Origin of the sequence: Streptomyces sp. NPDC001406, assembly GCF_042895285.1 — a bacterium.
Classification (GTDB): domain Bacteria; phylum Actinomycetota; class Actinomycetes; order Streptomycetales; family Streptomycetaceae; genus Streptomyces.
In genome coordinates this window covers 113,275-169,086 of sequence record NZ_JBIAWG010000020.1, presented here as the reverse complement: position 1 = coordinate 169,086, position 55,812 = coordinate 113,275, and the positions used below count along the sequence as shown (strand labels likewise).

At 73.8% G+C, this 55,812-nt stretch carries 51 protein-coding genes (2 of these 51 cut by a window edge); 31 read left to right on the top strand and 20 right to left on the bottom strand.

Annotated features, from left to right (window positions below):
- The 5 genes from ACFY1J_RS38435 to ACFY1J_RS38415 all read right to left on the bottom strand — a co-directional run.
- On the bottom strand, positions 1-473 hold the 5' portion of the coding sequence (locus tag ACFY1J_RS38435) for a 2OG-Fe(II) oxygenase (RefSeq protein WP_390713205.1). It extends 196 nt beyond the left edge of the window; the window shows 473 of its 669 coding nt (coding positions 1-473); it begins with the start codon at positions 471-473; its stop codon lies beyond the left edge, outside the window.
- On the bottom strand, positions 470-1,738 hold the full coding sequence (locus tag ACFY1J_RS38430; protein ID WP_390732856.1) for an MFS transporter: 1,269 nt from the start codon (positions 1,736-1,738) through the stop codon (positions 470-472). The genes ACFY1J_RS38435 and ACFY1J_RS38430 overlap by 4 nt, the downstream gene beginning before the upstream one ends.
- A complete protein-coding gene (locus tag ACFY1J_RS38425; RefSeq protein ID WP_390713207.1) occupies positions 1,735-2,805 on the bottom strand; it encodes a JmjC domain-containing protein in 1,071 nt (356 codons plus the stop codon). Before ACFY1J_RS38425 ends, ACFY1J_RS38430 begins: the two co-directional genes overlap by 4 nt.
- On the bottom strand, positions 2,802-4,022 hold the full coding sequence (locus ACFY1J_RS38420; RefSeq protein WP_390713208.1) for a cupin domain-containing protein: 1,221 nt from the start codon (positions 4,020-4,022) through the stop codon (positions 2,802-2,804). The genes ACFY1J_RS38425 and ACFY1J_RS38420 overlap by 4 nt, the downstream gene beginning before the upstream one ends.
- A 391-nt stretch (positions 4,023-4,413) precedes the next feature.
- On the bottom strand, positions 4,414-5,421 hold the full coding sequence (locus tag ACFY1J_RS38415; protein WP_390713209.1) for a hypothetical protein: 1,008 nt from the start codon (positions 5,419-5,421) through the stop codon (positions 4,414-4,416).
- 107 nt (positions 5,422-5,528) lie between these two features.
- Here ACFY1J_RS38415 and ACFY1J_RS38410 point away from each other — a divergent pair, with 107 nt between their 5' ends.
- The 5 genes from ACFY1J_RS38410 to ACFY1J_RS38390 all read left to right on the top strand — a co-directional run bounded on the left by ACFY1J_RS38410 (position 5,529) and on the right by ACFY1J_RS38390 (position 9,028).
- Positions 5,529-5,804 (top strand): hypothetical protein, encoded by a 276-nt coding sequence (locus tag ACFY1J_RS38410; RefSeq protein WP_390713210.1) that lies wholly within the window; start codon positions 5,529-5,531, stop codon positions 5,802-5,804.
- A gap of 244 nt (positions 5,805-6,048) precedes the next feature.
- Positions 6,049-6,591, top strand: a complete 543-nt coding sequence (locus ACFY1J_RS38405) for a carboxymuconolactone decarboxylase family protein (RefSeq protein WP_390713211.1) — start codon at positions 6,049-6,051, stop codon at positions 6,589-6,591.
- Positions 6,592-6,624: 33 nt separating this feature from the next.
- Positions 6,625-7,590, top strand: a complete 966-nt coding sequence (locus ACFY1J_RS38400; protein WP_390713212.1) for an oxidoreductase — start codon at positions 6,625-6,627, stop codon at positions 7,588-7,590.
- Entirely contained in the window at positions 7,563-7,838 is a 276-nt protein-coding gene (locus ACFY1J_RS38395; RefSeq protein ID WP_390713213.1) for a hypothetical protein, read from the top strand. The genes ACFY1J_RS38400 and ACFY1J_RS38395 overlap by 28 nt, the downstream gene beginning before the upstream one ends.
- Positions 7,839-8,029: 191 nt before the next feature.
- Positions 8,030-9,028: a hypothetical protein gene (locus ACFY1J_RS38390; protein ID WP_390713214.1), complete on the top strand. Its 999-nt coding sequence runs from the start codon at positions 8,030-8,032 to the stop codon at positions 9,026-9,028.
- Between the two features lie 74 nt (positions 9,029-9,102).
- On the opposite strand, the gene ACFY1J_RS38385 is transcribed toward ACFY1J_RS38390, so the two are convergent.
- From ACFY1J_RS38385 to ACFY1J_RS38370, 4 genes are all read right to left on the bottom strand, one after another.
- Positions 9,103-9,471, bottom strand: coding sequence for a hypothetical protein (locus ACFY1J_RS38385; RefSeq protein ID WP_390713215.1), 369 nt, complete (start codon positions 9,469-9,471; stop codon positions 9,103-9,105).
- Positions 9,472-9,500: 29 nt separating this feature from the next.
- Positions 9,501-10,667, bottom strand: coding sequence for a methionine adenosyltransferase (metK, locus tag ACFY1J_RS38380; RefSeq protein WP_390732855.1), 1,167 nt, complete (start codon positions 10,665-10,667; stop codon positions 9,501-9,503).
- Positions 10,668-10,756: 89 nt separating this feature from the next.
- Positions 10,757-12,016, bottom strand: coding sequence for an MFS transporter (locus ACFY1J_RS38375; protein WP_390708535.1), 1,260 nt, complete (start codon positions 12,014-12,016; stop codon positions 10,757-10,759).
- Positions 12,013-12,219: a 4-oxalocrotonate tautomerase family protein gene (locus tag ACFY1J_RS38370; protein WP_390708534.1), complete on the bottom strand. Its 207-nt coding sequence runs from the start codon at positions 12,217-12,219 to the stop codon at positions 12,013-12,015. The genes ACFY1J_RS38375 and ACFY1J_RS38370 overlap by 4 nt, the downstream gene beginning before the upstream one ends.
- A 306-nt stretch (positions 12,220-12,525) precedes the next feature.
- Here ACFY1J_RS38370 and ACFY1J_RS38365 point away from each other — a divergent pair, with 306 nt between their 5' ends.
- The 13 genes from ACFY1J_RS38365 (at position 12,526) to ACFY1J_RS38305 (ending at position 26,629) form a co-directional block, all read left to right on the top strand.
- Positions 12,526-13,386 carry a TauD/TfdA dioxygenase family protein gene (locus ACFY1J_RS38365; protein ID WP_390732864.1) on the top strand — a complete coding sequence of 287 codons (861 nt, stop codon included), beginning with the start codon at positions 12,526-12,528 and terminating at the stop codon, positions 13,384-13,386.
- Positions 13,383-14,180 (top strand): HpcH/HpaI aldolase/citrate lyase family protein, encoded by a 798-nt coding sequence (locus ACFY1J_RS38360; RefSeq protein WP_390732854.1) that lies wholly within the window; start codon positions 13,383-13,385, stop codon positions 14,178-14,180. Before ACFY1J_RS38365 ends, ACFY1J_RS38360 begins: the two co-directional genes overlap by 4 nt.
- Positions 14,181-14,200: 20 nt before the next feature.
- The gene (locus ACFY1J_RS38355; RefSeq protein ID WP_390732853.1) at positions 14,201-15,163 is read left to right on the top strand and encodes a PLP-dependent cysteine synthase family protein; all 963 of its coding nucleotides are present in this window, start codon (positions 14,201-14,203) and stop codon (positions 15,161-15,163) included.
- 30 nt (positions 15,164-15,193) lie between these two features.
- Positions 15,194-17,044 (top strand): asparagine synthase (glutamine-hydrolyzing), encoded by a 1,851-nt coding sequence (asnB, locus tag ACFY1J_RS38350; RefSeq protein WP_390708531.1) that lies wholly within the window; start codon positions 15,194-15,196, stop codon positions 17,042-17,044.
- Positions 17,041-18,102 carry a PrpF domain-containing protein gene (locus ACFY1J_RS38345; protein WP_390708530.1) on the top strand — a complete coding sequence of 354 codons (1,062 nt, stop codon included), beginning with the start codon at positions 17,041-17,043 and terminating at the stop codon, positions 18,100-18,102. Before asnB ends, ACFY1J_RS38345 begins: the two co-directional genes overlap by 4 nt.
- Positions 18,099-19,199, top strand: a complete 1,101-nt coding sequence (locus ACFY1J_RS38340; RefSeq protein WP_390732863.1) for an acyl-CoA dehydrogenase family protein — start codon at positions 18,099-18,101, stop codon at positions 19,197-19,199. Before ACFY1J_RS38345 ends, ACFY1J_RS38340 begins: the two co-directional genes overlap by 4 nt.
- Positions 19,187-20,605: a dihydroorotase family protein gene (locus ACFY1J_RS38335; RefSeq protein WP_390708529.1), complete on the top strand. Its 1,419-nt coding sequence runs from the start codon at positions 19,187-19,189 to the stop codon at positions 20,603-20,605. The genes ACFY1J_RS38340 and ACFY1J_RS38335 overlap by 13 nt, the downstream gene beginning before the upstream one ends.
- Positions 20,602-22,428 carry an NAD(P)H-dependent oxidoreductase gene (locus ACFY1J_RS38330; protein ID WP_390732852.1) on the top strand — a complete coding sequence of 609 codons (1,827 nt, stop codon included), beginning with the start codon at positions 20,602-20,604 and terminating at the stop codon, positions 22,426-22,428. Before ACFY1J_RS38335 ends, ACFY1J_RS38330 begins: the two co-directional genes overlap by 4 nt.
- A gap of 65 nt (positions 22,429-22,493) precedes the next feature.
- On the top strand, positions 22,494-22,826 hold the full coding sequence (locus ACFY1J_RS38325) for a hypothetical protein (protein ID WP_390732851.1): 333 nt from the start codon (positions 22,494-22,496) through the stop codon (positions 22,824-22,826).
- A gap of 118 nt (positions 22,827-22,944) precedes the next feature.
- Entirely contained in the window at positions 22,945-23,133 is a 189-nt protein-coding gene (locus ACFY1J_RS38320) for a hypothetical protein (protein ID WP_390708526.1), read from the top strand.
- 129 nt (positions 23,134-23,262) lie between these two features.
- Complete coding sequence (locus tag ACFY1J_RS38315) at positions 23,263-24,240, top strand: ribonucleotide-diphosphate reductase subunit beta (RefSeq protein WP_390708525.1); 978 nt, start codon at positions 23,263-23,265, stop codon at positions 24,238-24,240.
- A 5-nt stretch (positions 24,241-24,245) separates the two neighbouring features.
- On the top strand, positions 24,246-25,610 hold the full coding sequence (locus tag ACFY1J_RS38310) for an MFS transporter (RefSeq protein WP_390732850.1): 1,365 nt from the start codon (positions 24,246-24,248) through the stop codon (positions 25,608-25,610).
- The gene (locus tag ACFY1J_RS38305; protein WP_390732849.1) at positions 25,607-26,629 is read left to right on the top strand and encodes a hypothetical protein; all 1,023 of its coding nucleotides are present in this window, start codon (positions 25,607-25,609) and stop codon (positions 26,627-26,629) included. The genes ACFY1J_RS38310 and ACFY1J_RS38305 overlap by 4 nt, the downstream gene beginning before the upstream one ends.
- A 9-nt stretch (positions 26,630-26,638) precedes the next feature.
- Here the strand turns inward: ACFY1J_RS38305 and ACFY1J_RS38300 are convergent, their stop codons facing one another.
- The 7 genes from ACFY1J_RS38300 to ACFY1J_RS38270 form a co-directional block, all read right to left on the bottom strand.
- Complete coding sequence (locus tag ACFY1J_RS38300) at positions 26,639-27,421, bottom strand: glycosyltransferase family 2 protein (RefSeq protein ID WP_390708522.1); 783 nt, start codon at positions 27,419-27,421, stop codon at positions 26,639-26,641.
- Between the two features lie 26 nt (positions 27,422-27,447).
- On the bottom strand, positions 27,448-28,587 hold the full coding sequence (locus ACFY1J_RS38295; protein WP_390732848.1) for a beta-ketoacyl synthase N-terminal-like domain-containing protein: 1,140 nt from the start codon (positions 28,585-28,587) through the stop codon (positions 27,448-27,450).
- Entirely contained in the window at positions 28,584-28,751 is a 168-nt protein-coding gene (locus ACFY1J_RS38290; RefSeq protein WP_390732847.1) for a hypothetical protein, read from the bottom strand. Before ACFY1J_RS38290 ends, ACFY1J_RS38295 begins: the two co-directional genes overlap by 4 nt.
- A complete protein-coding gene (locus tag ACFY1J_RS38285) occupies positions 28,748-30,118 on the bottom strand; it encodes a class I adenylate-forming enzyme family protein (protein WP_390708519.1) in 1,371 nt (456 codons plus the stop codon). Before ACFY1J_RS38285 ends, ACFY1J_RS38290 begins: the two co-directional genes overlap by 4 nt.
- The gene (locus ACFY1J_RS38280; protein WP_390708518.1) at positions 30,115-31,824 is read right to left on the bottom strand and encodes a thiamine pyrophosphate-binding protein; all 1,710 of its coding nucleotides are present in this window, start codon (positions 31,822-31,824) and stop codon (positions 30,115-30,117) included. The genes ACFY1J_RS38285 and ACFY1J_RS38280 overlap by 4 nt, the downstream gene beginning before the upstream one ends.
- Positions 31,821-32,498, bottom strand: a complete 678-nt coding sequence (locus ACFY1J_RS38275; RefSeq protein WP_390708517.1) for a hypothetical protein — start codon at positions 32,496-32,498, stop codon at positions 31,821-31,823. The genes ACFY1J_RS38280 and ACFY1J_RS38275 overlap by 4 nt, the downstream gene beginning before the upstream one ends.
- A 74-nt stretch (positions 32,499-32,572) precedes the next feature.
- Entirely contained in the window at positions 32,573-33,802 is a 1,230-nt protein-coding gene (locus tag ACFY1J_RS38270) for an aldehyde dehydrogenase family protein (protein ID WP_390708516.1), read from the bottom strand.
- A gap of 251 nt (positions 33,803-34,053) precedes the next feature.
- Between ACFY1J_RS38270 and ACFY1J_RS38265 the strand changes: the two genes are divergently transcribed.
- From ACFY1J_RS38265 to ACFY1J_RS38230, 8 genes are all read left to right on the top strand, one after another.
- Positions 34,054-36,198 carry an HAD-IIIC family phosphatase gene (locus ACFY1J_RS38265; protein WP_390732846.1) on the top strand — a complete coding sequence of 715 codons (2,145 nt, stop codon included), beginning with the start codon at positions 34,054-34,056 and terminating at the stop codon, positions 36,196-36,198.
- A 68-nt stretch (positions 36,199-36,266) separates the two neighbouring features.
- Positions 36,267-37,370, top strand: coding sequence for a UDP-glucuronic acid decarboxylase family protein (locus tag ACFY1J_RS38260; protein ID WP_390732862.1), 1,104 nt, complete (start codon positions 36,267-36,269; stop codon positions 37,368-37,370).
- Entirely contained in the window at positions 37,318-38,238 is a 921-nt protein-coding gene (locus ACFY1J_RS38255) for a GNAT family N-acetyltransferase (RefSeq protein WP_390708514.1), read from the top strand. Before ACFY1J_RS38260 ends, ACFY1J_RS38255 begins: the two co-directional genes overlap by 53 nt.
- Before the next feature lie 248 nt (positions 38,239-38,486).
- Positions 38,487-39,737 (top strand): ATP-grasp domain-containing protein, encoded by a 1,251-nt coding sequence (locus tag ACFY1J_RS38250; protein WP_390708513.1) that lies wholly within the window; start codon positions 38,487-38,489, stop codon positions 39,735-39,737.
- The gene (locus ACFY1J_RS38245) at positions 39,734-41,002 is read left to right on the top strand and encodes an ATP-grasp domain-containing protein (RefSeq protein WP_390708512.1); all 1,269 of its coding nucleotides are present in this window, start codon (positions 39,734-39,736) and stop codon (positions 41,000-41,002) included. Before ACFY1J_RS38250 ends, ACFY1J_RS38245 begins: the two co-directional genes overlap by 4 nt.
- A 30-nt stretch (positions 41,003-41,032) precedes the next feature.
- Complete coding sequence (gene epsC, locus ACFY1J_RS38240) at positions 41,033-41,680, top strand: serine O-acetyltransferase EpsC (protein ID WP_390732845.1); 648 nt, start codon at positions 41,033-41,035, stop codon at positions 41,678-41,680.
- 49 nt (positions 41,681-41,729) lie between these two features.
- Positions 41,730-42,692 (top strand): PLP-dependent cysteine synthase family protein, encoded by a 963-nt coding sequence (locus ACFY1J_RS38235; RefSeq protein WP_390732844.1) that lies wholly within the window; start codon positions 41,730-41,732, stop codon positions 42,690-42,692.
- The gene (locus tag ACFY1J_RS38230; protein ID WP_390708509.1) at positions 42,689-43,921 is read left to right on the top strand and encodes an ATP-grasp domain-containing protein; all 1,233 of its coding nucleotides are present in this window, start codon (positions 42,689-42,691) and stop codon (positions 43,919-43,921) included. Before ACFY1J_RS38235 ends, ACFY1J_RS38230 begins: the two co-directional genes overlap by 4 nt.
- 8 nt (positions 43,922-43,929) lie before the next feature.
- Here ACFY1J_RS38230 and ACFY1J_RS38225 read toward each other — a convergent pair whose 3' ends face one another.
- Positions 43,930-45,411 (bottom strand): MFS transporter, encoded by a 1,482-nt coding sequence (locus ACFY1J_RS38225; protein ID WP_390708508.1) that lies wholly within the window; start codon positions 45,409-45,411, stop codon positions 43,930-43,932.
- Between the two features lie 187 nt (positions 45,412-45,598).
- Between ACFY1J_RS38225 and ACFY1J_RS38220 the strand changes: the two genes are divergently transcribed.
- From ACFY1J_RS38220 to cmdF, 4 genes are all read left to right on the top strand, one after another.
- Positions 45,599-46,894, top strand: coding sequence for a cytochrome P450 (locus tag ACFY1J_RS38220; protein ID WP_390708507.1), 1,296 nt, complete (start codon positions 45,599-45,601; stop codon positions 46,892-46,894).
- A complete protein-coding gene (locus ACFY1J_RS38215; protein ID WP_390708506.1) occupies positions 46,891-47,919 on the top strand; it encodes an FkbO/Hyg5 family chorismatase in 1,029 nt (342 codons plus the stop codon). The genes ACFY1J_RS38220 and ACFY1J_RS38215 overlap by 4 nt, the downstream gene beginning before the upstream one ends.
- The gene (locus ACFY1J_RS38210; RefSeq protein WP_390708505.1) at positions 47,916-49,403 is read left to right on the top strand and encodes a class I adenylate-forming enzyme family protein; all 1,488 of its coding nucleotides are present in this window, start codon (positions 47,916-47,918) and stop codon (positions 49,401-49,403) included. Before ACFY1J_RS38215 ends, ACFY1J_RS38210 begins: the two co-directional genes overlap by 4 nt.
- A 66-nt stretch (positions 49,404-49,469) precedes the next feature.
- Positions 49,470-51,080, top strand: coding sequence for a tyrosine 2,3-aminomutase (gene cmdF / locus ACFY1J_RS38205; protein ID WP_390708504.1), 1,611 nt, complete (start codon positions 49,470-49,472; stop codon positions 51,078-51,080).
- Positions 51,081-51,161: 81 nt separating this feature from the next.
- On the opposite strand, the gene ACFY1J_RS38200 is transcribed toward cmdF, so the two are convergent.
- Positions 51,162-52,745, bottom strand: coding sequence for an MFS transporter (locus tag ACFY1J_RS38200; RefSeq protein ID WP_390708562.1), 1,584 nt, complete (start codon positions 52,743-52,745; stop codon positions 51,162-51,164).
- Positions 52,746-53,027: 282 nt separating this feature from the next.
- On the opposite strand from ACFY1J_RS38200, the gene ACFY1J_RS38195 reads away from it, so the two are divergent.
- Positions 53,028-53,468, top strand: a complete 441-nt coding sequence (locus ACFY1J_RS38195; protein ID WP_390708503.1) for an enediyne antibiotic chromoprotein — start codon at positions 53,028-53,030, stop codon at positions 53,466-53,468.
- A 188-nt stretch (positions 53,469-53,656) separates the two neighbouring features.
- Here the strand turns inward: ACFY1J_RS38195 and ACFY1J_RS38190 are convergent, their stop codons facing one another.
- Complete coding sequence (locus ACFY1J_RS38190) at positions 53,657-55,045, bottom strand: FAD-binding oxidoreductase (protein WP_390732843.1); 1,389 nt, start codon at positions 55,043-55,045, stop codon at positions 53,657-53,659.
- A gap of 61 nt (positions 55,046-55,106) precedes the next feature.
- Positions 55,107-55,812, bottom strand: partial view of a methyltransferase domain-containing protein gene (locus ACFY1J_RS38185; RefSeq protein WP_390732842.1) — the end only. Its footprint extends 833 nt past the window's final position; only the last 706 of its 1,539 coding nucleotides appear in the window; the start codon falls outside the window, past its right edge; it ends in the stop codon at positions 55,107-55,109.

Below are 55,812 nucleotides of genomic sequence, written 5' to 3'. Positions count from 1 at the left end.
TCGTCGATCATGGTCAGGCCGCCGCCCCAGTCGGTGTCCCAGGCGCGGTGGGTGAAGTAGACGTAGGCGCCGACGCGTCCGGCGCCGGCGTCGTTGTGCCAGCTGAGGCGGGAGCCGGCGGGGTAGCCCCAGGCGCTGAGGGTGAGGGAGAGATGTTCGGCGCGGTCGGGGGCGCCGAGGAGGTCCAGGTGTGCGGTGATCTGTTCCTTGACGGCGCGTTGCCAGCGGGGTGTGTCGTCGGGGCTGTCGGCGAGGCGCTGTTTCTCCTCGCCGCCTCGGTAGGCGAAGCCGTCGTAGACCGGGTCGATGGTGCTCAGGACGGGCTTGAGGCGGATGCGTTCGAAGGCGGCGGCGGTGTCGTCGAAGTCGGCCTGGGGCAGCAGGTCGTCGATGACGACGAAGCGGCCGCCGCGGGAGTGGACGCGGGCGTCGGGGCCGGTCGCGGGCGGGGCCAGCAGAGTGGCGGTGTTCATGCGGTTGCCTTCCTTCCGTGTCCGGCGAGGGATGCGGCGGGGACGCAGAGCAGGACGAGTACGACGGCGATGCCGGTGAAGACGGTGTCGTAGTGGTCGGCGGTCAGCCCGCCCAGGAGCATGCCCAGGGGGATGCCCGCGGCGTTGACGAAGTTGTCCACGGAGCCGAGGCGGGAGAGGTACCGCTCGGGGATCTCGCTCTGGTAGGCGGTGTCCCACACGATTCCGCAGGCGGCGGTGGTCAGGGCGGACAGGACGAAGGTCGCCGCGACGACGGCGGTGGGCAGCTGGTCGCGCAGGGCGAGCGCGGTGAACTGGAGTACGACGCCTACGGTGACGACGACGGCCGCGGGCTTCCAGCGGTGCTTCTGGGTCGCCATGACGGCCAGTGAGCCCAGCAGCGAGCCGACGGCGAGGCAGGTGGCCAGCAGCGACCAGGCGCCGGTGCCGCCGAGGGATCGTACGGCCAGCACGGGGCCGGCGACGGCGGTCAGGCCGATGCCGAGGGAGACCACGAACCACAGGGCCATGCCGAAGGAGAACCACGGGTAGCGGGCCATGACCGCGAACCCGGCGCGGAACCGGGTGTCCGGCTCCGCGTCGGGGGTGGCGGTGGGCTGTGCGGTCGAGGTCGTCCGGTCGCGCAGGGGGGTGTACAGGCGGGTGAGGCGGGCCAGGCAGGCGAGGTTGACGGCGAAGGACGCCACGTCGAGCCAGAGGATCCAGGAGAAGCCGGCCGTGGTCATGAGGACTCCGGCGAGGATCGGGCCCAGCAGGAAGCTCACGTCGGCCACGAGGGAGAGCAGGCCGTTCGCCCGCTGGAGCTGCTCCCTCGGGACGAGTTCGGGGGTCAGCCCGATCTGCGCGGGGTTGTACAGGGCGGTTCCCGCGCCGTAGAGGGCTGCCGACAGGCACAGGTGCCAGCTGTGCAGGGGCAGCGGGCTGATCGCCACGACGGCCAGTGCGCCCTGGGCGAGCAGGCGGAGTACGTCGGCGCCGATCATCACGGTCACCCGGTTGTGGCGGTCGGCGAGTCGTCCGCCGGTGGCGACCAGGAGGAAGCGGGCCGCCCACAGGGACAGCAGGACCCAGGTGAGGGCGGCCGCCGAGTGCGATATCTGGTAGGCGGCCAGGGCGAACGCGACCGGGACGGGGGCGTCGCCGAGCTTGGAGACGACGTGGCCCGTGAAGAACGTGGCGAAGCGGCGCTCGCGGAGCATCGCGGCCTGGTCCTTGAGCGTGGCGGTCAGCACAGGCGGGTTCATCCTTCGCAGATCAGGAAGTCGTTGCGGGCGCCGAAGGCGACCAGGGCGCGTACGTCGGCGGTGGGCAGGTCGCTGCGGACGGCCAGTTCGCCGAAGGTCAGGGCACCTCCGCGGGCCAGCAGGCCGACCGTGTGCCCGAGCCGGGTGTCCAGGCGGATGCGCCGGCCCATGGTGGTGACGTTCAGGTGGTCCTCGTCGGTGGTGATGTACGGGGGGAAGCGGCTGGCCCAGCGGATGCGGGTGGTGGGCTGGACCTCCCCGGTCAGCGCGCTGGGCAGGGAGGCGCCGGCGCGGCGGTCGGGGCGCTGTGCCAGGCGGGCGGCCAGCCATGCGCGGCCGGGGTCGGGGGCGGGCCGGCCGGCGAGTTCGTGGGCGGCGCGCGTCTCCTCCAGTACGTCGGCGAACGGCTCGTATCCGACGGTGAGATGGACGGTGAGGTCGCCGGTTCCGCTGACGCGGTGGGCGGTGTCGCGCGGCACGGCAAGGCACATGCCGGGGGTCAGGACGCGGTCCAGGCTGTCGTCGGCGAGGTCGCGGGAGCGGGCGCCGACGCGGGAGTCCACCTGCCAGTGCTTGCGTCCGTGCAGTTGCAGGATGAGCGCGTCGTGGTCGTCGCTGTGCACGTCGAAGGCGCTGTTGTCGCCGGCGGTGACGTAGCAGTTGACCCAGGCGCGGGCGTGCAGCAGGTACTCCAGGGCCTCGCAGAGCAGCATGACGCGTTCGTCGAGGGCTTCGAGGTGGCTGACGACGAGGGTGGCGCCGCGTTCGACGGCGCTGTGCAGGTAAGCGGGGACGAGGGCGGTGTGCAGGACCTCGCCGTCGCCGACGCGGGAGCGCAGCCAGCGGCTGCGGTCGATCTGCCGGCCGGACTCGACGAGTCGGAAGTTGGTGGCGAGCGCGCCGGGGCGGGCCAGCGCGGACCAGACTCCGGCGAGGAGGGCCTCGCGGGCGGCGGCGTCCGCGGCCTTCCCGGGTTCGTACAGGCGGACTCCGCCGGCCGGTGGCTGCTGGTCGCCGAGGCCGTCGAGGAGCGACTGGGCGTGGGCGAAGGCGTCGTACGCGGTCATGGGGCGGTCACCGCCCCCATGGTGTGCAGGGCGCGGGCGAGTTCGGCGCGGCTGCCGGGCGGGAGGGTGTCGGGCAGGGCGGCGGCCAGCTCTTCGAGGGTGAAGCAGGCGGTGGAGGCGGTGGCGTTCTCCAGGGCGCTGAAGTCGGCGCGGTGGGGGATGGTGAGGGTGCGGCCGCGGGCGACGAGGACGGTGCCGTCGGGGTGGGGGGCGGCGGCGACGACGCCGGGCCGGGCCCAGCGCAGCGGGGTGCCGGGGACGGGTGCCGTGGCGGGCAGGGCGGCGCGGTGGGGCGGGCTCAGGTAGCCGTTGGTGCGCAGCCGGAGCCGGGCGAGGGCCAGTTGGTGGGCGACGCGGTCGGCGAGGGCGGTGCCCGGGGTGCCGTCGTCGCGCAGGAGCGTGCGGGCGCGGTCGGTGACGTGACGGGCGGGCGGGTAGGCGGCGAGCGCTTCGCCCGGCTCGGCGGTGCGCCACAGGGCTTCGGTGATCAGGGAGCGGGTCCGTACCGGGTAGAGGGTGAGCCCGAGGAACGTGGAGGGCCCGAGGTTGCGGAAGACGTGGTACGTGTCCTGGGGGATCAGCAGGAAGTCGCCGGGCCGCAGCAGGTAACGCTCGGCGGAGCCGAGGTGCTCCTCGATGTCGAAGGTGATGCGGCCGAAGGACGGGCTGGGGGTGATGCCGGAGGCGTCGAAGGGGTGGTCGTGCCAGACCCACACCTCTTTGGGGGAGGGTCCGAGGTGGAAGATGAGCGAGGGTTCGCCGTCCTTGTGGATGCCGAACGGTGTCCATCCGGAGTGGGCGACGAAGGTGTACACGTCGGTGCCGGAGGGCAGTTCGTGCCGCTCGTCGGCGACGAGCTCCGCCACGATCCGGGCCACCTCGGTGCCGAGGGGGAGGCTGAAGGCGGCGATGTCGTTGACTGCCAGACAGGATTCGTCGCTGTCGGCGGTGCGGGCCAGCCAGTCGGTGGCACTCTCGCCGTCGTCGAGCGGCGTGTTCACGAACCTCTGGGTGAGCCGGTAGTCGAACGCACCGGGGCAAAAGGCGCGCAGGCGCAGGTCTCCGGGCGCCTTGCGGGTCGCCGTCCGCAGGCTGTCGTCGATCAGCCGGCGCAGGTGCTCGGGGTCGGTGACCAGGCCGGGCAGGTAGACGGTGCGGGTGAAGTCGGGGGCGTGGGCCGCCGCGAACGCCTTCCAGGTCTTGAGGTCGATGCTCATCCAGCTCACCACTCGCTCGAAGTAGAGGGCCGACGCGGCCGGTTGTCCGGGGAGAGGACGACCGGCCGCGTCACGGTGCGGGCCTCAGTGGCCGACGTCCTGACGGGGGCCGAACTCGGCCTCGAAGTCGTAGTTGTCGTCCTCGAGGATCTCCATGACGAGGTTCTTCTCGTTCTCCATGATGCTTTTCCTTTCCGGTTGACAGTGATTGAATGACCCGTTCCGTCGGGGGATTCGGATATTCGAGTCGGGGACTTGCTGTTGGAATTGAGCGGCCCTTCAAGCGGGGTTCTTTGTGCTTTCCGGCCCGTTCTCTGGAATGACTCTGACATGCCCACAAGGGGGTTGTCAGCATTTTTTGGCGGCACAGGAATGCCTTGACACTGTTGTGTCACACCAGGCCGCTTCGGGCGGCCTGCAGGCCGAGTTGGAAACGGCTGCGGGCGCCTGTCCGGTCGGAGAGAAGAGAGATCATGCGGCGTTCGCTGCGCAGGGAGATACCGAGTTTTCGGGCCGCGGCCTCGTCGGTCAGTCCCTCCGCGAGAAAGCGCAGCAGGGCGCGTTCTCGCGGCGAGTACATGTCCGTGACGCCGTCACCGGCGCCGTCCGTCGGGTCCGTGCCGCCGGCCGGGGTCGCCGTGTCCCACAGGTGTGTGAACAGGGCGCGCAGTCCGGCCAGGGCTCCGGGCTCGTCCAACAGGACGGCTCCGCCGTCGGGTTCGTCGGGGTCCAGGGGCAGGACCGCGCTCGCGCCGTCGACGAGGCGCAGGTGCAGCGGCAGCGCGGGCAGCGTGCGGATCTCGGCGCCGGCCCGGGTGAGCCGGCGTACGGCGTCGCGGCGCCGGGCCGGGCCCGTGGTGCTGTCCATGTGGAGGATGCGTACGCGCACGCCCCGGTCCAGCAGGTCGAGATGGAGGGGGACGTCGAGGTCCCAGGGGCCGTCGCCCGCCGTGGTGGAGGGGGCGAGCGCGAGGAGTTCACCGCGGGCCTGCGCGGTCAGGTCGGCCTGGAGGCGGCCGACGGCCTCGGCGCCGGTGAAGCGCTCCACGCCGGCGCCGGCGGTGCGGCCGAGCGCGGTGTAGCCGGCCAGCAGGTCGGCGACCGCGGCACGGCTGGCGTCGATCTCCAGCTGGGTGCGGGCCAGTTCGTCCTGACGGCGTTCCAGGAGTGCGCCGAGTCCGGCCCGGGGCGGCACGAGCAGCGGGGCGCCGCAGGTGGCCTCCGGCGCGGCCGCCCTGCGCAGCAGCGCGAGGTCGGCGAGCGTGTCGAGGGCCGTGGTGACGGCGGACCGGTCCTGGTCCAGTTCCTGGGCCAGCCGGTCCACGCCCCAGGAGGGCTGCTCCAGCATGAGCCGGTAGACGGCCTCCGTCCCGCAGTCCAGTCCGAGTACGCGCAGCATCAGCGTCCCCCCGCATCGTGTGGGTGCCGGGCACATGCGTGCCACGGCATGTTCGTGGCCCCGTCAGGACTGGGACGGGGCCGGTGGCGTGCGGCACACTCGGGTGCGTGCACCTCGTCGAGTTCGCCTTCGCCAAGCCGCACGACGCGCCGGAGCTGCCCGGCGACGTCCTGCTCGCCGCCCTGTGGGCGGTGTGCGGCCCGGACGACGGCATGGAGCACATCCGGGTGCACGTGAGCCGCGCCGGTGCCCGGGGTGCCGCGTTCCTGCTGGCGCCGGACGAGCCGAGCGCCGTCCGTCAGTGCCGGGCGGTGTGCCGGCGGGCGCTGGCGGTGACCGGCGCCCTGAGCGCGTGGCGGCTGACCTGTCCCGCCGAGGCATGAGGCCGAACGGCCGGACGTGCCCGTACCGGCACGGCCATCTGCCGAAGTCTCGGTGTACCGCGAGGTGTCGCTTGCCACGACCCCATTCTTGGACTAGCGGGCGGCGGGACGCTTCTCTCTGAGTGCGCAGATGGGAGCGCCGGCCGGGCCGGCAGGAGTCCGCATTCTGGGAGTTGGCCGCGCCGCCCACGGGTTCCGACGATGAGGGCCCCGTCGGCAACACGGCAGACAAAGGACGCGCATCGTGCCCCACATCGAGCTGACTCATGATCTTCCCGGCATCAGCGGGCTGTTCGCCCAGCGCCCGGACACCGCGGGCGTGCTGTCGCAGCTCGCGGAGACCCTGCTGCGCAGCGGCCCCTCGCCGCTGAGCCGGGGGGAACGCGAGCTGATCGCCGCCTACGTCTCCCACCTCAACTGCACCGAGTTCTGCGCCGGTTCGCACAGCGCGTTCGCGGCGGCGCAGCTCGACGGAGGCGCCGAGCTGGTCGCCGCGGTGCTCACCGACCCCGGCACGGCTCCGGTCTCCCCGCTGCTGCGGGCGCTGCTCGCGGTGGCCGCCGAGGTGCAGGCGAAGGCCGCTCCCGTGTCCGACAAGGCGATCGACGCCGCCCGGGCCGAGGGCGCCACCGATACCCACATCCACGACACGGTCCTGATCGCGGCCGCGTTCGCGATGTTCAACCGGTACGTCAACGGCCTGGCCACCGAGGTTCCGTCGGACCCGGCGTTCTACGGCGTGGCGGCCGAACTCATCGTCGAGCACGGCTATGGCGCCGCGCACTGACCCGGCGTCCAACCGGCGTCCGAGGAGGACGACATGACGTGGTCCGCAGCAGATGTTCCCGATCTGAGCGGCCGTACGGCCCTGGTCACCGGCGCCTCGGGTGGCATCGGCCGGGAGACGGCCCGGGTCCTCGCGGCCCGCGGGGCGCATGTCGTCCTCGCCTGCCGCAGCGCAAAGCGGGCACGGGCCGTGGCCGAGTGGGCCGGCGGCAGCACCGAGGTGGTCGAACTCGACCTGGCGTCACTGGACTCGGTGCGCCGGGCCGCCGCGCGGGTGCGCGACCGGCACGGCCGTCTGGACCTGCTGGTCAACAACGCCGGGGTGATGTTCCCGTCGTACGGGCGTACGGCGGACGGCTTCGAGGTCCATCTCGGTGTCAATCACCTCGGTCACTTCGCGCTGACGGGGCTGCTGCTCGGTCTGATGTCGGGGGTGCCGGGCTCACGGGTGGTCACCGTCGGGAGCCTCGCGCACCGTGCGGGCCTCGGCGGTTTCGACGCGGACCGCGCCCGGTCCGGCTCAGGGCGCCGGTCGGTGGCGGCGTACGGGCGCTCCAAGCTGGCGAATCTGCTGTTCGCCCGGGAGTTGCAGCGCCGTCTCACCGCGGCCGGTGCCGCCACCGTGTCGCTCGCCGCGCATCCGGGTCTTTCGCCGACCGGGCTGTGGCACGGCGACCCTCCCGCTGTGCTGCGGCCCGTGGTCGCGGCGGGGATGCGCTGGCTGGCCCAGCCGGCGCAGGCGGCGGCGCTGCCGTCGCTGCGGGCGGCGACGGACCCGCAGGTGCCGCAGGGCGCCTATCTGGGGCCTGCCCGGCGGTTCGGGAGCCGCGGGGCGCCGGTGCCCGCGCGGTCCAGCCGTGCGGCGCGCGATGCGGCGGCGCAGGCCCGGCTGTGGGAGCTGTCGGAGGAACTGACCGGGGTGCGGTACGAGTTCGCGCCGGCACCGGGGCCGGCGGAGCAGGCCGTGGGTGTGTGCCCGGTCATGGGATCGCGGGGCTGAGCGCCGTGGCCGGGGAGAGCATCGCGGCCGGTGTGGGTGCGGGTATCGCCGGTCAGGCCCGGTTCCGTCCGGTGGCGGCCTGGGCGTGGATGTGGCGGAACTTCGACGCGGTGCTGCCGGACGGCGATCCGCCGACGAAGGACGGGGCGGACCGAGTTCCGGCGTCGGGCCGGCCGCTCCCACTGCGGCCGGCGACCGTGCTCGCGGTGGCCGGCCGGGTCGGGGACGAGGGGCTGCCGCTCCCCTGACGGCGGGTCGCGCGACGGTGCGGGCGGCATCGACTTCACGAAGTGTGTCCGGGTTCTTCTTCCCCCGTGCTCACTGCGGGCTCGGACCGTCACTGCGCGTGCGCGCGGGCCTAGCGTGGCGTTCGATCGCCCGCAGATTTCCCGCAGATCCCCCGCAGATCCCCCCGCTCCCTCCCGAAAGGCGACTTGTCATGGCGCAGACAGCGCAGCGGCCTGCCGCGTCCCCCTCCCGGGCGCGGCGGGCCGCAGACACCGGTCCCGCATCGTCATCGTTCTTCTTCAACGGCCATGCGCCGCGCCGCCGTGCGCTGGTCGCCGCGGTCGCCGCGGTCTTCGGTTTCGCCCTGACGGTGGTGTGGTCCGCACAGTTCGTGGACCGGACCATCGGCGACAACGTCGCGGACACCCTGCTCGGCCATGCGGCCAAGGGCACGCCGATCGCGGGTGTGCTCGCGGGTCTGGCGTTCGCGCTGGCCACCGGGGTCGCGGGCACGTTCACCGCGTGCAACGTGGCCGTCTTCAGCGCGCTGGCGCCGCTGGCCGGCGGCCCTTCCACCTCCCGGCGGGGCCGGATGGCCGCCGCGCTGCGTCCGCTGAGCCGGCTCGCGCTCGGTGCGGTCGTCGTGTCCGCCGCGTACGGGGCGGTGGTGTCCCTCGTCGGTACGGGCATGCCGCAGTTCGACGACAGCCAGGGCGGCGGCGGATTCTCCGGGCGTCTGGTGCAGGCGATGGTGGTCTACGGGCTGATCGGTCTGCTGATGACGTATCTGGGCCTGGCCGCGCTGGGCGTGGTGCGTGATCCGCTGGCGCGGCTGTCGCGGCGCTTCCCGGGCGCGCCGATGCTGGTGATGGGCGGCCTGATCGGGGCGTTCCTGATCGGGCGTCCCTTCCCGCTGTTCCGCCAGCTGTTCCGCGACGCAGCCGAGAGCCACAACCCGCTGTACGGCGCGGTCGCGTTCGGCCTGCAGTCCATCGGCAACATCACCGTCATGTCGGTGCTGTTCCTCCTGGTGGCCGGTCTGTTCGGGGAGCGGCTGCACCGGTGGACGGCGCTGCGGCCGAGCCGCGCGTCGGCGCTGATGGCGGCGGGCTTCCTGGCGGCGGGCGTGTTCCTGGTCCTGTACTGGGACGTGCGGATCCTGGCCGTCCGCGATCTGATCTGGTACCCGATGGCGCCCTGGGCGAAGTGAGGTGACCGTGCATCACCTGGTGGGGCCCGGCCGGAGCAACCTCCGGCCGGGCCCCACGTCGTACGGGGAGGGGTTCAGCTGCCCGCGGCGGCCACGGCGGCGACCAGCTCGCCCGCCGTGTCGAGGATGCCGGGGGCGGTGAGCTGCGGGTCGTCCAGGACGGGGACGAGGCCGGCGAGGGCGCGGGCGAACCGGCCGTCGTTGTCGTGGACCATCGTGACGGCCCCCTCCCACAGCGCGGCCCGGATGCGGCGCGAGGTGAGCAGGCCGTCACCGGCGACGGAGGTCAGCAGCAGCCCGGCGACGCGGACTTCGAGCGGCGTCGGGTGCCAACTGCCGGTGCGCAGGTCCGCCAGAAGGCCTTCGACGCTGCCACGCGCGCGTGCGGTGGCGGCGGGCTCACAGAGCAGACCGGTGCCGGGGTGGGCGGTGATCGTGGACACGGGTGGTTCCTCTCGCGGGTTGCGGCCGGCTAGTCCAGTCCGGCCGCGGCGCGCAGGGCGGCGGCGCGGTCGGTGCGTTCCCAGGTGAAGTCGGGAAGCTCGCGGCCGAAGTGGCCGTACGCCGCGGTCTGGGCGTAGATCGGGCGGAGCAGGTCGAGGTCGCGGATGATGGCGGCCGGGCGGAGGTCGAAGACCTCGCCGATGGCCTGTTCGATGAGGTGCAGGGGGATCTCCTCGGTGCCGAAGGTCTCGACGAAGAGGCCGACGGGCTCGGCCTTGCCGATCGCGTAGGCGACCTGGACCTCGCAGCGCGAGGCAAGGCCCGCGGCGACGACGTTCTTGGCGACCCAGCGCATCGCGTACGCCGCCGAACGGTCCACCTTGGACGGGTCCTTGCCGGAGAACGCGCCGCCACCGTGACGGGCCATACCGCCGTACGTGTCGATGATGATCTTGCGGCCGGTCAGACCCGCGTCACCCATCGGGCCGCCGATCTCGAAGCGGCCGGTCGGATTGACCAGCAGGCGGTAGCCCTCGGTGTCCAGCTTGATGCCCTCGTCGAGCAGCGCCTTCAGCTCCGGCTCCACGACGAACTCACGGATGTCCGGGGCCAGCAGCGACTCCAGGTCGATGTCGCTCGCGTGCTGCGAGGAGACGACCACCGTGTCGAGGCGGACCGCCCTGTCGCCGTCGTACTCGATGGTGACCTGCGTCTTGCCGTCCGGGCGCAGGTAGGGGATCGTGCCGTTCTTGCGGACGTCCGTAAGGCGCTTGGACAGGCGGTGGGCGAGCTGGATCGGCAGGGGCATCAGTTCCGGTGTCTCGTCGGTCGCGTAACCGAACATCAGGCCCTGGTCGCCGGCGCCGCCGGTGTCCACGCCCTGCGCGATGTCCGGGGACTGCGCGCCGATGGACACCGACACGCCGCAGGAGGCGCCGTCGAAGCCCTTGCGCGAGGAGTCGTAGCCGATCTGCAGGATCTTCTCGCGGACCAGCTCGGCGATCGGCACGTAGGCGGTGGTCGTCACTTCGCCGGCCACGTGCACCTGGCCGGTGGTGATCAGGGTCTCCACGGCCACGCGGGCGGCCGGGTCCCGGCCGAGCAGCGCGTCGAGCAGGGTGTCGCTGATCTGGTCGGCGATCTTGTCGGGATGGCCCTCGGTGACCGACTCCGAGGTGAACAGCCGTTTCGTCATGGGCGCATCAGATCCGCGGCCGCGGCCGGCCCGCAACCGGACCTGCCCGAGTCACGGCCGGTACCGCGGATGCGTGACGCTTGGGCATGTCAGGCAGTGGCCGGAACCTTCTCCTCCGTGGTGCGCGAGGCGCGCACGCCGACCACGGACCGGTACAGCAGGATCGCGGCGCAGCCGGCCGTCCCGTACAGCAGGCTCATGCCGAGGGCGGGGACGAACGCGCCGAGCGTGACGCACAGGGCGGCGACGAGGAGCCCGATCCGGGCGTTGAGCGCGTAGGCCGCCATGTATTTGGTGCGGGCCTCGGGGTCGATCAGGTCGGCCAGGAGCGCCTGGCGCACCGGGACGCTGGCGATCTCCCCGAAGGTGAGCAGGACGGCCGCCGCGATGAGCACCCAGCCGATGTCGCTGACGGCCCAGACCATGTAGCCGGCGGTGAAGACGGCGATCCCGCCGTACAGCCGGAGCCGCTCGGGGACCCGCGCGAGCAGGGTCTTGGCGAAGAGGACGAGGGCGACGACCAGGGCGGCGTTGACCGCCCGCAGGATGCCGAGGACGGCGACGCCGTCCACGTCCAGCCGCCGGCCGCCGACCGCGAGCAGGGTCTGCCGCGGGAACTGGCGGGACAGGCGTACGGCGATGTAGTAGCCGATCTGCATCTCCACCGCGGCGATCAGCGCGGCCGCGGCCAGCTGGCGCAGGAAGACACGGTCGCGGGCCACGGTGAGGTAGCCGCGCAGCATGGCGCCGGGGCCGGCCGCCGCCCTGCCGGTCTGCGGGGCGGTCTCGCTGATCCACCGCCACATCACCGACGTGGTCAGCAGGCACAGCGCGGCGGCGCCGGTCAGCAGCTGGAGGAAGTGGCCGTCGTAGAGGAACCCGCCGAGCAGGGCGCCCACGGTGAACGCCAGGTTGATCGACCAGTAGTTGATCGTGTAGACGAGCGGGCGGTTGTCGGGGGTGGAGACGTCGACCATCATCGCGTCGGCCGCCGGGGTGGCCAGTTGCGAGCAGCAGGTGTTGAGCAGGAACAGGCCGAAGGTGACGGGCCCGGAGGTCCACCACGGGGAGTTGGCCAGGGCGAGCAGGCCGAAGGTGAGGGTGGCGCCGAGTTCGCCGGCCACCATCACGGGGCGCCGGCCGTGGACGTCGGCGAGGTGGCCGCCGAGGAAGTTGGCGGCGATGCCGGCCGCCGCCACGCAGACGGTGAGGACACCTGCGACGGCGGGGCCGTAGAGGGCCGCCAGATGGATGACGAGCAGCGGCATCAGCATGACCGACAGCAGCCGCTGGACGAAGCCGACCGCGATCCGCAGCCGGATGTTGGGGTGCAGGGAGCGCAGGGTCATCGCCGGCCTCGCCAGGAGCGGGATTCGTCGGCGAGGTGGCCGCCGTTGCCCCAGTGGTCGGGGTCGACGTCCCGCACGATGACGGTGACGGCGTCGTCCGGGCAGCCGGACACGCGCGTGACCACGTCGGTGATGCCCGCCACCAACTCCTTTCGCGCTTGCCGGTCGTTGCCCTGCCACCAGTTGACGGTGATCACTGGCATGTCAGCGGTCCTTTGCTCCGGAGGACGATTCAAGGGCGCGGCGGCTAGAGAATCCCCGCGGCGCCACGACGTTGACAAGCCAAGGCCGCACACGGAATACGACTTGAACAAGTCGACCCTTTTCCGCGGGTTTTCCGCACCCGAACGGGAGCGAGTTGGTGAAGTCGTATCGCCTTTTCGGCTTCCGTTGCCGCCGGATTGAGCCACGTGCTGTGATCGGACGCCGGGAAGGACTTGCGGTGCCGTGCCCGCGCTCCCCCGCCGGCTCGGCCACGCGAGTCCCTGACATATTCGGAGGGAATGCTGGTGTCCCTGTTCGACATACGCCGGATCGGCGGCAGGATCGGCGCGGAGGTCACAGGCGTCGATCTGTCCACCGAGCTGTCGGATTCCGATTTCCGGCAGATCCACGAGGCATTCCTGGAGTACAAGGTCCTCTTCTTCCGGGACCAGGACATCACCGACGAGCACCAACTCGCCTTCGCCAGCCGCTTCGGCCCGCTGACCCAGTCGCACCCGATGATGCGCACCGTCGACGGCTGCCCGCAGGTGATTCCCGTCGACGGGGAGGACCAGCGGGCCGACCACTGGCACACCGACATCAGTTTCACCACCGCCCCGTCGCTGGGTACGACCCTGCGCAGCGTGGTGCTGCCCCCGTACGGCGGGGACACCCTGGTCGCGAACGCGGCCGCGGGCTACAAGGACCTGCCGGCCGAACTGCGCGCGGTGGCCGACCGGTTGTGGGCCGTGCACACCAACCACGCCGAGCAGCCGCGGCTGGGCACCGAGCGCGGCGACAAGGTGCGCGCGGCGTTCCTGGCCCGCCGGTTCGAGACCGCCCACCCGGTGGTGCGCGTCCACCCGGAGTCCGGTGAGCCGAGCCTGTTCCTCGGCGGTTTCGCCCAGTGGCTGCTCGGCGTGGAGCCGCGCGAGTCCCGGCCGATCATCGACGTGCTCCAGGGCTATGTGCGCCGGCCGGAGAACGTCGCGCGCTGGCGCTGGCGCCCCGGCGACGTGCTGATCTTCGACAACCGCAGCACGCAGCACTTCGCGGTCAACGACTACGGGCGCCACCAGCGGGTGCTGCACCGGGTGTCCATCACCGGCGACGTGCCCGTCGGCCTCGACGGCAAGCAGAGCTACGCACTGAAGGAAGGGGAATGAGCATGGCGTCCGTCTCGCACCCGGACCCGGGGTTCGCGGCGCGGCTGCGCCGCCGGGAGCCCCTGGTGGGTTACTGGATCTCCCTGGACAGTCCGGTCGCGACCGAGCGGGTCGCCGGGCTCGGCTACGACTACATCGGCGTGGACGGCCAGCACGGTGTGCCGCACCAGCCCGGGTGGCAGGCCGCGATGCTGGCGGTGGACGCCCGCGGCCGCTCCGCCGGGGTGATCCGGGTGCCGTCGCCGGACCCGGTCGCCATCGGTGTAGCGCTCGACACCGGGGCGCGCGGTGTGATCGTCCCGATGGTGGAGAGCGCCGGGCAGGCGCGCGACGCCGTGCGGGCCTGCCGGCACCATCCGGCGGGGACGCGCAGTCTGGCCGGGCCGGTCCGGGCGGAACTGCGGCTGGGATCCGTACCGGCCGAGATCGACGACCGGGTCGCGTGCGTCGTGATGATCGAGACCGCGGCCGCGCTGGACGACCTGGAGGCCATCTGCGGCACGGACGGCCTCGACGCGGTGTACGTCGGGCCCGCCGATCTGTCGGCCGCGCTCGGCGCGCGCTGGTTCGGCGACCCGGCGGCCGCCGACGCGCTGGAGGACGCGCTGGAGCGCATAACGCAGACCGCCCGCCGGCACGGCATCGCCTGCGGCATCCACGTGCCGGACGGCGAGAGCGCCGCGAAGCGGCTCGCCGAGGGCTTCACCTTCGCCACCGTCTCCAGCGACATCACCCACCTGCAGCAGGCGGCCACCGCGCACCTGCGCGCGGCGCGCGGCCTGAGCACGGTCTGAGCACGGCGGAGGGGGGAACCATGACGACAGAGGTGGGACACACCGCCGCGCAGCCGGCCGGGTCCGCGGAGGAACTGGTTGGGTCCGTGGAGGAACTGGTCGGGGGGACACCGCTGTTGGAGGTCCCGCTGCCGGGACTGGTCGGCTCGGTGCGGCTGCTGGCGAAGCTGGAGATGGCCAACCCGTTCTCCAGCGTGAAGGACCGGCCCGCGCTGTTCATGGTGCGGGCCGCCGAGGAGGCGGGGCTGCTGCCCGCGAGCGGGGGCACCGTCATCGAGTGCTCCTCCGGCAGCACCGGCATCTCGCTGGCCGCGCTGTGCGCCCGCCGCGGCCACCGGTGCATCATCGTGATGCCCGACAACGCCACCGAGGAACGCCGCCTGATCCTGCGCCGGCTGGGCGCCGAGGTGCATCTCGTGCCGCACCGCGATGGTCTTCTGGCCGCCTGGGCGTACGCGGAGGAGCTGCAGCGCGGCATGCCCGGCTCATGGGTGCCGCACCAGGACCGCAATCCCGCCAACGTGCGGGCGCACTACGAGACGACGGGCCCGGAGATCTGGCAGGCCACGCGGGGCCGGATCGACGTGCTGGTGTGCGGGGTCGGCACCGGCGGAACGCTGACGGGCACCGCCCGCTATCTGAAGGAGCGCACCGCGCTGCACGTCGTGGCGGTCGAACCCGCGCGCAGCGCCGTGCTGTCCGGGGGCGAGGCCGGCCCGCACGGCATTCCGGGCATCGGCGCCGGGTACGTCTCACCGATCACCGACCTCGCCCTGGTGGACGAGGTGGTGGCCGTCACGGACGAGGCGGCCGCGGCCACCACGGACGAAGTGACCCGCGCGACCGGTCTGCCGGTCGGCATCTCGTCGGGCGCCGCCGCCTGGGCGAGTCGTGCCGTGGCGGCCCAGCCCCGCTGGGCGGGTGCCACGGTCGTCACCGTGTTCCCCGACAGCGGGGAGCGCTATCTGTCGACGGCCCGCTGATCCGCCGTCCTCACGGAAAGACAGGCAGAGATGTGCCGGATCTTCGGCTACTTCAACGCGGCGGCGACGCCGCACGCGATGCGGACCGTCGCCGCCCTGCAACGGCACGGCGGCCCGGACGCGACGGGCGTCGCACAGGGGGCCGGGTGGGGCCTGGGCAACAACCGGCTCGCCGTCGTCGGCCTGGACGGCGGACAGCAGCCGTACGGGCGGGGCGGACCGGTGCAGGTGGTCTTCAACGGGGAGATCTACAACCACGAGGAGCTGCGCCGCCGCCTGGAGGCGCTCGGCCATGTGGTCCCCGACCGCTGTGACGGATCGGTGCTGCCCGCGCTGTACCTGGAGTACGGCGAGGAGTTCACCGAACACCTCGACGGCATGTACGCGCTGGCGTTGCTGGACACGCGGGGCGCGGCGGCGCGGCTGCTGCTCGCCACCGACCACATCGGGATGAAACCCCTGTACCACCGGTGGAACCCGGCGGACCGGTCCCTGTACTTCTCCTCGGAGCTGCCCGCGCTGCTCGGGTTCGGCGGCATCGGCGGGCGGGTGCGCGAGTCGGCGCTGGACGCCCTTCTGACGACCCGTACGCCGTTCGGCACGCGGACGATGTACGAGGACGTGGAGGTGCTGGAGCCCGGCACGACCTGGGTGTGCGAGCTGGGCGGCCTGCCGCGGGTGCGGCGGCGCGCCGCGCACATGGCGAACAGCGCCGAGGGGCCGGCCGCTGACGGGTTCACCGCGGCACGGCAGGTGCGGCGCACCCTGCGCCACGAGGTGGGCCGGCTGCTCGCGGCGGACGTGCCCGTCGCCGTGGTCACCTCCGGCGGCCTGGACTCCTCCCTGGTGACGGCGCTGGCGGCCGAGTACGGGCCGCAGCACACCTTCACCATCGCCTACCGGGGCACCTGGCCGTTCGACGAGCGGCACTTCGCGCGTGAGGTGGCCGACCGGGCCCGTACGGTCCACCACGAGGTGGAGATCGACCCGGCCGCCTTCCCCGAGCTGCTGGAGGAGACCGTCTGGCACCTGGGCCAGCCCAACGCCGATCCGATCGCGCTGAGCACGTACGCGCTGTTCCGGGCGATCCGGGAGGCCGGCTTCACGGTGGCGCTCACCGGTGACGGCGCGGACGAGGTGTTCGGCGGGTACGAACGGATGCGGCTGGCGGCCGGGCGCGCGGCGGCGGGCGCCGACTGGGCGCCCGCCTACCTGGACGCGCTGTCCGCCGTACCGGCCGCGCTGCGCGACCGCCTGTACACCGACGCCTACCGGGCCCATGTCGCCGCCGACCCGGCGCTGCCCGGGGCGGCCCGGGAGGATCTGCTGCACGGCCCCGGCACCGCCTTGGACCGCATCACCCGGTTCGAGCTGGAGCAGCGGCTGCCCGCCTATCATCTGCGCCGGGTCGACCACCTCAGCATGGCCTCCGCGGTGGAGGCGCGGCTGCCGTTCTGCCAGCGGTCGGTCCTCTCCCTCGGCCGGCCGCTGCCCGACCACCGGCGTATCCAGGGCAGCCAGGTCAAACGCACCCTGTACGCGGCGGCGGCCGGACTGCTGCCCGAGCGGGTGCTGTCCCGGCCCAAGCAGCCGTTCACCCTGCCGGTGACGGCGATGCTGCGGCCGGGCACCACGCTGTGGGAGTACGCGCGGGACCTGCTGGCGCCGGACCGGACCGCCGCGGCGGGACGGCTGGACGGCCGGGCGGTCGACGCCCTGTTCACCGCGCAGGCCGAAAGTCCCGGCGACACCACGGCGCTGGCGCTGTGGGCGCTGCTGGTGCACGAGGTGTGGGACGGGCAGTTCCGGCGTTCGCTCGACGGCTCGGGTACGGCCGCGACGGCACCCGGGGGCACGAGACCGCTGGCGGTGGCGGCATGATCGGGCACCTCGCGTACGCGGCGGGCAGCCCCTGCCCCACCTTCGTGCTGGACGCCGGCCGGTTGCCGCGCGAGGACGAGACGTTGCTGGCCCATCTCGCGCAGGCGCGCCGCTATCTGGCGTCGGCGGGGGGCGCGCACGTACTGAAGATCGCTCTCATCGAGCCGTCCGCGCATCCGATGTTCGACCTGGACTACCGGTTCGTGCAGGCGCTGCCCGGCGCCCCGGACCGGTTCGACGTACGCGGTTCGTGCGGTCACTCGGTGCTGGCGTCGGTGCTGGCGGCCTCCCGCTCGGGAATGCTGCCGCGGCTGGTGCCGGGCGCCCGGATCCGGGTGCGGGTGCACAACAACGGCGACAGCGTGGTGTGCGAGGCCGAGCGGGTCGAACGGGACGGGGCGGGATTCACGGTCACCTTCGTCCAGCCCACCCCGGTGCCCTTCGCGGATCTGCTGCCGGCCGGGCAGCCGCGCACCGTACTGGCGGACGGCGGGGAACACGTCGAGGTCTCCCTCGTCGCCAGCTCCAACACCTATGCGTTCGTTGACGCCCGCACGCTCGGCATACCCGACCAGGCGGCGCTCTTCCTCGCCGGCGGGGAGCTGCTGGAGCGGCTGGAGTCGATCCGGGCCGCGGCGGCCGACCTGCTCGGCTGGCCGCGCGGCGGGGCCTTCCCCAAGATCGCGGCGGTGCTGCCCGGCGCGGACGGCGGCATCGCGGCCCGCGCCGTGACGGTGCCCGGCTGGCACCCGTCGATCGCCCTGACCGGTGCCGTCTGCCTGGGGTCGGCGATGCGGATCCCCGGCACGCTGCCCTGGCGGATCGCCCGCGAACACGGCACGGACGACGGCCTGGTGGGCATCACCACGCCGGGCGGACGGACGGCGGTCACGGCGGTCACCTCGGCCGCCGGGACGGCCCGCGACGAGGGCGCCCTGCTGTGGGCGACCGTCGCGCACAAGCACGTCACCTTCCAGGGCTCGTTCGCCCTGACACCCCTGACTCACCTGCAGTTCGAGGAGGTCGCCCAATGTCTGGCGCTGTCCGGAGCGGTGTGAGACCGCTGCTGACGGCCGAGCTGCGCGCCCGGCTGTCGGAGTCCGCCGCACACAGCGGGCCGGCCGGTGTGCCCGACCGCGTGACGCTGGCGGCGCTGCGCGCCGACGGGCTGCTCGGCACGGCCGTCGCGGCCCGGCACGGCGGCGCGGGCGGGGACGCCGCCGCGGTCAACCACGTCGTGGAGGAGATCGCCGCCGTCGACCCGTCGGTGGCCATCATCGCGTTCCAGCACTTCGCCGTGTCGGCCCGGATCGCCGAGTGGGGCACCGAGGAGCAGCAGCGGCGGTTTCTGCCGCTGCTGGCCGACGGCACCTGGCTGGCCGCGTCGGCGTGGAGCGAGTCGGGTGCCGGGGCGGCCAAGCGGAATCTGGCCAGCCGCGGCGAGCGTCTCGCGGACGGCCGCTGGCGTCTGGACGGCGCGAAGACGTTCACGACCGGCGCCGGGGTCGCCGATGTGTACCTGGTCCTGGTGCAGACCGGCCGGCCGGGCGGCTCCGCGCAGGGGTACGGGTCGGACGGGCAGACCTTCTTCCTGGTCGAGGCCGACGCCCCGGGGCTGGTCGCGGACCTCGGCCTGGACCTGGCCGGGATGCGCGGCTCGGCGACCGGGCTCCTCGCCCTCGACGGCTGCGTCGTGGCGGACACCGACCGGCTGGGGCCGGCCGACGGGGCCGCGTCGGTCATCGCGGGTGTGCGCGAGTCGGGCGCCAGCCTGGGCGCGGTGTCCGTGGGCATCGCACGGGCCGCGTTCGACCTGGCCGTGCGTCACGCGCAGCAACAGGGGCTGCTGGACCTGCCCACGGTGCGGCACCGGCTGGTGGATCTGGCGACCCGTCTGGAGGCGGCGCGGGCCGTCGTGGCCCGGGCCGGTGCCCGCAGTTCGGCGCAGCCGGGACTGGCCACGCTGCACAGCAAGCTGCACGCGTCCGTGGCCGCCGAGGAGATCTGTCTCGACGTCGCCCGGATGCTGGGCTCGGCCGGATACCGCGAGGGCGCACCGATCGGCAGGCTGCTCGCCGACGCGCGCGGCATCGCCTTCATGGGCCCGACGAACGACCTGTGCCGTGATCTGGTGGCGGCGGCATGGACCGGCTGACCCCCGTGCCCGAACTCGTCGTCAGCGGCCGCCGGCTGGTGACGCCGTACGGCGTGCGGCCCGGGCACGTACTGATCAGCGGCGGCCGGATCACCGCCGTCACCGGCCCCGGCACGGCACCCGCCGCGGCCGGCCACCTCGACGCCGGTCACCACTACGTGCTGCCCGGACTCATCGACTCCCATGTGCACTTCCGGACGCCCGGTCTGACGCACAAGGAGGACTGGGAACACGGCAGCCGGGCGGCGGTACGCGGCGGCGTGACCACGGTGCTGGACATGCCGAACACGGTGCCGCCCACGCTGGACCCGCAGGCGCTGTCCGACAAGGCCCGGCTGGTGCGGGGCCGTTCGCTGGTGGACTTCCGCTTCCACATCGGGGTCGACCCGGCGCGCCCGCGGCTGCTGGCGGACCTCGACCCGTCGGTGGCGACCAGCGCGAAGGTGTTCATGGCGGGCCACCACACGGCCCCGACGGTGGTCCGCGATCCGGCGGTGCTGGAGCAGACGTTCGCCGCGGCGGCCGAGGCGGGTCTGCAGCTCGTCCTGCACGCCGAGGACGACGGGCTGTTCGCGCTGCTCGACGCCTGGTGGGGGGAGCCGGCCGGCTACCTCGACTACGAGCGGCGCAGGCCGCGCACCGGCAGCATCGTCGCCGTCGCCAAGGTCGTCGAACTGGTGCGGCGGCACGGCACCCGGGCGCACATCCTGCACCTGTCGAGCGCCGAGGAGGCCGACCTGGTGTGCGCGGCGCAGGCCGCCGGGCATCCGGTCACCTTCGAGGTCACCGGCCACCACCTGTCGTTCACCGACGAGGACACCCGGCGCCTCGGCGCGCGGACGCGGCTGTCGCCGTCCATCCGCGCCCGGGCGGACCAGGACCGGCTGTGGCAGGCCCTGGCACAGGGTCAGCTCGCCACCCTGGGCAGCGACCACGCCCCGCACACCGTCGCCGAGAAGACCCGCTCGGCCGCCGCCTCGCCACCGGGGCTGCCCGGTGTGCAGGAGCTGGCCGTCGCCGTGTGGACGGGGATGCGCCGCAGGTGGCCCGAGGAGGACCCGGACGTCGCCGTGACGCGTCTGGTACGGCATCTGTCGCAGACGCCCGCCGAGTTGTTCCGGCTGCCCGGCAAGGGGCGGATCGCCCCGGGCGCCGACGCCGACCTGGTCTTCTTCGCGCCCGACACGCCCTGGATGTTCTCGGCGCACGACGTGGAGAGCAAGTGCGGCTGGTCGGCGTACGAGGGCTGGACGTTCACCGGGCGCGTCGAACGCACCCTGCGGGCGGGCCGCACCGTCTGGGACGCCTCCTCGGGCACCTTCGGCGTGTACGACGGCCGTCTGCTGACGGCGGCCGGGGACGGACCGCAGCCGGCGGCGGTCGCCGCCAGGAGGGGAATGACATGACCAGACAACGGTCGGTGGTGGTGGCGGGCGGCGGCATCGGAGGGCTCGCGGCGGCCGCCAGCATGGCCGCGCGGGGCCTGGACGTGACCGTCCTGGAACGGGCCGAGCGGATCGGCACCGGCGGCTCGGGACTCGTGCTCTACCCCAACGGGTTGCGGGCCGCCGACGCCCTGGGCGCGCGCATCGGCGCCCGGATCCGGGCCGCGGGCCGGGCCGGCCGGCCCGGGGAGGTGCGGGTCCTGATGGACGCGCGGGGCACGGTGCTCGCCGAGGAGCCCGTCGGTGGCGCCGGTTCCGGCGGCACTCCGCAGATTCCCGTGCTGCGCTCCGCGCTGCACCGGGCCCTGCTCGACGAGGCGCTCACCGCGGGGGCGGCCGTCGTCCTGGCGACCGCCGTCACCGACTACACCGTGCGCACCGGCCAGGTCGCCGTGCATCTGTCGGACGGATCCGTCACCGCCTGCGACGCGCTCGTCGGCGCGGACGGCATCCACTCGGCGGTGCGTGCCCGGATGCTCGCCGACGGCCCGCCGCAGTACCGGGGTTACACCTCGGTGCGCGGCAGGACCACCGGCTCGGCTCTGGGGCAGCGCGGCCACGTCGTCAACGGACGCGGCATCCAGATGTTCATCGCCCCGGTGGGCGACGACACCCTGTACTGGACCGCCAAGATCACCGCACCGGCCGGGGTGTGGCCCGCCCTGGGACCGGCCGGGGCCCGGCTGGCGCTGCTGGAGGCCCTCGAAGGCTGGTACGCCCCCGTCGTCGACCTGGTGCGCACCGCCGACCCCGAGGACGTCGTCGTCACCGACATCCACGACCGCGACCCCGCCCCGCGCTGGGTGGACGACCGGGTGGCGCTGCTGGGCGACGCCGCGCATCCGATGGTCCCGGCCCTCGGCCAGGGCGCCAACCTGGCGCTGGAGGACGCCGCCGTGCTCGCCGACGCGCTCGCCTCGCCCGCCCCGGTGGCCGACGCCCTCGCCGGCTACGCCCGTGAGCGCATGGAGCGGGCCGCGGCCGTCGTCCTCGCCTCCCGCCGTCAGGGCGCACTCGACCAGGGCGCGGACCGGGCGGGTGAGGAGAGGCGCAACGCGCACATCAGGTCCGCCGGCCGCAAGGACGCGGACCTCGCCGACGTCGTCGGCTGGCGGCCCCGGCCGCAGTGTCCGGAACCGGGCCGCGCACCGGCCGCGACGACCACCGTCCGTCCGAGGAAAGGGACCATCGTCATGGGGGCACCGCACATCGTCCTGATCAGCGGATCGCTGCGCCCGGGTTCGACCTGCGACCGGGTGGCCGAGTGGTGCGCCCAGCGGTGCGCCGAACACGGCGCGTCCGCCCGCGTCTTCACCGGCACGGAGATCGACTTCCCGGCGTACCGGCCGGGGCTGGCCGGCCGGCACGCGGCCGTCACCGGTTTCCTGGAGGAACTGCGCGCCGCCGACGGCGTGATCCTGGTGTCGCCAACGTACCACGCGACCGTGTCGGGGCTGCTGAAGAACGCCCTGGACTACGTCAACGACATCGGCGGGCCGGTGCCGTACCTCCAGGGACGGCCGATCGGTACGGTCGCGGTGGGCTCCGCCGCCCAGGGCGCGGTCTCGACGCTCACCACACTGCGCACCATCGGGCACGCGCTGCGCGGCTGGCCGACGCCGGTGGGTGTGGCCGTGTCGCAGGCGCCGGAGCAGCCCGCCGCGGACGGCGGGGAGCCCGCGCCCGACGTGGAGCGCCTGACGCAGATGGTGTCCCAGGTGGTGTGGCTGGGCGGCATACGGGCCGAGGACGCCCACCCGCCCGTTCTCGGCGCCGTCGCCTGAGCGCACACACCGTCCCGCCAACCCCATGGCCGCGTGCGACGGGCGCGCGGCGGAAGGAGACATCCATGTCCGTGTCCTCTGTCGGCCCCCACGTCCTTCGGGCCCGGCTCGGGCCCGTGTGGCGTGACGCCAACATCCGGTCCGGGCCCTCCCTGGACAGCCCGGTGCTCCGGGTGGTGCTGCCCGACCCGGCGGTGGCCCATGCGTGCGAGGGCTGGTCCGAGGGCGACGAGGTGGTGGAGGACCAGCACCCGGACGGTGTGATCACCAGCTCCGTCTGGTTCCGGCTGGCGGGCGGCGGCTGGTCCAGTGCCGTCAACTTCGAACCCGTCACGGTGACCGGGCTGCTGGCGCACGCCGTCACCGTCGATCCCGGTCAACGTCCCGGCTCGTCATAGCAGTTCAGAAGATGCGCCGTGGTCCGGCGCGCTGAAAGCATCCAGGGAGCCGGGGCCGTACGGTCTCCGTCTTCTTCTCCCGCGGGCTGCCGCCCGCCCGACAGAGAGGTGTGCGCAGATGGCCACCGCACTGAGCACCGAGATCCAGCAGCGCATCGTCGAGGAGACCGGCAGCGCCGCTCCGAGCACCGACGACGCCGCCGCGTTCGAGGCGTGGCTCGACGGCATCAAGGACTCGCACGAGGAGCTCTACGCCGGCGTCGCGGCCGAGATCGAGTCCGCCGTGATGACCAAGCTGCCCAACTGACCCATTCAGCGCGCAGTGATCCTGCCGGCCGGTACCGCGACGTCGCGTCGCGGAACACCGGCCGGCGGGTCGCGCGGGGCGGCACGCCCCGCACAGGCATCACGGGGACGAGAGGAAGGACACCGGCGGGTGCGCTGGACGACGCTGCTGTTCGACGAGGCCGGTCTGGACGAGCTGTCCCGGCTCGACTCCGAGGCCCTGCTGGGCGGCGCCGGGGACACCCTGGAGCGGCGGTTCGACCCCCGTGAGCTCTACCGCCGCTGGGAGCGCCAGCAGTGGCTCGCGTCCGACATCGACCTGGAGCGGGACCGCCGTCACTGGCACCGCCTGCTCGGTCCCGGCACCCGCGAGTCCCTGTCCTCCTTCGTCACCAGCTTCCTGGTCGGCGAGTACACGGGCCTGGACCTGATGAGCCCGATCCTCGCGGCCTGCCCGGACGAGGAGTACCTGCTGTTCCTGGGCACGCAGGCCGCCGACGAGGCACGGCACACCGTGTTCGTCAGCCGCCTCGCCGAGGAACTGCTCGGCCTCACCGACTCCCTGCGCGGCCAGCTGATCGCCTCATGGGCGACGCTCAGCCCCGCGAACCGCGCCGTGCACACGCTGGAGAACACGGTCCTGCGCGAGCTGTACGACGCGCCGCGCGACTACGAACGGTGGCTGCGGGCCGTCGCCTTCTTCCATCTCGTCACGGAGGGCGTCCTCGCCCTGCACGGCCAGCGCGGCCTGGTGCGCGGCCTGCAGCGCATCCCGCTGCTGCCCGGGATGAAGGCCGGGTTCACGGCGATGACCCGGGACGAGTCCCGGCACGTCAGCTTCGGGCTGCACGCGCTGCGCCGCGGGGCGCTGGAGGGTCATGCCCCGGCGATCCACGAGATGATCGAGACGGGGATGCCGCTGGCCGCCGTCGTCGGCATCTCCCCCGGCGGCACTCCCGGGCACGCGGCGGCGGCCGCCGCCTCGGCGCGTGACCTGCTCGCGACGATCGCGGTGCGGCTGCGCCAGCTCGATCTTCCCCAGGACTTCACCGAGCATGTGCTCGGCAGGTGCAGGGCGGCCCAGGACGCCGCCCTGCGCGCTCCGGTGACCGCCGCCGCGAACGGGTGAGGGACATGACAGACGACACGAAGACGTCCACCACGAAGGACGGCGGCTTCGCCCGGGTGCTGCGCAGCCCCGGCGCGCTGCGCCTGGTGGGCTCGCTGTTCGTGCTGGAGACCGGGTCCGCCATGACGACGGTGGGCCTGCCGCTGCTGGTCATGCAGCGGTACGGCCTGGGCCTGGAGGTCGGGTTCACCCTCGCCGCCCGGTTCCTGCCCAACATCCTGCTCGGCGCGCTCGCCGGCCAGGTCGTCGACCGGCACGATCCGCGCCGCGTGGCGACGCTCGCCGCGCTCGGCAGCGGCCTGGCCGCCGTCCTGTTCCCGCTCACCACGGCGATGTGGCAGATCCAGCTGCTGGCCCTGGCCATCGGCATCGGCTACATGTTCGGCTTCCCCGCGACCATGGCGCTGCGCCCGCAGGTGATCCCCGAGGGCAGCGAACTGGAGGGCAACGGGCTGATCGTGACGGCGGAGCGGGTGCCCAAGCTGCTCGGGCCGGCCGTCGCCGGGCCGATCGCCGCCGTGGCGGGCATCAACTGGCTGTTCACCGCCGAGGCCGCGACCGCGCTGGTGGCGGCCGCGCTGCTGACACGCCTGCCGCGGACGGCAGGCGCCGCCGGATCGCCGGGCGCGGACGGGACCGCACGGGAGGCGACCGGCGCGCGGCAGGTTCCCTCCTCCGTCGGCCGCCGGCTCGCCGGCTGGGCCCGGGCGGTGGCGGGCGGCGCGCGCGACCTGGTGCGCATGGTGCGCGGTGACGGGCGGCTGTCCTCGCTGACGATCACGGCGTTCACGTACATGGTGGCTCTGGGCCTGGGCCGTACCTTCCTCGCCGCGTACTCGCTGCACGGCTTCGGGCACGTCCCCGGGATGCTCGGCTATCTGCTGGCGGCCATGGGGCTGGGCGGCGCGCTCGGCGGGATGGCGGCAGCGGCCTTCCGCTCCTGGAACCAGGGCTGGGTCTACATCCTCGGCAACGTGCTGGAAGGCGTGTGCTGGGTGGCGCTGATCGCGACCGGTGACTGGTACGCGGCGCTCGCCCTGCTGTTCCTCGCGGGTGTCTTCGAGTCCATCGCCTCCGTCGTCTACTTCGCCGAGGTGCAAAAGCGCCTGCCGGCCGGCCTTCAGGGCCGCTACTACGCCACCCTGGTGCCGCTGTCCGACGTGTTCCTCGTCGCGGGCACCGTCGCGGGCGGCGTCCTCGTCGACCGGGCGGGCATCTCCACCGGCGCCGTCCTGGTGTGCCTCGCGATGGCCCTGCCGGTCCTGGTGCTGGTGACCCGGCTGGTGCCGGAACGGCCCGCGCCGGCGGTGGAGGAGGCGGCCCCGGAGACGGAGCGGTCCGCGCCGGTGGCCGAGAGCGCGGCGGCATGACCGAGGACGCCCCGGGTTCCTTCCCCTACCTGAGTGCCTCGCTGGACTCCGTAGAGGGCCTCGCGCACTCCCGGATCTCCTGCTGGGTGCACTGCCTGCGCGACAGCCTGTACGCCGCCGGGTTCCGGGACACCGCCCGGGCGCTGGCCCAGCCGCTCAACTTCGCCGTCGAGCGCACCGCCGACGGTGAACTCCTCACCCTGTACGGCGGCCTGGACACCGACTACCACGCGCCCCGCTTCCAGCGCGGCGTCCTTGCCCGCTGGGAGACCAGCCCCAACAGCGCGGAGCACGCGTTCGACGTCGTCGAGCGGGAGCTGGCCCGCGGGCACGCCGTACCGGTGTCCCCGGACCTGCGGGGCATGCGCCACTCCGAGTTCTACCGTGTGCCGTTCTCCGGCTATCCGCACACCTTCCTGGTGCACCGTCTGGACGGGGACACGGCCTGGGCCGCCGACCGCAACACCCGCCGGGGCAGCGGCTTCGCGGACAACCGCGGCACCGTGCCCGCCGAGGAATTGCGCCGGGGCCTGGCCGGGCGGCCGGTGCTGGTGTGGGACACCGGTGCCCCCGCCGAGGACTGGGCGGCGGAACGCCACGCCCTGCTGGTCCGCTCCGTGCGGAACCTGACGGAGCCGAAGTCGCCGCACGAGGGCCTCGCCGGGCTGCGCAGGCTGCCGGACGTGCTGGCCGGCCTGGAGGAGCACCCCGCCCGCTCGTCCGTGCTGCGCATGCGCGTGTCGGGGCCGCTGCAGCGGCAGGTCGCCGGCGACCGCCAACTGCTCGCCGTGGCCCTGCTCCGGGACGTCCCGGAGCAGACCGGTGGCGGCCGCCGGGCGGCGGTCGAGGCGGCCAGGCTGCTGCGCGCCTCGTCGGCCGCCTTCGTCGACCTGGCCCGGCTGGTGTTCCTGCTCAGCCGCTCCTGGTCCGCCGAGGCGCTCGAACTGTGCCGGCGGCGCGTGGCAGGCATCCACGACCTCGACGCACAGGCCGTGGAGCGGCTGGCCGTCCTCGTGTGAGCCAGGGCGTCAGCCGAGGGCGGCGGCGTTGGAGAAGCCGCCCATGTAGTAGTCGACGCTGTCCTGTTCACTGCAGACCGCGACGACGCCGGCCCGCAGCAGCCGCTCGCACAGCGCCATGTCCTCCGTCGTTTCGAGGATGCGCTGCCAGACGGTGAAGTCGGTGGGGAACGGAATGCGTTCGTGTGTCTCGCGGCGCAGCAGCAGCTCGTTGGTGTCGACCCGGTTCAGCATCCCCTCGTCCGTCATCCGCATCACGTCGCGGACGACCGGCGAGCCCGGGACGAAGACGCCGTGGCGGGCCAGCGACCGGTAGGAAGCGGCCCGCTGACGCTCAATGGGGTGCCAGGGATCCTCGCCGTCCGGCACGAACTCGGCGCCGTCCTCGGTGAGCAGACGGCGCCAGCTGTGCGCGACCTGGGCCTCCGGGTTGCGCTCCAGCAGGTCCACCAGGGAACGCAGATGGCCGGGGGCGTAGGCGTTGTCGTCGTCGAGGTGGGCGACGTAGGGGGTGCGGGCGAGGCCGACGCCGAGGTTGCGCAGATAGGACAGCCGGGCCGGCAGGTAGTCGCGGGGCATGTCCGGGTGGTCGCCGGGCACGACGTTGACGAACCTGGCGTGCGGGAACTCCTCCTTGAGGGCACGGCAGTTGGCCTCGTCACCGAGATGGGGGCAGTCGTCGCCGACGACCACCTGGGCGGCCCTCAGTCCTTCCTGCGCGGCGACCGAGGCCAGCGCCCGCCTCAGCGAACGGGGCCGCCCCTTGGTCGGGGTGACGACGGTGACGGTCATGCGGTCTCCTCGTACGGGTTCGTGGGTCAGTCGCCGGTGGTGGACAGCACCAGGGACGCGTTGTTGCCGCCGAAGCCGAAGCTGTTGACCAGGGCGTGCTCGGCCGTGGCGGCGCGGCGCGGGCGGTTCGGGGCGAGCACGCCGTCGGGCAGGGGCGCCGGACGGCGCAGCCCCGGGGTGCCGGGGATGTGTGCCTCGCGCAGGAAGCCGGCCGCGGCCACGAGGCCGGGGAAGGCGGAGGCGTGCAGCAGGTGGCCGACCGCGCCCTTGTGCGAACTCATCGGCAGCGGGCCGTGGTCGAGGGCGCGGGCGAGTCCGGCGACGGCCTCGGCCTCGGCTGCGTCTCCCTGCACGGTGCCGGTGGCGTGCGCGTGGATGTAGTCGACGCGGCGGGTGCCGGCGTCGTCGAGTGCGGCCCGCATGCAGTCGAGGACCGCGGCGGGTGCGGAGGCGACGGGCTCGGAGGTGTCGACCATGCAGGCGGCTCCGGTGAGCCAGGCCTCGGGCCGGTGCCCGCGGGCGCGGGCGGACCCGGCCGTCTCCAGGACGAACGCGCCGCCGCCCTCGCCGACGGTGATGCCGTCGCGGTCGGTGTCGAAGGGCCGGGCGCCGTGCGGGCTGAGCGTCCTGACGACGTCCATGCTGGCGTACTCGTACCGGTTGAGCGCGCTGGCCCCGGCGACCAGGGCGGTGCTGCCGAGACCGGACAGCAGCCAGTCGCGGGCGAAGGCGGCGGCGTACGCGGCGGAGGCGCACGCGTGCGAGAGGTGGACGACGTTCGTGCGGCGGGCGTCGGCGCGGCAGGCGGTGAGCAGTGCCTCGGGGCGCGGACCCGCGAAGTCGCCGTCGTGCTCGGCCGGGGCGGCACCGAGCGCGGGCGCCTGGGAGACGACGACGAGCAGCGAGCCGTCCGGCAGGCCGGTGAGCCCGGCCGCGGCGAGGGCCTGGCGGGCGGCGGCCGTGGCGAGGGCCTCCTTGCGCCGCCCGGCCGGGGCGGGGCAGTCGCCTGGGGGTACGGCGGCCACCACTCGGCTGCGGAAGTCGCCCTGCGGACAGCCGAGTTCGCCGAAGGCCCGCTGTCCGCGCAGCAGCCCGCGCCAGAACGCGTCGGGGGTGGGGCCGAGCGGGCTGATCAGGCCGAGGCCGGCCAGGGCCACGGCGGTCATGCGGCACCCTCCGTGTCGTCCATGTCGTCTGTGTCGTCCATGTCGTCTGTGTCGTCCATGTCGTCTGTGTCGTCCGTACGGGTCCGGCCCGTGCCCTGCATGCCGTGTGCGAGGGGTGTCGCCGGCCAGGGGCGCGAGGTGGGGCGGGGCGGTGGGGTGGTCATGCGGCCGCCGCCGGCTCCGAGGCCCAGGCGCGCAGGCGCGTCCGGTCGTGCTTGCCGCTGCCGGTGCGGGGCAGTGCGTTCAGGACGCGGACGGTGCGGGGGCGGGCGTGCGGGGGCAGGCGGCGCCGGCACACCTCGGCGACCCGGCCGGCCACGGCCGCGTGGTCGGTGTCGGGGCTCTCCACGAACGCCCATACGGCGTCGCCGCGGTCACCGCGCCGGACTCCGACGACGGCGGCGTCCACGACCCCGGCCGCGGCACGCACCGCGTCCTCGACGACGGTGGGGGCCACGGTCTCGCCGTGCACCACGAGGATCTCCTTGATCCGTCCGCCGACCGTGAGCCGGCCGTCGGCCGTGACCGTGCCGGTGTCTCCGGTGCGCAGCCAGCCGTCGGCGGTGAACGCGCCGCGGTCGAGGCCGCCGGTGACGGGGTCGAGGTAGCCCAGCATCAGGCCGGGGCTCGCGATCTCGATCTCGCGCAGCGGTCCCGCGACCCTGGCCCGGACCCCGTCGAGGAGGCGCCCCACGGTGCCGGGCCGTACGTCGCCCGGAGCGTTGAGGGCGACGTTGGGCCCGGCCTCGCTGAGTCCGTAGCCGTCGTGCAGCGGCGCCCCGGTGACCGCCAGGAAGTCGTCGTACAGCGCGGGGGTCATGACGTCGCCCCCGCAGCCGCGGATCCGCAGCGCGGCGAGCAGCCGGGCGGACTCGCCGTCCCGGGCGGCCTCGTTGGCGAGCATCCGGTACATGGTGGGGACGCCGTCCAGGGAGGTGATGCCCTCGGTGGCGAGCCGGGTCAGTGTGCCGCGCAGGTGGAATCCCGACTCGGCGTACAGATGGGCGCCGGTGGTGCGCCACACCCGCAGCACGCTGTGCCCGTAGGCGTGCCGCAGCGGCAGCGGGAGCAGCAGCCGGTCCTGTGCCGTGATCCCCATCCGGTCGGCGGTGGCGCGGCCCTGGTGGGCGAGGGCGCCGGCCGGGACGGCGACCGCCTTGGGGTCGCCGGAGCTGCCGGAGGTCCAGAAGACGGCGGCGGTCTCCTCGGGCAGGGTCAGCGGGCGGGTGCGCGCTTCGACGACGGGTTCGCCCGAGGCGGTGGCGTGGACGGCGGCGGCCGCGGCGATCCGCCGGGCGGGGGCCGCCCCGTCGAGCAGCAGGGGCGCGTCGGCGGCCTCGGCGGCGAGCGCGGTGACGACGGCGGTGAGCGGGTGGTCCGAGGCGAGTGCGGCGGCCCGGCCGGGTCCAACTCCCGCCGCGGTGAGGCTGCGCGCGGTGCGGGCGACGAGCCGGGCCAGGTGTCCGGGCGGGACGTGCTGCCCGTCGACGGTCAGGCGCGGCGCTCCGGCCGCGCCGGGGCGGGCGGTCATGCGGCGGCTCCGGCGGGCGGGCCGGCGTCGAACACCCGGCGGACGCCCACGGGGACGTCGTCGTCGCGGACCGGGACGGTGATGACGGTCGTCCGGCCCTCGGCGTGGGCCTTGGCCGCGTCGTCGAGGGCGGCGGCGAGTTCGCCGGCGGTGGTGCAGCGCGCGGTGAGACCGCCGAGGGCGCGGACGGCGGCGTCGGTGTGCGCGGGTGCGGTGAAGCGGGTGAGGGTGTCGGGTGCCCCTTCCTCGGCGCGTACGAAGCGGGGCCAGCCGTAGCCGCGGTTGTCGAGCACCATCACGGTCAGGCCCAGGTTCAGCTCGGCGGCCGTCGGCAGGGCGGCCAGCCCCATCTCGAAGGCGCCGTCGCCGCAGACGAGGACCGTGCGCCGGGTGCGGTCGGCGAGGGCGGCGCCGACGGCTGCCGGCAGGCCGAAGCCGACCATCGTCTGTTCGCCGGGGGTGACGACCCGGGCGCCGTCGCCGACGGACACCACGGGGTGGTGGTAGCCCCACATGTCGTGCAGGCCGTTCTCCTGCACGAGCGTCGCTCCGCGGGTCACCGACTCCTGGAGCAGCCGCAGCGCCGTGCTGACGGTCAGCTCGGGGCCGTCCGCGGCGGTTCGGTGGTGGCGGGCGCGCATCTGGGCGCGTACGGCGGCGACCTCGGCCCCGCGGGCGGCGCCGGCGGCGGTCACCGCGGGCGCCTGGGCCACGACGGCGTCGGCGAGCTGGCCGGCCACCAGGGCGGCGTCGCCGAGCAGGGCCACCTCGGGTTCCGACGCGGTGTGGAAGACGGCCGGGTCGACGTCGACGTGCACCAGCGTCTTGTCCTCGAGGCCGTCCCAGCCCATGCGGGCGGTCTCCTCCAGGCGGGAGCCGATCGCGAGGACGACGTCGGCCTCGGCGAGCAGCCGGTCGGCGGGGGGTGTGGTGTACAGGCCCACCAGGCCGCAGGCCAGCGGGTGTTCCTCGTCGACGAGGCCGCGTCCGGCGGCGGTGGTGAACAGCGGCGCGGCCAGCAGCTCCGCCAGCCGCCGTACGGCGGGGCCCGCGCCGGCGGGCTTGCAGCCGCCGCCCGCGACGACGACGGGCAGGCGGGCCTCGGTGAGCAGCCGGGCGGCGCGGCGCACCTCCTCGGCGTCGGCGGCGAAGCGCAGCCGGCGTACCGGCTGGGCGGGCCGCCGTTCGGGGGCGGGAGCGCGCAGCACCTCGTCGGCGATCTCCACCAGGACCACGCCGGGGCCGCCGTTGACGGCGAGGTGGACGGCGCGGCGCAGTGCCCAGGTCAGCTGTCGCGGGTCCTCGACGAGGAAGTCCCATTTCGTCAGCGGCCGGGCCATGGCCGCCTGGTCGGTGTGCTGGAAGCCGCCGCGGCCGATGCCGAGGGCGGGTACGCGGGTGGTCACGACGACGACGGGGGCGCCCAGCGAGGAGGCCTCCAGCAGGCCGGTGAGGGCGTTGGCGAAGCTCGGTCCGGAGTTGACGGCGAGGACGGCGGGCCGACCGGAGACGGCCGCGTGGCCGATGGCGGCGCAGGCGCCGGCCCGCTGGTCGCGCACGCCCAGGACGCGCAGCCCGGGTGTGGTACGCGCGGCGTCCATCAGGCCGGGTTCGTCGGAGGGCAGCCCGACGACGATGTCGCAGCCGGCGTCCGCGAGGGTGCCGGCGACGACGTGCCAGGGGTGGTGGTCGGGGGTCGCGCTCACTGCTGCTGCTCCTCGGCAAGGTCGTGGGGACGCGGACGGAGGTGGGCGCGCAGGACGGCGCTGCGGCGGCGGGTTTCGGGATCGAGTCCGGCGGCGGCGTCCGGGGGTGCGGGGGTGCCGGCGGGCGAGGACGGTACGTCGTCGGGCCGCAGGGGCTGCGCGGTGGCGCGGCGGACGCGGGTGGCCACGGCCCAGAAGGCGCCCGTGTCGGGGCGCCGCAGGACCTCGCAGAGGTAGACGACGGGGGCGCGGCCCGCGGCGGTCAGGGCGCGGGCGAAGCGGACGGCGGCGGTGCCGTCGCCGGTGGGCTCGGCGATGACGTAGCCGGGTCCGCGCCAGCCGGTGAGTTCGGTGAACCGGCGCAGCAGGCCGGCCGGTTCGAGGCCGACGGAGTCGGCGGGGCGCAGCCGGCGGGCGGGGTCGTCGCAGTGGGCGGCGAAGGTGCCGGCGGCGTGGACGCAGTAGTCGCCGGCGGAGAGGACGACCGGCACCGCGGCGGGTGCGCCGCCGTCGTGCAGGGCCGCAAGGGCCTCACCGACCGCGTCCACGGCCTCCGGATCGGCGGCCAGCCGCCGGGCACCGGTGACGGGCGGCGCGGGCGGATCACCGACGGCCCGCCCGCGGACGACCGGGGGGTCCAGGACGACACGCTCCCGGGCGACCGGGGGCTCCACGACAACGCGCTCCCGGACGACCGGCGGAGCCGGTACGACACGATCCCGGGCGGCCGTTGGGGCCGGGGCCGACCTCACGGCCGGGTCCCGGTGGCGGCCTCGGCGGACAGCAGCAGCGGGCGCCCGGTGGCCGTGCCGTGGCGGTGCACGCTGCCGGCCAGGGGGCCGTAGCCGCCGAAGGGACGGTTGCCGTCCTCCACGTCGAAGGTGATGCGCTCCTCGCAGACCACGCTGGTCGCGATGCGGGTGCCGCCCGTGAGGGCGGGCTCGCCGAAGACGGAGACGTACATGCCGCGCGCCCGTTCCTCGGCGGAGTGCAGCCAGCGGGTGATCTGCCGGGGGTCGTCGTACGCCATGGTGAGCACGACCGGGGAGAAGAACTCGGGCGGGTGGAAGGCGTCCTGCCAGGGCAGGTGGAGCAGGGTCGGCTCGACGACGTGGCGGGCGAGGTCCACCCGGCCGCCGTGGACGGTGAACTCGCGGTACGCGGACAGGAACGCCGCCGCCTCCTGCACCGCATCCGGATAGACCAGCGGCGCCACCCGGGTGGCGGGATCGGCGCGCTCGCCCACGCGGATCGAGGCGAGCGCCCCGGCGAGCCGGGGCACGACCTCGCGGACGAGCGAGCGGTGGACGAAGACGATGTCGGTGCACAGGCAGTCCTGGCCCGAGTTGTACAGCCGGGCGGCGAGCACGGTGCGGCAGACCGCGTCGGGGTCCGCCTCGGGTCCGACGACCAGCGGGTTGGGCCCGGAGCCGAAGGTGAGCAGCAGCGCGTCGCCGGGCAGTTCGGCGGCGACCGCGCGGCCGTTGTCCGGCTGCCCGGTGAAGACGACGGCGTCGGAGCGGGCGCAGTCGGCGAGGAACCGCCGTTGCGAGACCGGCTCCATGACGATCCGTCCGCCGCCCGGGCCGCGCAGGTGCGGGCCGAGGATCTCGTGGACGGCCATGGCCGCCGGCGCGACCCGTGCCGAGGGCCGGATGCGGACCTCGTCGGTGTACAGCGAGGGGATGACGCCGAACAGGACGTAGGAGTAGAGCAGGTTGTTCGACGGCAGGAAGGTCGCGAGCCGGCCGAGCCGTCGCGGCGCATTGCGCAGCACTTCCCACGGCGCCCCGGACAGAGCACGCAGCGAGCGGAAGAGTTCGTCGCTCGCGGCCTGGGCGGTGGCCACGCGGGTGAGGACGTCGTGCAATTCGTCCCGGTGTCGCAGGAGTGTGTCGACAAATCCGGGAACGACCGTGTCCGCCACGGCCGCGGTCGACGACGTGTCGCGCCCCGCCTCGATGACGCTGCTGTGCATGCGCGTACCCCCTTGCACTCGCCCGTGACCTTCGGGCTCGATCAGGAAGCGTCTCCCGCCCGGACGCCGTCGCGCATCTCGGTTCGTGCTCTCTTTCAAAGGCCGCGAACCCACTGAGCATTCTCGGAGAACGAACGCGGCTGAGCGGCCACTAACATTCACAACTGCACCGGCGCACGGCCCATGGTGCCGAATTCCGCCGTTTGCACATAGGCCTCGAAAACATTCTGTGAAGAGGAAGGAGAAACGCTGTGTCCGCCGCCCATGAATTGCGTTTCAGCTCTTTCCTCTCCACGGTTGTTGTTGATTCAGGAATTCTGCTCGCCCATGGACCGCGCCAGCAGCGGATCGTGCTGGACGCGGCGTGGGAGCGGTGCGTGCGTGCCCTGTCGGGCGTGGCGTTCGGGCCGGAGGCGTTCGCGGAGCTGGCGCCGGACCGTGCGGCCGCCCCGGGCGTCCTGCGGGCGCTCATGGAGCGGCACCTGATCGTGCCGGAGGACTGCGACGAGGAGGCCGCGCTGCGGGCCTCGTTCGCCAACCGGCCCGAGAACTCCGGCCATGACCCGGCAGTGGACCCTGCCGGGTCGTGGCCGGCCACCCGTTACGGACTGCCCCAGCACCTGTCCGACACCGCCGCGGCCGCCTCGGGCGCCGGGGAGGCGGTGCGGGTGCTGCTGATCGGCGGCTGCGTCACACAGTTCACCGAGGAGCCGCTGCACGCCCTGGGCCGCGAACTCGGCCTCGACGTGCGCACCGAACACCTGTGGCCGGGGCCCTCCGCGGGTCTCGCGCGTGCGGTGCGGCGGTTGCGCCCCGATGTCACGGTCTACCAGCCCGGTGTCCAGCCGTTCCTGACGGGCCTGTTCGACGGCGCGCACACCTGCGACGACGAGGAGCGGGCGCACCGGCTGGCGCTGATGAAGAACGCGCTGACCCTGGCCGTCGGGGCCCTGGCGCAGGCGCTGGAGGGCTCCCTGGGTCTGGTCCACAACATCGCCCCGCCGGCGCTGTCCCCGTTCGGCCGGTACGACTTCGCCGAGGAGTACGGTCTGCGGCGCCTGGTCGCCGAGCTGAACCAGCACATCGACCGGTGCGTGCGCAGCCACCCCGATCTGATGGTGGTCGACGAGGAACGGCTGGTCGCCCGGTACGGCGCCGCCGCGCTCTTCGACGACCTCGTGTTCCCCTTCGGCCACCACGGCGGCTCGGTCGATCCCGGCGACGAGCGCCCGCACCAGCTGCCCGCGCTCGGCCGTGCCCTGGCCGGCGAGTACCTGGCCTGTCTGCGCGCCCACCGCGGCACCGGCCGGATCAAACTGGTCGTGACCGATCTGGACGGCACGCTGTGGCCGGGCATCGCCGCCGACGACGGCTTCGACTGGGTCGACGGCGACGCCACCAGCCGCTGGCTGCACCTCGGCCTGCACCAGGCCCTGTCCGTGCTCAAGAGCCGCGGCGTACTCCTCGCCACGTGCAGCAAGGGCGACGCGCACGCCACCCTGGGCGTGTGGGAGGAGGCGGGCGGGCGGCCGCTGCTCGGTCCCGACGACTTCGTCCTGCACCGCATCAACTGGCGGCCCAAGCCGGAGAACATCGCCGACCTCTGCGCTCGGCTGGGATTCACCCCCGACCAGGTCCTGTTCCTGGACGACAACCCCGTCGAGCGGGCCGAGACGGCCGCCGCGCTGCCCGGCCTGCACATCGCCGAGGGGCCCGTGCACGGCTTCCGCGAGCTGCTGCTGTCCAGCCCCGCTCTGGAGGCGGGCCGGCGCACCGCGGAGGCGGCGCGGCGCACCGACACCACCCGGGCGATGCTGCGCCGCGAGGAGCTGCGGGCCGACCTGGACCGGGACGCGTTCCTGCGTTCCCTGGACGTCCGGGTGCGGGTGGCGGAGGCGGGCCCGGAGCATCTGGCGCGGGCGGCCGAACTGTTCAACCGGACCAACCAGTTCACGACGACGGCCTGGCGCACCGGCCCGGAGGAACTGCGGCGTGTCCTCGCCGAACCGGAAACGCGGCTGCACGTCGCCTATGTCTCCGACCGGTTCGGTGACTACGGCCTGACCGGTGCCTGCCTGGTGCGGGGCGGGGTGGTGACGGCGTTCGCGCTGAGCTGCCGGGTCATCGGCCTCGACGTCGCCGTGCCGTTCCTGGTCGCCGCCCTCGAGGACGGCGTCGGCGGGCGGCGCGCGCTGCTGGCAGGGCTCGTCGGCAGGATCGTCGTCACGGACCGCAACACCCCTGCGCGGGAGCTGTTCCTGAACGCCGGGTTCGAGGTGCGGGGCGACGACGGCCTGCAGGTGCTGGCCGATCCCGGCCGGCTGCCGGAGCTGTCCGCCCTGCCGGTGGCCGTGCTGTCCGCGGCCCCGGCCACGGCCCGCACGGGCGGGCCGTGAGCGGCGCCGGCAGGGCACCGCGGCAGCAGACCGAGACAGTCATCAGGAGGGGGAGAACCGTGCGAGCAGTGGTCACCGGGGGCGCGGGGTTCGTCGGATCGCACCTGTGCGAGCGGCTTCTGTCCCGCGGCGACGAGGTCGTCTGCGTGGACGACCTGTCCACCGGCAGCGCCGGGAACATCGCGCACCTGCTCGACCACCCCGGTTTCCGCTTCGTGCACCAGGACGTGACAGCGGGCCTGGAGGTCTCCGGCCGGGTCGACGCCGTGTACCACCTGGCCTCCCCCGCCTCACCCCGTGACTATCTGCGGCTGCCGGTGGAGACGCTGCTGGTGGGCTCGTACGGCACCCGCAACGCTCTGGAGCTGGCCCGCCGCGACGGCGCCGCGTTCCTGCTGACGTCCACCTCCGAGGTGTACGGCGATCCCCAGGTGCACCCGCAGCCCGAGAGCTACTGGGGCAACGTCAACCCGGTCGGCCCGCGCTCCGTCTACGACGAGGCCAAGCGCTTCGGCGAGGCGCTGACCATGGCCTACCGGCGCGCCCGCGGTGTGCGCACCACCATCGTGCGGATCTTCAACACCTACGGTCCGCGGATGCGCGCCGACGACGGCCGGGCCGTGCCCGCCTTCGTCACGCAGTCGCTGGCCGGCCTGCCGCTGACGGTCACCGGCGACGGAAGCCAGACCCGCTCCCTGTGCTACGTGGACGACCTGGTGACGGGGCTCGTGAGGGCCCTGGAGGCGGGCGTTCCCGGTCCGGTCAACCTCGGCAACCCCGAGGAGGTGACCATGCGCCGGCTCGCGCTCGCGATCCGCGGGATCTGCGGGTCGTCGAGCCCGGTGACCTTCGTCGCCCGACCGCAGGACGACCCGCGGCTGCGCCGGCCGGACATCTCGGCCGCCCGCCGGGAGCTGGGCTGGGCGCCCCGGACTCCCCTCGCCGACGGCCTCGCACGCACCGTCGCCTGGTTCCGGAACACCTCCGCGCCCGGCGCCCTTTCCCTGCCCGACCTCGTCCACTCCCGGCCCACGCCGGCGCCGCCGACCGGGCGCCGGCGACCCGAACGCTCCGGCCCGACCGCCGGATGCGACTCTCCCAGGAAGGGGGACACGATCCATGACCCAGCAGGAACGCTTCACCGTCAGACCGCCGAGCGAGGTATCGCTTGACAGCCTGGTCGACCTGGTGCGCTCCTACGAGGAGCACGCCACGGGAGTGGCCACCTACACCCGGGAGGACATCCTCCTGGAGACCGGCCATCCCGGTTACGAGGACAACAGCTGGTGCCTGACCGGCCCCCACGGCCAGGTGTTCGCCTGGGCGGCGCTGACCGCGCACGGCGACACCCTGGACGCCGCGCTGACCGTGCGGCCGGGCCGGCACGCCGAGAGCGCGGCCCGCACCCTGCTGGCCCGGCTCCTGGACCGGGCCGACGAACTCGCCGCCCGGCAGGGCATCCGGTATGCCCTCACCGTCAGCGGCGTGCTGAGCGGCGACGAGGTGGTTCCGTCGATCCTGCAGGAGGCCGGGTTCATCCCCGGTGCCACCGCCGGCCAGTACACGATCGACCTGACGGTGCCGCCGCTGCCGCCCGCGCTCCCCGACGGGGGAACCATCCGGCAGGCCGGCCCGGACGATCTCGGCGCCCTGCACACGATCCATCTGACCAGCCGCGGCAAGGGCCCCAAGACCGAGGATCCGGTTCTCTTCGACGCCCGCCTGCGGCGGTTGGGGGAGGCGGGTGGTGCGGTACTGCTGATGGAGGTCACCGGCCGTCCGACCGGCTACGTCCTGACCCAGGCCGCCGACGGCAAGGAGGGACGCGTCCTGGAACTCGCGGTCGCCCCCGCCTTCCGCGGACTGGGCATCGGCTACGCCCTGCTCACCGCGGGGCTCGCCGAACTGCGCGCCCTGGGTACGGCCCGCGCCCGGGTCCTGCTGGACACGAGCGACCTGCACGACCCCGAGGCGCTCGGTCGTGTCCTCACCGTGCAGGCGGCACGTACCGTCACCCGTTTCCACCGCATCGGCGACTGACCCGGCCGCGGCCGCACCCGGGTTCCGGGCCGCGTGCCGCGCCTGACCGTGCAGGACCGTGCCTGACAGGGACGGCGCTCCCGACCGAGTCCGTCCCGACGTCTGACCGCAACGATACCGATCCGCCCCCGCCCCCGAAGCACTCGCCGGACGTTCGGTGCTTCTTCGTGAAGTCGCCGCCGTATCCGGCTCGGTGAAGCCCCGCCCCGCCCGCCCACCGGCCTCCCCGTATCCGAACGGAGCCCCTGATGAACCGCACCGCCGCATCCCGGCGCCTGCTGATGGTGATGCCCTACAGCCAGTTCGTCCGCAAGGCCGCCGAGGCGGGCTTCGAGGTCTGGGCGATCTGGGACCCCTCCCTGCGCGAACAGCAGTACCTCGACGAAGTCGCCACGCACGCACAGGAGTTGCTGCTGACCGACTTCGGTGACGAGGCCGGCCTGCGCGCCCTGATCGCCGAGACGGTCCGCACCCACGACATCGGCACCGTGCTGCACCTGGGCGCGGAGGAGTCGATGCCACCGGCCCTCGCGGAGGCCGAGGCGCTCGGTGTCTGCCCCAACCCGGCCGCCGCGGTCGGCGCCCTCAACGACAAGGCCGCGATGCGGGAGCTGCTCGCCGCCCACGGTCTGTCGCCGGTGCGCGCGCAGGCGGCGCAGACCGCCGAGGAGGTCGCCGCGGCCGTGGCCGGGCTCCCGCTGCCCGTCGTCGTCAAGCCGGCCCGCGCGTCCGGCAGTCGCGGCATCGCGCTGATCCGCGACGCCGACGACCTCCAGGAGTGGACCGCCCGCGTCACCGAGGCCGCTCTCGCCGGCCCCTACCTGGTCGAGGAGTACCTCGAGGGCCCCGAGTACAGCGTGGAGACCCTTTCCGCCGACGGCGAGCACCATGTCATCGGCATCACCGCGAAGCAGACCACGGGCGCGCCCTTCTTCATCGAGACCGCGCACGTCCACCCGGCCCCGCTCGGCCCCGGCGAACGGGCCGCCCTGCACGCGGTCGTGATCGGACTGCTCGACCTGGCCGGCTACCGCTTCGGGCCCGCGCACACCGAGGTCGTCCTGACCGCGCACGGCCCGCGCATCGTGGAGTCGCAGACCCGGCTGGGCGGTGACCGCATACCGCTGCTCATCGAGACCGCGTCCGACTACGACATCGAGGCCGCGATCTTCCGCACGCTGGCCGGGGCTCCCGTCGAGCCGCCGTCCCCGCGGCACACCGCCTCCGTCGGCTTCTTCTTCCTGCCCGCCGGACGGCTGGAGTCCGTCGCGGGGCTCGACGCCATCCGTGCGCTGCCCTTCGTCCAGGCGCTGCACTTCCCCTTCCAGCCGGGCGACGAACTGCCGCCCACCACCAACTCGTTCACCCGCCACGGCTACGTCGTCGTCGACGCCGAGTCGCCCGCCGAGGCCCGGGCCCGTATCGCCCGGGTCCGCGGGCTGCTGCGCGCCGACGTCCGCGAAGCCGCCCTGACCACCCCGAAGGGAGCCCTTCGATGAGCACCCGCAAGACCGTGCTGCTGATCGGCGGCGTCGACGCCCACGTGGACCGTTTCACGGCGCTCGGCGTCAAGGTCGTCCTGATCCAGCACCCCGACAAGGTCACCGAGCACCAGATGCGCGCCGTCGACGTGCTGCTCGTCGTCGACTACACCGACTGGGACACCGTGCGGCCGTACGCCGAGGCGGCGCATGCCGTCCACGGCGTGGACGCCGTGGTCTCGCTCACCGAGCCGGGACTGAACCCGGCGAGCCGGCTCGGCGACCAGTTCGGGCTGACCGACGGCCGCCGGCACGAGGTGAGCCGCCGGATGCGCGACAAGTGGCTGATGCGCCGCCATCTCGCCGAGCGGGGCCTGCCGGTGCCGCACGCCGCCCGGGTGTCCGACCGGGCCTCGCTCGACGCCTTCGGCGAGCGGGCCGGCTACCCCTTCATCGTCAAACCGGTCTCCACGACGGCGGGGTTCGGCCTGCTCCGGGCCGAGAGCCCGCAGGACCTGGAGCGGGTGTGGGCACGCGTCCGGGAGCTGGACGGCGGCCGCACGGACCGCGGTTCGACCATGTTCACCGTCGACGGCTTCCTGATGGAGTCCTACATCGACGGTCCCGAGTTCAGCGTCGAGGCGCTCAGCTTCGCCGGCCGGCACGTCGTCGTCGCCGTCACCGAGAAGCTGACCGCCGAGGAACACTTCGCGGAGCTGGGGCACGCGGTGCCCGCCCGGCTGGCCGACACCGACCGGCAGCGGCTGACCGGCGCGGTGGAGGAGTTCCTGACCGCCATGGGTGTCACCGACGGCCCCAGCCACACCGAGATCCGGCTGTCCTCGCGCGGTCCGGTGGTCATCGAGTCCCACAACCGGCTCGGCGGCGACCACATCGTCGAACTGGTCGAGGCGGCCTACGGCATCGACATGATCGCCTACGGCGCCGCCTGGCCCCTCGGGCTCACCGAGCCGCTCGCCGCGCCGCCGGAGCCGAAGGCCGCGGCCGTCATGCGGGCCGTGGTGCGCGAGCCGGGCACCGTCACCGCGGTGAGCGGCGTGGAGCGGGTCCGGGCCCGGCCGGACGTGCTGGCCGCGCAGGTCTCCGTGCGCCCGGGCGACACCGTACGGCCGCTGGGCGACAACTGGGACCGGCTCGGCAGCGTCGTCGTCACCGCCGCCGACACCGACGGTGCGGTGGAGCTGTGCGAGCGCCTGGTGCGCGAGGAGATCCGTATCCACGTCGAGCCCGCGGCGGCACCCGTGCCGGCCCGGGCCGCCTGAGCGGCGGGTCCGCCGGAAGGAGTCGGCCGCATGCCCGAGGAACTCTCGCTGCTGCGCACTCTGGGCGAGGATCTCGCCGTCGTCGTAGCCCGCGACCCGTCCCTGTCCAGCCGCCTGGCGGCCGTCGGCCACACCGGGCTGTCCGCCGTGTGGGCGCACCGGGTGGCGCACCGGTTGTACCGGCGGCGGCTGCGGACGGCCGCGAGCCTCATTGCGCGGACCGCCCGCCGCCGCACGGGTGTCGAGATCCATCCCGGTGCGGTGCTGGGCCGCCGTGTCTTCATCGATCACGGCGCGTCCGTGGTGATCGGGCAGACCGCCGTCGTCGGCGACGATGTGACCATCTATCAGCAGGTGACACTGGGCGCGGTGGGGTGGTGGACCGACAACCTCCGCCCGCCGGGCGCCCGTCGGCACCCGGTCGTCGGCGACGGGGTGGTGCTCGGCGCGAACGCGACCGTGCTGGGTCCCGTGACCATCGGCGACCGGGCTCTGATCGGCGCGATGGCCACCGTCACCGAGGATCTGCCGCCCGGGGCGCGGGTGTACGCCCCGCGCTCCGTGGTCCGTCCCGGCCCCGGGCTGCGACCGGTGCCGGACACCGCGCCCGCCGCCCACGAGGTGAGCGGCCCACAGCCCGACGCCGTGCGCCTGCTCGCCTCGGCGGGTTCCTGGTGACCGTACGCCCCGTTCGCCCCGTACGCCCTTCCCGAAGCAGGAGTTGGCCATGACCACCGCCCTACCCCCGGCGACCGCCGTCCGGCGCGTCGCCGCCGACCTCGAAGAACTCATCGGACGCACCCCCCTGGTCCGCCTCACCGTCCCCGGCGCCGCCCCCGGCGTCGAGGTCCTCGCCAAGCTGGAGTCCGCCAACCCCTTCGCCAGCAGCAAGGACCGCGCCGCGCTCGCCATGCTCAGCGGCGCCGAGCTGCGCGGCGACCTCGGGCCCGGCGGCACCGTGGTGGAGTCCACCTCCGGCAACACCGGCATCGCCCTGGCCGCGCTGTGCGCCCGGCGCGGCTACCACTGCGTGGTCGTGCTGCCCGACAGCGCCACACCCGAGCGGATCGGGCTGCTGACGGCGCTCGGCGCACAGATCGTGCAGACGCCCAGCGCCGAGGGGTTCGCCGGCGCCATCGCCAAGGCCGCGGAGATCCAGGCCGCCACCCCCGGATCCTGGTACGTGCGCCAGCACGAGAACCCCGACAACGTCCGGGCCCACTACGAGAGCACCGGACCGGAGATCTGGGCGGACACCGGCGGCCGGGTGGACGTCCTGGTCGCGGGCGTCGGCACCGGCGGCACCCTCACCGGTGCCGGCCGCTGCCTGAGGGAACACAATCCCGCGCTGGAGATCGTCGCCGTGGAGCCGGAGGGCTCGCCCGTCCTCTCCCTCGGCCACGCCGGCACCCATCGCATCCCCGGTCTGAACGGCGGCTTCGTCTCCCCCACCACGGACGTCTCGCTCATCGACCGGGTGCTCACCTGCTCCGACGAGGCGGCCCTGACCACCGCCCGCGCGCTGACCCGGGAGCAGGCCGTCTTCGCCGGGCTCTCCTCCGGTGCCGCCGTGCACGCGGCGACGGTGCTGGCCCGGGACCCCGCCTACGCCGGCCGCACGATCGTCACCGTGCTGCCCGACACCGGGGAGCGGTACGTCAGCATCTGGAACGAAGGGACCTCCGCATGACCACGCTCGTCCTGCACCGCGGTTCGCTGCGCGCCAACCCTTACGAGCGGTGGCTGGCCGACCACGGCGAGAAGCTCGTCCTGCTGGGCTCGGCCGAGCAACTGGCCCTGTTCGGTGAGGAGTTGCCCGCCGGGGCGCCGTATCTGCACGCCGAGGTGCTGGCGGACTACGACACCGGAGCGCACGTCCTCGCGCGGGCCGCCGAACTCGTCGAGGAGTTCGGCGTCACCGACGTCGTCGCCTGCCAGGAGTTCGACATCGAGCGGGCGGCGGTCCTGCGCGAGCGCTACGGCCTGCCCGGCCAGCGGCCCGGCTCCGCGCGGGTGTACCGCGACAAGTGGGAGATGAAGCAAGCCGCGACGCGCGCCGGGATACCCGTCGCCGACCATGTGCTGCTGCGTTCGGCCGGGGACCTCGACGCCTTCGCCGACCGGCACGGCTTCCCCGTCGTGCTCAAGCCCCGCAAGGGCGCGTTGTCCGTCGGGGTGTCCGTGCTGCGCACCCGGGAGGAACTGCGGGCCCGGCTGCGGGAGGTGGAGCTGTTCGACGCGGACGGCACCCCGCAGTGGCTGGCCGAGGCGTTCGTCGAGGGCTCCATGTGCCACATCGACGGCACGGTCCTGGACGGGCGGATCGCCACGCTGTGGCCCTCGCAGTACCAGTACGCCCTGGCCGACTTCCGGGACCGCAAGGGCCGGGTGGACATCGCCCTGGACGTCGCCGACCCGCTGGCCCGCCGGCTGGTCGCGTTCGGCGAGCGGGTGCTGGAGGCGTTCGGCGGGCCGGAGCACTTCGCCTTCCACATCGAGGTGTTCCACACCACCGACGGCGAACTGGTGCTGTGCGAGGCGGCCTCCCGGGCGGGCGGTGCCGGGGTGCGGGACGTGCAGCGGGTGCTGTTCGGCTTCGACCCGATGGAGTACCCGGTCCGCCGCCAGCTCGGCCTGCCCGTGGCGGCCGGCGAGCGCCGGGACCCCGAACGCCTCGCCGGTCAGCTGCTGTTCACGAAGCGGCCCGGTGTGCTGCGGTCGCTGCCGGACCCGGCGACCCTGCCGCCGGGTGTCGTGAAGTACACGACGTACGCCGAGGTGGGACAGACCGTCCAGGACGCCACGCACTCCGGGGACTTCCTCGCCGCGTTCGTCGTCACCGGCGCGGACCGGGCCCGGACGGAGGCCCGGATCCGGGTCGCGGAGGCGTGGTTCAGGGCCGGTCTCGACATCGGCTGAGGCCCGGCTCAGCTCCCGCCGTGCCGGCGCAGTACGGTGACCAGCCGGCCGGCGAGGACCACGGCGAGCGCGGCGATCGCGACCTCGGCGACCATCGCCGGTGTGTACCGCAACGGCAGTGCGGCCGACGACGGGTAGAGGACGATGCCGACGACGGCGATGCCGAGCGCCGCGGCGAGCTGCTGCGTGGTCGCCAGGACGCCGGCCCCGGCTCCCGCGTCCTTCGGCGGCACCCTGCTCATCACGGCGCCGGTCAGCAGCGGCACGATCATGCCGTTGCCGAGCCCGTACACGGCCATGCCGGTGAGCAGTACGGCCATGGAGGCGCCGTCGGACGTGAGGCCGGCGGCGGCCGGCGCCGCGGCGAGACCGAGCGCGATCAAAGCGGCCGCGAGGACGAGGACGCGCTCGCCGAACCGCGCCCGCAGCGGAACGGCGAACCGTGAGCCGACGGCGATGGCGACGGCCGCGGGGGTGAACGTCAGCCCGGCCTCGGCGGAGCTGAGCCCGGCCTCGTCCTGCAGGTACAGGGCGAGGACGACGGCGAAGGGCACGCTCGCCATGTAGAGCAGGAAGTTGAGCAGGACCCCGTGCACGAAGACGGGTACGGAGAACAGGTCCACCGGCAGCAGCGCCGGCCGTCCCCGGCGCACCCTGGCGCGCTGGTTGCGTACGAACACGGCCGCCAGGACGCAGCCCGATGCGCACAGCGCCAGCCCGGTGGGCAGGAACGGCCACTGCCGGACCGCGGCGAGCGGCAGCAGGACCAGCGCCACCGACACCGCGCTGAGCACCGCGCCGGTCGCGTCGGCGCCCTTCCCGGCCAGGGCGGGCCGGTCGGCGTCCAGGGTGAGAGGCAGCAGCAGGAACACCGCCAGGCAGAGCGGCACGGCCACCAGGAAGACCGGGCGCCAGCCGAGACCGAACACGTCCCAGGCGGGCAGGGCGCCGCCGAGGATCTGGCCGAGCACCATGCCGAGGCTCATCGACACCGCGAACCAGGACAGCGCCCTGGGCTGTTCGGCGGGCGGGAACTGGGTCCGGATCAGGGCCAGTACCTGCGGCTGCAGGACCGCGGCGGCCGCGCCCTGGGCGAGCCGGGCCGCGATGAGCGAGCCGGGCGAGTAGGCGAGCGCACAGGCCAGCGTGGTCAGCGCGAACACCGCGATGCCGGCCCGGTACATGCGCCGCCGTCCGAACAGGTCGCCGAGCCGGCCGCCGGTGATCAGCCCGAGTCCGTAGACCAGCCCGTATCCGCCCACCACGGCCTGGAACTCGAACGGCGTCAGCCGGAACGACTGGTTGATGGACGGCGCCGCGAGATTGACGCAGAACTGGTCGAACAGCGACAGGAAGGGTCCGACCAGCAGGAGTACCAGCGCCAGGCGACGGCGCGGGTTGGGCGGTGGCGGGGCGGGGCTGTGCCCCCCGCCCCCGTGCTCGTGCCTCTCGAACCGTGCCGCGGGCTGCCGGTCGACGAGTTCCGTCATGTGTGCCTGTCCCCTCCACGCGTGTCCTGCGGGACATCCCACGAGCTGCGCGCGGCGGACGGCAAGCGGACATGGCGGAGTCGCCGCGGGCCGCCGAGGGCCGCGCAGGCTTGCGCAACTCGCCGTGGACACGGTCCGGACGGGCCGCACATTCTGCCGACGCAAGCAGACGCAGAAAGGCTGTGCGATGAAAAGCGGTCGTTCGGCGATGCACCTGTCCTTCGAAGGCGAAGCCGGCCATGACGAGGCCCGCTCCCTCGTGCTGCGGTTCCTGAGCGGTGACGTCCACGTCGACCCGTATCCCGTGCTGAACCGCATCCGCGAGGCGGGACCGGTGTGGCTCGGTGACGACGTGGTCGTCCTGTCCTCCTACGCACACTGCGCCGCCGCCCTGCGCGCGGCCGACCGTACGCCGGCCCCCGTCGGCGTCTGCCCGGTCCCCATGGCCCGGTCGCACCGTGTGCTGGACCGCGTCCTGGGCGCGGACGCGGTGGCGGACCTCGCGCCCCTCGTGCGCTCCCTCGTCGACGACCGCCTGGACTCGGTGGCGGCCCGTGGCCGTCTCGAGGTGGTCAGCGACCTGGCCCACCCGGTGCCCATGGCCGTCCTGTCCCGGCTGCTGGGCCTTCCGGCCGGTGACGCCCAGTGGCTGCACCGGCGGCTCGCCGCACTCGGCGCGGCTCACGACCTGCCGCTCACCGGCGCCCGGAACCCCGCGCGCCTGGCCGAGCGCCGCTTTGCCGAGGCCGAGCTGGAGACCTACCTCGCCGAGGCGGTCCGCGACCGGCGCGGCCGGGCCGACGGTGACGACCTGCTGTCCCGGCTGGTCCGGGCCGACGGAGACGGGGAACGGCTCACCGATGCCGAGGCCACGTCGGCCGGCCGGCTCCTGCTCGCCTCCGGGTACGAGACCACCGCCGCCCTCGTCTCGTGCGGCGTGCTGGCGCTGCTGCGCGCCCCGCACGAGATCGACGCACTGCGCCGCGACCCCCGGCGCGCGCACCGCCTGGTGGAGGAGACCCTCCGCGTCGACCCGCCGGTGCAGGTCCTGCAGCGCCTGGCCGGCACCGACCTCGACCTGTGCGGGACGCGCGTCCCGCGCGGCACCGTGATGGTGCTGCTGCTCGCGGCGGCCCATCGCGACCCGGCGCTCACCCCGGCCCCCGACGTCTTCGCCCCGGAAGGCGCCCCGCCGCACCTGGCGTTCGGCGCGGACCCGCACCACTGCCCCGGGGCGCCGCTGGCCCGGTTGATCGCGCGGACCGTGCTCGTGCGCTTCGTCCAGCGCGTCACCGGCGCGCGGTTCGCCCTCGGCAGCACGTCCTACCGGCCCTCCGTCGCACTGCGCGGGCTGCGGGCGCTGTGGGTGGACGCGGACGGCTTCGCCGCCCGGGACCTGCCCTGGCAGCCTGCCGACGGCCAGGTGCCGGACCTTCGACCACCCGCCCATGCCGCGCGCGACGCGGCGGGAAGGACATCGTGACAGTCACGCACCCGGACACGACCCGGACGGCCGCCCTGGACTGCCTCTTCGTCAGGCCCGGCGACGACCAACGGGCCCACACCGCCGGCCGGCACGTGCTCGGCAGGGTGACCTACGGCCATGGCGGCAAACCCCCGCAGCTGCACGACGGCGCCCCCCTGGCCCGGTTGGCCATGGCCGCCGCGGGCGACGAACGGATCACCGAGGTGTGGACCACCGACCGGCCGGTGCGCCGCGGCCGGGACGGCGACCTGGTGTACGCCGAGGACGGCGAGCACTTCCTGTGCGCGGTACGCATCGAGGAGCAAGACGTCTACCGCGACACGGTGCGCGCGGTGTACGAGGCGGCGTTCACGCTCATGTGGCGGCTCGGCTACACGGAACTGCTGCGCATGTGGAACCTCGTGGGAGCCATCACCGGCCCCAACGGCGAGGGCATGGAGAACTACCGGGACTTCTGCGTGGGCCGCGCCCAGGCGTTCGAGTCCTGGTCGGGGCGGATCGCGGGCATGCCGGCGGCCACCGGCATCGGCTCCCTGCGCCCCGGCATCGACATGTACTTCCTGGCCTGCCGCGACGGCCGGACCCGGCACCTGGAGAATCCGCGCCAGACCCCGGCGCACCGGTATCCGGACCGGTACGGGCCGAAGTCGCCCAGCTTCGCCCGCGCCACCCTCCTGGAACCGGCCGACGGCAGCCGGCCGGTGCTCTATGTGTCGGGTACGGCCAGCATCATCGGCGACGACACCGTCCATCCCGGCGACGTGGAGCGGCAGTGCGCCGTCACCCTCGCCAACATCGAGGCGCTCATCGCGCCCGAGAACCTCGGCCGGCACGAACTGGCGGGCGGTTTCCGCCTGACCGACCTGGACTGCGTCAAGGTCTACGTCCGCGACGCCGGCCACCTGCCCGCGGTCCGCGCCCACTGCGCGAAGGCGCTGGGGGCGGGCCGGGACATCGCCTTCTTCAACGTCGACGTGTGCCGCCCCGACCTGCTGGTGGAGATCGAAGGGATATGCCGATGACCAACTTCGCGCAGCGGCTGGCGGACACCGCCCTGTCCCGGGGCTGGCTGGAACGGCCCGCGTACCACGTCGGCGACAGCGTGTACCGCTTCGAGGACGTGTACGCGGGCGCGGCCCGGGCCGCCGCCGCGTTCGTCTCCCGTGGACTGGGGCGTGGCGACCGGATCCTGATCGCCCTGCCGGACGGCATCGAGTTCGTGTGGGCGTTCCTCGGTGCGCTGCGCATCGGGGCCGTGGCCGTGCCGGTCAACTCCATGTTCCACCCGGAGGAGATGCGGCGCGCGGCACTCGTCGCCGAGCCCGCGGCCGTCGTGGCGGACGCCGGGTTCGCGGACCGGTTCACGGCGCCGGTGCTCACGCCGGACGCCCTGTACGGCGACGCCGTGGCGCCGCCGCCGTACGCCCCGGTCTCGCGGGACACCCCGGCGTTCGCGGCGTTCACCTCCGGCACGACCGGCGGTCCCAAGCTGTGCTTCCACACCCATGGCGATCCGGAGGTCCTGGTGCGGGCGGCCGGCGGTGCCGTGCGGGTGAGCGCCGCCGACGTGAGCTATTCGGTGCCCCGCATGAACTTCGCCTACGGGCTCGGCAATTCGCTGTTCTTTCCGCTGCTGACCGGCGGCGCCACCGTCCTCACTCCCCGGCGGCTCGCACCGGGCGACGCGCTGGCCGTTCTGGAGAAGCACGGCGTGAGCGTGTTCTACAGCCAGCCGACCTTCTTCGCGCACATGCTGGGCCACCCCGACGCCCCGCGGGTCCTGGGCGGCCTGCGGGTGGCGGTGGTGGCCGGGGAGGTGCTGCCCGAGTCCCTGGAGCAGCAGCTGCGCGATGTGCTCGGGCCGCGGCTGCTGAACGTGTACGGCACGACCGAGATCGGGCACGCCGTACTGGCCAACGGGCCCGAGGCAGTGCGGGAGTTCACCCTCGGCAGGGTCCTGGCTCCGTACCGGCTGCGGATAGTCGACGAGGCCGGCCGGCCGGTCCCGGCGGGTGTCGAGGGCCGGGTGGAGGTGTCGGGGCCGACCATCGGGCTCCCGGTCCCGCGCGGTGGGGACACCCCCGTCCGGCTCGGCACGGACGCCTGGTTCACCACCAATGACGCCGCCACGATGGACGCCGACGGGTTCGTCCGGGTCTACGGACGGCTCGACGACGTGGAGATCGTCGCCGGCATCAACGTGCACCCGGCGGAGATCGAGGACCGGCTGATGGCGCACCCGGCCGTCGAGGAGGCCGCGGTGTGCGCGGTGCGGCGCGGCACGGGCGTCTCGGTGCTGCGCGCCTACGCCGTCCTGCGCGACGCGGTGGACGGCACCGCCGCCCAGGCGCTGCGCGCGGAACTCCTCGACGCCTGCCGCGCCTCGCTGACCTGGTACAAGGTGCCGGAGGACATCACCTTCACGGCCCGGCTCCCGCGCAATCCGACCGGGAAGCTGCTGCGCCGCACCATCCGCGCGCTCGCCGCCGAGGACGCCCTGAGCTGATCCCGGACGCGCTCCCCTGTTCGTCCCACCTTTTCCATCACCCCGCCTATGCCTGGAGTGAAAGCGTTGACCTCAGTCGAGACTTCCGCCGCCGTCGCCTTCGACGGCCAGACCCTCACCATCGACGCCGTCCGGCGCATCGCCGAAGAAGGGGCACGGGCAGCCGTCGCCCCCGAGGCGGTCGACAGGACCCTGCGCAGCCGGGCGATGCTCAATGAGCTGGCCGGGCAGAACGTCCCCATCTACGGCGTCACCACCGGGTACGGCGAGATGATCTACATGCAGGTCGACAAGTCGAAGGAGGTCGAGCTCCAGACCAACCTGGTGCGCAGTCACAGTGCCGGGGTGGGGCCGCTGTTCGCCGAGGACGAGGCCCGGGCCATCGTGGCGGCCCGCCTCAACACCCTGGCCAAGGGGCACTCAGCGGTGCGCCCGGAGATCCTGGAGCGCCTGGCCCTGTATCTGAACCGGGGTATCGTCCCGGCGATTCCGGAGATCGGCTCGCTGGGCGCCAGCGGTGACCTCGTACCCCTGTCGCACCTGGCGAGCACGCTGATCGGCGAGGGGTACGTGCTCCGGGACGGCCGGCGGGTGGAGACGGCGACGGTGCTGCGCGAGGAGGGCATCGAGCCGCTGCGGCTGAGGTTCAAGGAGGGGCTCGCGCTGATCAACGGCACGTCGGCGATGACGGGTCTCGGCTCGCTGGTCGTCCAGCGCGCCCTGGCCCAGACCCGGCAGGCCGAGCTGGTCTCGGCCCTGCTCAACGACGTGCTGCGCGGCTCGGCCAGCCCGTTCCTCGCCGAGGGTCACGACGTGGCCCGTCCGCACCGCGGGCAGATCGACTCGGCCGCCAACATACGGGCCCTGCTGGCCGGCAGCCGGCTGATCGCGGAGCACGCGGAGCTGCGCCGGCAGGTGCAGGACGTCAAGGAGGACGGCCGGGACGTCCAGCGCACCGACACCTACCTCCAGAAGGCCTACACGCTGCGGGCCGTCCCGCAGATCCTCGGCGCGGTGCGCGACACCCTCTACCACGCGCAGGACAAGCTGGAGATCGAGCTCAACTCGGCCAACGACAACCCGCTGTTCTTCGAGGGCCAGGAGATCTTCCACGGCGCGAACTTCCACGGCCAGCCGATCGCCTTCGTCCTGGACTTCGTCACCATCGCGCTCACCCAGCTCGGTGTGCTCGCCGAGCGGCAGCTCAACCGACTGCTGAACCGTCATCTCAGCTATGGCCTGCCCGAGTTCTTGGTGGCCGCGAACCCCGGTCTGAACTGCGGCTTCGCCGGCGCCCAGTACCCGGCGACGGCGCTGGTCGCGGAGAACCGGACGATCGGGCCGGCCTCCACCCAGTCGGTGCCGTCCAACGGCGACAACCAGGACGTGGTGAGCATGGGCCTGATTGCGGGCCGCAACGCCCGCCGGGTGCTGGGCAACAACAACCGGATCCTCGCGGTGGAGTTCCTCGCCGCCGCCCAGGCGGTCGACGTCTCCCGCCGCTACGACGAGCTGAGCCCGGCCTCGCAGGCGACGTACGACGCGGTGCGGTCGCTGGTGCCCACGCTGGGCGTGGACCGGTACATGGCCGACGACATCGAACTCGTCGCGGCCGCGCTCTCGCGCGGCGAATTCCTCACCGCGCTCGGCAAGTACACCGGGATCGAGCTGCGCTGACGCGGCCGGAACGCCAAGCGCCGCCGGATGGCCTCGTGGGGCCGTCCGGCGGCGCTTGGCGTGCGGGCGGAGCGGGGGGCGTCAGGCGGCGAGGATCTTCTCCTCCGTCGACTCGGCCCCGGCCTCGGCCGGGGCGGCCTGCTCCTGGCCGATCGGCGGGATGTGGCGCATCAGCGCCACGAAGAACACGCCCGCTACGGCGATCAGTCCGGCGGCGACGGCCGCGACGGTGTGGATGCCGCCGGTGAAGGCGGCGCGGACCGGCTCCATCAGTGCGTCGGCCACCTGCCCGGGCAGGCTGTGCGAGGCGGCCGCGGCGCCGGAGACGCTGTCGCGTGCGGCGTCGGCCGCACCGGCGGGAACGCCGGCCGGGACGGTGGAGTGGATCTGGTCGCGGTAGACGGCGAGACCCAGGGTGCCCAGCGTCGCGACGCCGAGGGCGGCACCGAACTCGTTGCTGATCTGGGAGAGCGCGCCGGCCGAACCGGCCTTCTCCGGCGGGACGGTGCCGACGACCATGTTGGTGCCGAGGGCGACCAGCGGGGCGCCGCAGAAGGAGAACACCGCGAAGCCGACGACGAGGGTGGTCGTACCCGAGTCGGCGCTCAGCTGGGAGAAGACCAGCAGGACGGTGACCACGCCGACCAGGCCCGCGCCGATGACGTAGGCGGGGCGCACCTTGCGCGCGATGATCGGGCAGACCATGAAGGAGACGGTCGCCGCCGCCATGCCCGGCAGCAGGCCGAGACCGGAGTCGATCGGGCTCATGCGCTGGGCGGCCTGGAAGTACTGGGTCATCAGGAGCATGACCGTGCCGCCGATGAGGCTGTAGGCGAGCAGGCCGAGCAGCGAGGCGTTGAAGCGGCCGTGGCGGAAGAGGGTCACGTCGAGCAGCGGGGAGGTCAGCGTGCGCTGGCGGCGGACGAAGAGCGTGCCGAGGACGACGCCGAGGACGATGGCGGCGACGGGCAGCGGGTGCCAGCCGTTGCGGGCCAGGTCCTTGATGCCGTAGATGACCGGGATGGTGGTGCCCAGGTTGAGGGCGACGCTCGGCAGGTCGATGCCGCCCGCCTCCGGGTTGGCGGACTCGGGCAGCACCTTCGGTCCGGTGATCAGCAGCAGGACCATCACCGGCACGCCCATGAGGAAGAGCGAGCCCCACCAGAAGTGCTCCAGCATGACGCCGCCCAGCATGGGGCCGATGATGGCGCCGAGGGTGAAGCAGCTGGCCCACAGGCCGATGGCGGTGGCCCGCTGCTTCTCGTCCTTGAACATGGTGGAGATCAGGGCCAGCGTGGACGGGCTGATCGCGGCGCCGGCGACGCCCAGCAGCACCCGGGCGGCGATCAGCATGCCGGGGCTGGTGGCGAACGCGGCGAGCAGGGAGGCGGCGCCGAAGGCCGCGCCGCCCATCAGGAGCAGCTTGCGGCGGCCGATGCGGTCGCCGAGGGTGCCCATGGGCACCAGGAAACCGGCGACCATGAAGCCGTAGATGTCCATGATCCACAGCTGCTGGTTGCTGTTCGCGCCGAGGTCCGCACTCAGATGCGGCAGGGCGAGGAGCAGTACGAAAACGTCGAGGGCCACGAGCAGGGTGGGCAGGGCGAGGATTCCCAGCCCGATCCACTCCTTCCGCCCGGCCTTGGGAGCAGCGCCTGCAGTCATGTGCCTGTTCTTCCCGTCGTCGAGTGTGGTGGGGGCGTTGGCGTCGCTGCCCTGGGACACGCGAGGCCGCCCCCGAGCGTCTCGCTCCGGGCGGGTGGGCCGCATCTCGCAGAATGCCCTTCTGCGCCGGGAACCGAGTGGGTTTCATGAAGCAACCTGGAAGATGCCCGGGGTGATCACCGGCCCCTAACGTCATTGGCGGACACCGGGATGCGGCCCCGAGAAAAGCCCCGATCCCCCCGTCCTTCTGCTTCCCCTCACACATGACATGGAGTCAAGAACATGACCGTCAAGAACAAGCTCGGCCTCGTCACCCGTCTCGGCGCCGCCGCCGCCATCGCCGCCGGTCTGGCCGTCGCCGTCCAGCCCGCCGCCATGGCCGCCTCGCCGGTCGTCTCGGTCTCGCCGGCGACGGGCCTCGCGGACGGGCAGCAGGTCACCCTCACCGCGTCCGGACTGACCCCGAACACGGTCTTCCACGTCGGTCAGTGCGCGTTCGTGGAGCCGACCAAGTACGGCTGTGACGCGACCACTTCCAAGGACGTCGTCTCGGACGCCCAGGGCAAGGTGAACACCACGCTGGTGGTGCACAGCTCCTTCCAGGCCGTGGTGACGGCCGACGGCCAGGTCTGGGGCACGGTCGACGCCAAGACCACCCAGACCCAGGTCGGCCTGGGCAGCAACACGGGTGAGGGCGGCGGCCAGGTGATCAGCTTCAAGTAGTCCGCTCCCCGCTCCCGCATCCCCCTCCGAAGCCCCTGGCATGCCGGCCGCCCGCCGGCCTGTCGGGGGCTCGGGCGTGTCCAAGGGCTCGGGCGTGTCCGGAGTCCCGGGCGTGTCCGGGATGCTGGGCCGGGACAGCACGACGGCGCGGGCCCACGGGGGCCCGCGCCGTCGGTCCTTACGGGGTGTCAGCCGGCCGCGCTCGCCCCGGGCGCGATGTCACCGGCGAAGCGCCGGTGCGGGTCGATCCGGGCCCGTACCCGGTCCACGGCGGCCACGGCCTCCGGGTCGAGATGGCACTGCGGCCGGTCCGCGCCCTCGACCAGGGACGGCACCGTGCGGCCCGTGTTCCAGGGCTCCAGCGCGGCCCGGACGGTGGCGCAGTGCGCCTCCAGGTCCGCCGGGGTGACGGGCCCGAACGGCGGGCCCGAACCCATGTACGCGTAGGCCGCGTCCACCTGGTTCAGTACGCCGCCGCGGGGGTCGGCGTCGGCGAACGCGCCGCCGAGCTGACGTAGCGTCGCCACGACGAGCGGCGAACCGGAGCCCTCGCCGAGCACGCTCAGGAACGCCTCCACCGTGTCGTCGCCGAGTTCCGCCAGAAGCAGGTGGTCGCCGATGAACGGCACCGGATCCGCCGGGTCCATGTGGGCGTCGAGGACACCGGCGGCGTCGGTGAGCGCCCAGGTGTCCATGAGTGGTTCGGCGATGCCCCGCAGCGGTGCGAGCAGGTCCTCGGCCTGGCGCCGGGCGTCGGCCACGTCGTCCGGGGAGGCGGCGAACACCGCGCCGTCGACGCAGATCACCGGGCCGGCCGCCAGCTCGGGCGGGACACCGGGGACCGGGGGCAGGTTCATCACGCGCAGCGAGGTGGTCGCCCGGCGGGGCGCCTGCGCGGCCCAGTCGCGCCAGGCGGTGAGCAGCGGACGGGCGTGGGTCGCGGACCAGTAGGTGCCTCCGGTGACCACCTTCGCCACCGGGAACAGCTCGACCTCGACGGCGGTGACGACGCCGAAGCCGCCTCCCCCGCCGCGCAGGGCCCACAGCAGCTCGGGGTCGTTCCCGGCGTCCGCGCGGACCCACGCCCCGTCGGCGGTGACGAGTTCGACCGCGCGCACGCTGTTGGCGGCCAGTCCGGTGTGGCGGCCGTAGAAGCTGACGCCTCCGCCGAGCAGATAGCCGACCACGCCGACGTGGGCCGCCGAGCCGTGCGGGGCGGTCAGGCCGTGGGGCGCGGCCGCTGCGACGACCTCGCCCCATGTCGTGCCGGCCGGTACCCGGGCGATCCGGCGTTCCGCGTCGACGACGACACCGCCCGCCAGCCGGGTGCGGACGAGCAGGCCGCCGTCGACGGCCGGCCGGGCGCCGGAGGCGTGACCGGTGGTGTGCACGCGGACGGGCAGGTCCCGGTCGGCGGCCGCACGCACGGCGGCGCGGACCTCGGCCACGCTGCGGGCGGTCACGGCGGTGTCGGGCCGCGCCGGTGCGGCGAGGTTGAAGACGGCCGTGGCCTCGTCGTACTCCGCCGTGCCGGGTGCCGCGAGGACCGTCCGCAGGACGTCGTGCTGCTGATTCATGAGAGCGGTCTTCCTTCTGTGCGTCGATGCTGCGTCTGTGCCGCGTCGGGCTCGCCGTGCGTCAGTGCTCGCGTACGGCCGTGATGAACACGAAGGTTCCCGGGCCGCTCTCCTCGCGCACCGTGAGGCCGGCGTCGGCCAGCCAGCGCCTCAGCCGGTCGAGGTCGAACAGCTGGAGGCCACCCTGGTGCTGGGGGAAGCGGTGGGCGGACTGGAAGTAGCCGTAGACCGGGTCGTCGGAGCGGCGGAAGGTCATCAGGGTGAAGGTGCCGCCCGGCCGCAGCACCCGGCTCACCTCGGCGATCGCCGCGCCGGCGTCGGCGTAGAAGGCCTGGAGGGCGTTCCAGCACACGACCGCCCCCAAGGAGGCGTCGTCGAAGGGGAGTTCGGCGGCGGAGGCCAGCACGGACGGCACCTCGGGCAGCCGCCCGCGCAGCACGTTGAGCATGGGCAGCGCGCTGTCGAGGGCGATGAGCCGCTCGGCGCCGACGGTCTCGGCGATGACGGCGGTCCACCGGCCGGCGCCGGCGCCCAGGTCGAGGACGGGCCCGTCGACGGGACGCACATGGTCGGCGATGTAGCGGTCCTCGTCCTGCGGGGTGACGGCGCCGCCCCAGTTGGAGCCGGAGACCCGCAGGAAGGCGGGGCGGGCGACGGCCTCGTAGAACAGGCCCATGCTGGGCACCCGGGACAGCTTCTCCAGGAAGTCGGCTGAGGCGTCGCCCGGTTGCTCCGTGGCGGGCGCGGTCAGGTCGAGGATGCCGCCG

Bases quoted from the DNA above. Each gene is read 5' to 3' on its own strand.
- ACFY1J_RS38430 (WP_390732856.1), bottom strand. From the start codon at position 1,738: ATGAACCCGCCTGTGCTGACCGCCACGCTCAAGGACCAGGCCGCGATG.
- ACFY1J_RS38425 (WP_390713207.1), bottom strand. From the start codon at position 2,805: ATGACCGCGTACGACGCCTTCGCCCACGCCCAGTCGCTCCTCGACGGC.
- ACFY1J_RS38420 (WP_390713208.1), bottom strand. From the start codon at position 4,022: ATGAGCATCGACCTCAAGACCTGGAAGGCGTTCGCGGCGGCCCACGCC.
- ACFY1J_RS38415 (WP_390713209.1), bottom strand. From the start codon at position 5,421: ATGCTGCGCGTACTCGGACTGGACTGCGGGACGGAGGCCGTCTACCGG.
- ACFY1J_RS38400 (WP_390713212.1), top strand. From the start codon at position 6,625: ATGACGTGGTCCGCAGCAGATGTTCCCGATCTGAGCGGCCGTACGGCC.
- ACFY1J_RS38390 (WP_390713214.1), top strand. From the start codon at position 8,030: ATGGCGCAGACAGCGCAGCGGCCTGCCGCGTCCCCCTCCCGGGCGCGG.
- metK (WP_390732855.1), bottom strand. From the start codon at position 10,667: ATGACGAAACGGCTGTTCACCTCGGAGTCGGTCACCGAGGGCCATCCC.
- ACFY1J_RS38375 (WP_390708535.1), bottom strand. From the start codon at position 12,016: ATGACCCTGCGCTCCCTGCACCCCAACATCCGGCTGCGGATCGCGGTC.
- ACFY1J_RS38370 (WP_390708534.1), bottom strand. From the start codon at position 12,219: ATGCCAGTGATCACCGTCAACTGGTGGCAGGGCAACGACCGGCAAGCG.
- ACFY1J_RS38360 (WP_390732854.1), top strand. From the start codon at position 13,383: ATGAGCATGGCGTCCGTCTCGCACCCGGACCCGGGGTTCGCGGCGCGG.
- ACFY1J_RS38355 (WP_390732853.1), top strand. From the start codon at position 14,201: ATGACGACAGAGGTGGGACACACCGCCGCGCAGCCGGCCGGGTCCGCG.
- asnB (WP_390708531.1), top strand. From the start codon at position 15,194: ATGTGCCGGATCTTCGGCTACTTCAACGCGGCGGCGACGCCGCACGCG.
- ACFY1J_RS38345 (WP_390708530.1), top strand. From the start codon at position 17,041: ATGATCGGGCACCTCGCGTACGCGGCGGGCAGCCCCTGCCCCACCTTC.
- ACFY1J_RS38335 (WP_390708529.1), top strand. From the start codon at position 19,187: ATGGACCGGCTGACCCCCGTGCCCGAACTCGTCGTCAGCGGCCGCCGG.
- ACFY1J_RS38330 (WP_390732852.1), top strand. From the start codon at position 20,602: ATGACCAGACAACGGTCGGTGGTGGTGGCGGGCGGCGGCATCGGAGGG.
- ACFY1J_RS38325 (WP_390732851.1), top strand. From the start codon at position 22,494: ATGTCCGTGTCCTCTGTCGGCCCCCACGTCCTTCGGGCCCGGCTCGGG.
- ACFY1J_RS38320 (WP_390708526.1), top strand. From the start codon at position 22,945: ATGGCCACCGCACTGAGCACCGAGATCCAGCAGCGCATCGTCGAGGAG.
- ACFY1J_RS38310 (WP_390732850.1), top strand. From the start codon at position 24,246: ATGACAGACGACACGAAGACGTCCACCACGAAGGACGGCGGCTTCGCC.
- ACFY1J_RS38305 (WP_390732849.1), top strand. From the start codon at position 25,607: ATGACCGAGGACGCCCCGGGTTCCTTCCCCTACCTGAGTGCCTCGCTG.
- ACFY1J_RS38300 (WP_390708522.1), bottom strand. From the start codon at position 27,421: ATGACCGTCACCGTCGTCACCCCGACCAAGGGGCGGCCCCGTTCGCTG.
- ACFY1J_RS38295 (WP_390732848.1), bottom strand. From the start codon at position 28,587: ATGACCGCCGTGGCCCTGGCCGGCCTCGGCCTGATCAGCCCGCTCGGC.
- ACFY1J_RS38290 (WP_390732847.1), bottom strand. From the start codon at position 28,751: ATGACCACCCCACCGCCCCGCCCCACCTCGCGCCCCTGGCCGGCGACA.
- ACFY1J_RS38285 (WP_390708519.1), bottom strand. From the start codon at position 30,118: ATGACCGCCCGCCCCGGCGCGGCCGGAGCGCCGCGCCTGACCGTCGAC.
- ACFY1J_RS38270 (WP_390708516.1), bottom strand. From the start codon at position 33,802: ATGCACAGCAGCGTCATCGAGGCGGGGCGCGACACGTCGTCGACCGCG.
- ACFY1J_RS38255 (WP_390708514.1), top strand. From the start codon at position 37,318: ATGACCCAGCAGGAACGCTTCACCGTCAGACCGCCGAGCGAGGTATCG.
- ACFY1J_RS38250 (WP_390708513.1), top strand. From the start codon at position 38,487: ATGAACCGCACCGCCGCATCCCGGCGCCTGCTGATGGTGATGCCCTAC.
- ACFY1J_RS38245 (WP_390708512.1), top strand. From the start codon at position 39,734: ATGAGCACCCGCAAGACCGTGCTGCTGATCGGCGGCGTCGACGCCCAC.
- epsC (WP_390732845.1), top strand. From the start codon at position 41,033: ATGCCCGAGGAACTCTCGCTGCTGCGCACTCTGGGCGAGGATCTCGCC.
- ACFY1J_RS38235 (WP_390732844.1), top strand. From the start codon at position 41,730: ATGACCACCGCCCTACCCCCGGCGACCGCCGTCCGGCGCGTCGCCGCC.
- ACFY1J_RS38230 (WP_390708509.1), top strand. From the start codon at position 42,689: ATGACCACGCTCGTCCTGCACCGCGGTTCGCTGCGCGCCAACCCTTAC.
- ACFY1J_RS38225 (WP_390708508.1), bottom strand. From the start codon at position 45,411: ATGACGGAACTCGTCGACCGGCAGCCCGCGGCACGGTTCGAGAGGCAC.
- ACFY1J_RS38220 (WP_390708507.1), top strand. From the start codon at position 45,599: ATGAAAAGCGGTCGTTCGGCGATGCACCTGTCCTTCGAAGGCGAAGCC.
- ACFY1J_RS38210 (WP_390708505.1), top strand. From the start codon at position 47,916: ATGACCAACTTCGCGCAGCGGCTGGCGGACACCGCCCTGTCCCGGGGC.
- ACFY1J_RS38200 (WP_390708562.1), bottom strand. From the start codon at position 52,745: ATGACTGCAGGCGCTGCTCCCAAGGCCGGGCGGAAGGAGTGGATCGGG.
- ACFY1J_RS38195 (WP_390708503.1), top strand. From the start codon at position 53,028: ATGACCGTCAAGAACAAGCTCGGCCTCGTCACCCGTCTCGGCGCCGCC.
- ACFY1J_RS38190 (WP_390732843.1), bottom strand. From the start codon at position 55,045: ATGAATCAGCAGCACGACGTCCTGCGGACGGTCCTCGCGGCACCCGGC.